The organism is Terriglobales bacterium (genome assembly GCA_035624455.1).
GTDB lineage: Bacteria > Acidobacteriota > Terriglobia > Terriglobales > Acidobacteriaceae > DASPRM01.
The window spans coordinates 57,672-115,079 of the sequence record DASPRM010000012.1; the positions used below are offsets into that span (position 1 = coordinate 57,672).

Annotated in this window: 52 protein-coding genes, 2 tRNA genes and 1 other RNA gene (1 of these 55 cut by a window edge); 31 read left to right on the forward strand and 24 right to left on the reverse strand. The window is 58.3% G+C overall.

The annotated features are described in order from the left end of the window. The first annotated feature begins 283 nt into the window (after positions 1-283). Together hemA and VEG30_01275 are read left to right on the forward strand one after the other, a co-directional pair. Complete coding sequence (gene hemA / locus VEG30_01270) at positions 284-1,582, forward strand: glutamyl-tRNA reductase (GenBank protein HXZ78529.1); 1,299 nt, start codon at positions 284-286, stop codon at positions 1,580-1,582. A 17-nt stretch (positions 1,583-1,599) separates the two neighbouring features. Next, on the forward strand, positions 1,600-2,268 hold the full coding sequence (locus tag VEG30_01275; GenBank protein HXZ78530.1) for a tetratricopeptide repeat protein: 669 nt from the start codon (positions 1,600-1,602) through the stop codon (positions 2,266-2,268). Between the two features lie 255 nt (positions 2,269-2,523). Here the strand turns inward: VEG30_01275 and VEG30_01280 are convergent, their stop codons facing one another. Together VEG30_01280 and VEG30_01285 are read right to left on the reverse strand one after the other, a co-directional pair. Continuing rightward, the gene (locus tag VEG30_01280; protein ID HXZ78531.1) at positions 2,524-5,661 is read right to left on the reverse strand and encodes a multidrug efflux RND transporter permease subunit; all 3,138 of its coding nucleotides are present in this window, start codon (positions 5,659-5,661) and stop codon (positions 2,524-2,526) included. Positions 5,662-5,679: 18 nt separating this feature from the next. Next, positions 5,680-6,732 carry an efflux RND transporter periplasmic adaptor subunit gene (locus tag VEG30_01285; GenBank protein HXZ78532.1) on the reverse strand — a complete coding sequence of 351 codons (1,053 nt, stop codon included), beginning with the start codon at positions 6,730-6,732 and terminating at the stop codon, positions 5,680-5,682. Positions 6,733-6,914: 182 nt separating this feature from the next. On the opposite strand from VEG30_01285, the gene VEG30_01290 reads away from it, so the two are divergent. Further along, positions 6,915-7,592, forward strand: a complete 678-nt coding sequence (locus tag VEG30_01290; protein ID HXZ78533.1) for an HAD family hydrolase — start codon at positions 6,915-6,917, stop codon at positions 7,590-7,592. 19 nt (positions 7,593-7,611) lie between these two features. Here VEG30_01290 and VEG30_01295 read toward each other — a convergent pair whose 3' ends face one another. Beyond that, positions 7,612-9,081 carry a sigma-54 dependent transcriptional regulator gene (locus tag VEG30_01295; GenBank protein ID HXZ78534.1) on the reverse strand — a complete coding sequence of 490 codons (1,470 nt, stop codon included), beginning with the start codon at positions 9,079-9,081 and terminating at the stop codon, positions 7,612-7,614. A gap of 184 nt (positions 9,082-9,265) precedes the next feature. On the opposite strand from VEG30_01295, the gene lepA reads away from it, so the two are divergent. Together lepA and rpmE are read left to right on the forward strand one after the other, a co-directional pair. After that, positions 9,266-11,071 (forward strand): translation elongation factor 4, encoded by a 1,806-nt coding sequence (gene lepA, locus VEG30_01300; protein ID HXZ78535.1) that lies wholly within the window; start codon positions 9,266-9,268, stop codon positions 11,069-11,071. 141 nt (positions 11,072-11,212) lie between these two features. Continuing rightward, entirely contained in the window at positions 11,213-11,434 is a 222-nt protein-coding gene (gene rpmE, locus VEG30_01305) for a 50S ribosomal protein L31 (protein ID HXZ78536.1), read from the forward strand. 164 nt (positions 11,435-11,598) lie between these two features. Here rpmE and VEG30_01310 read toward each other — a convergent pair whose 3' ends face one another. After that, on the reverse strand, positions 11,599-12,747 hold the full coding sequence (locus VEG30_01310; GenBank protein HXZ78537.1) for an NADH:flavin oxidoreductase/NADH oxidase: 1,149 nt from the start codon (positions 12,745-12,747) through the stop codon (positions 11,599-11,601). Between the two features lie 522 nt (positions 12,748-13,269). Here VEG30_01310 and VEG30_01315 point away from each other — a divergent pair. Continuing rightward, entirely contained in the window at positions 13,270-14,187 is a 918-nt protein-coding gene (locus tag VEG30_01315) for an NmrA family NAD(P)-binding protein (protein ID HXZ78538.1), read from the forward strand. 199 nt (positions 14,188-14,386) lie between these two features. On the opposite strand, the gene rnpB is transcribed toward VEG30_01315, so the two are convergent. Beyond that, positions 14,387-14,940: RNase P RNA component class A (gene rnpB / locus VEG30_01320), an RNA gene on the reverse strand. A 362-nt stretch (positions 14,941-15,302) separates the two neighbouring features. On the opposite strand from rnpB, the gene VEG30_01325 reads away from it, so the two are divergent. From VEG30_01325 to VEG30_01390, 14 genes are all read left to right on the forward strand, one after another. Continuing rightward, positions 15,303-16,532 carry an ABC transporter permease gene (locus VEG30_01325; protein ID HXZ78539.1) on the forward strand — a complete coding sequence of 410 codons (1,230 nt, stop codon included), beginning with the start codon at positions 15,303-15,305 and terminating at the stop codon, positions 16,530-16,532. Between the two features lie 3 nt (positions 16,533-16,535). Continuing rightward, positions 16,536-17,798 carry an ABC transporter permease gene (locus tag VEG30_01330; GenBank protein ID HXZ78540.1) on the forward strand — a complete coding sequence of 421 codons (1,263 nt, stop codon included), beginning with the start codon at positions 16,536-16,538 and terminating at the stop codon, positions 17,796-17,798. A 130-nt stretch (positions 17,799-17,928) separates the two neighbouring features. Continuing rightward, positions 17,929-19,098, forward strand: a complete 1,170-nt coding sequence (gene hpnI / locus VEG30_01335; GenBank protein ID HXZ78541.1) for a bacteriohopanetetrol glucosamine biosynthesis glycosyltransferase HpnI — start codon at positions 17,929-17,931, stop codon at positions 19,096-19,098. A gap of 204 nt (positions 19,099-19,302) precedes the next feature. Next, positions 19,303-19,377 (forward strand) — tRNA-Gly (locus VEG30_01340). Between the two features lie 58 nt (positions 19,378-19,435). Further along, positions 19,436-19,510 (forward strand) — tRNA-Cys (locus VEG30_01345). A gap of 250 nt (positions 19,511-19,760) precedes the next feature. Then, a complete protein-coding gene (locus tag VEG30_01350) occupies positions 19,761-20,204 on the forward strand; it encodes a hypothetical protein (GenBank protein HXZ78542.1) in 444 nt (147 codons plus the stop codon). 183 nt (positions 20,205-20,387) lie between these two features. Continuing rightward, a complete protein-coding gene (locus tag VEG30_01355; GenBank protein HXZ78543.1) occupies positions 20,388-20,582 on the forward strand; it encodes a hypothetical protein in 195 nt (64 codons plus the stop codon). A 272-nt stretch (positions 20,583-20,854) separates the two neighbouring features. After that, positions 20,855-21,979, forward strand: a complete 1,125-nt coding sequence (locus tag VEG30_01360; protein HXZ78544.1) for a TonB family protein — start codon at positions 20,855-20,857, stop codon at positions 21,977-21,979. Positions 21,980-22,141: 162 nt separating this feature from the next. After that, positions 22,142-22,462, forward strand: coding sequence for a YbjQ family protein (locus tag VEG30_01365; protein HXZ78545.1), 321 nt, complete (start codon positions 22,142-22,144; stop codon positions 22,460-22,462). 58 nt (positions 22,463-22,520) lie between these two features. Beyond that, a complete protein-coding gene (locus tag VEG30_01370) occupies positions 22,521-22,658 on the forward strand; it encodes a hypothetical protein (GenBank protein ID HXZ78546.1) in 138 nt (45 codons plus the stop codon). Between the two features lie 3 nt (positions 22,659-22,661). Beyond that, entirely contained in the window at positions 22,662-23,597 is a 936-nt protein-coding gene (gene miaA, locus VEG30_01375) for a tRNA (adenosine(37)-N6)-dimethylallyltransferase MiaA (GenBank protein ID HXZ78547.1), read from the forward strand. Between the two features lie 296 nt (positions 23,598-23,893). After that, on the forward strand, positions 23,894-25,828 hold the full coding sequence (locus tag VEG30_01380; GenBank protein ID HXZ78548.1) for a glycoside hydrolase family 3 protein: 1,935 nt from the start codon (positions 23,894-23,896) through the stop codon (positions 25,826-25,828). Beyond that, positions 25,806-26,444, forward strand: coding sequence for a hypothetical protein (locus VEG30_01385; protein HXZ78549.1), 639 nt, complete (start codon positions 25,806-25,808; stop codon positions 26,442-26,444). Before VEG30_01380 ends, VEG30_01385 begins: the two co-directional genes overlap by 23 nt. A gap of 170 nt (positions 26,445-26,614) precedes the next feature. Then, positions 26,615-27,169 (forward strand): hypothetical protein, encoded by a 555-nt coding sequence (locus VEG30_01390; GenBank protein ID HXZ78550.1) that lies wholly within the window; start codon positions 26,615-26,617, stop codon positions 27,167-27,169. A gap of 58 nt (positions 27,170-27,227) precedes the next feature. Here the strand turns inward: VEG30_01390 and VEG30_01395 are convergent, their stop codons facing one another. From VEG30_01395 to VEG30_01420, 6 genes are all read right to left on the reverse strand, one after another. Beyond that, a complete protein-coding gene (locus VEG30_01395; GenBank protein HXZ78551.1) occupies positions 27,228-28,691 on the reverse strand; it encodes a 2-oxoacid:acceptor oxidoreductase family protein in 1,464 nt (487 codons plus the stop codon). 29 nt (positions 28,692-28,720) lie between these two features. Then, positions 28,721-29,770 (reverse strand): 3-methyl-2-oxobutanoate dehydrogenase subunit VorB, encoded by a 1,050-nt coding sequence (locus VEG30_01400; GenBank protein ID HXZ78552.1) that lies wholly within the window; start codon positions 29,768-29,770, stop codon positions 28,721-28,723. Next, complete coding sequence (locus tag VEG30_01405; protein HXZ78553.1) at positions 29,754-30,026, reverse strand: 4Fe-4S binding protein; 273 nt, start codon at positions 30,024-30,026, stop codon at positions 29,754-29,756. Before VEG30_01405 ends, VEG30_01400 begins: the two co-directional genes overlap by 17 nt. A gap of 2 nt (positions 30,027-30,028) precedes the next feature. Beyond that, positions 30,029-31,354 carry an acetyl-CoA hydrolase/transferase C-terminal domain-containing protein gene (locus VEG30_01410; protein ID HXZ78554.1) on the reverse strand — a complete coding sequence of 442 codons (1,326 nt, stop codon included), beginning with the start codon at positions 31,352-31,354 and terminating at the stop codon, positions 30,029-30,031. Positions 31,355-31,383: 29 nt separating this feature from the next. After that, complete coding sequence (locus VEG30_01415; GenBank protein ID HXZ78555.1) at positions 31,384-31,860, reverse strand: hypothetical protein; 477 nt, start codon at positions 31,858-31,860, stop codon at positions 31,384-31,386. A 243-nt stretch (positions 31,861-32,103) separates the two neighbouring features. After that, positions 32,104-32,646 carry a DinB family protein gene (locus tag VEG30_01420; protein ID HXZ78556.1) on the reverse strand — a complete coding sequence of 181 codons (543 nt, stop codon included), beginning with the start codon at positions 32,644-32,646 and terminating at the stop codon, positions 32,104-32,106. A gap of 191 nt (positions 32,647-32,837) precedes the next feature. Between VEG30_01420 and VEG30_01425 the strand changes: the two genes are divergently transcribed. Continuing rightward, the gene (locus tag VEG30_01425; protein ID HXZ78557.1) at positions 32,838-34,643 is read left to right on the forward strand and encodes an ATP-dependent DNA ligase; all 1,806 of its coding nucleotides are present in this window, start codon (positions 32,838-32,840) and stop codon (positions 34,641-34,643) included. A 132-nt stretch (positions 34,644-34,775) separates the two neighbouring features. On the opposite strand, the gene rpmA is transcribed toward VEG30_01425, so the two are convergent. Together rpmA and rplU are read right to left on the reverse strand one after the other, a co-directional pair. Beyond that, positions 34,776-35,045, reverse strand: coding sequence for a 50S ribosomal protein L27 (gene rpmA / locus VEG30_01430; GenBank protein ID HXZ78558.1), 270 nt, complete (start codon positions 35,043-35,045; stop codon positions 34,776-34,778). Positions 35,046-35,077: 32 nt separating this feature from the next. Further along, positions 35,078-35,638: a 50S ribosomal protein L21 gene (gene rplU / locus VEG30_01435; GenBank protein ID HXZ78559.1), complete on the reverse strand. Its 561-nt coding sequence runs from the start codon at positions 35,636-35,638 to the stop codon at positions 35,078-35,080. 516 nt (positions 35,639-36,154) lie between these two features. Here rplU and VEG30_01440 point away from each other — a divergent pair. From VEG30_01440 to VEG30_01465, 6 genes are all read left to right on the forward strand, one after another. Continuing rightward, positions 36,155-36,691 carry a nuclear transport factor 2 family protein gene (locus tag VEG30_01440; protein ID HXZ78560.1) on the forward strand — a complete coding sequence of 179 codons (537 nt, stop codon included), beginning with the start codon at positions 36,155-36,157 and terminating at the stop codon, positions 36,689-36,691. Positions 36,692-36,887: 196 nt separating this feature from the next. Further along, positions 36,888-39,188: a serine/threonine-protein kinase gene (locus VEG30_01445; GenBank protein HXZ78561.1), complete on the forward strand. Its 2,301-nt coding sequence runs from the start codon at positions 36,888-36,890 to the stop codon at positions 39,186-39,188. 91 nt (positions 39,189-39,279) lie between these two features. Then, complete coding sequence (locus VEG30_01450) at positions 39,280-39,801, forward strand: helix-turn-helix transcriptional regulator (protein ID HXZ78562.1); 522 nt, start codon at positions 39,280-39,282, stop codon at positions 39,799-39,801. After that, on the forward strand, positions 39,798-40,424 hold the full coding sequence (locus tag VEG30_01455) for an NfeD family protein (protein HXZ78563.1): 627 nt from the start codon (positions 39,798-39,800) through the stop codon (positions 40,422-40,424). The genes VEG30_01450 and VEG30_01455 overlap by 4 nt, the downstream gene beginning before the upstream one ends. Positions 40,425-40,456: 32 nt before the next feature. After that, positions 40,457-41,911: an SPFH domain-containing protein gene (locus tag VEG30_01460; GenBank protein ID HXZ78564.1), complete on the forward strand. Its 1,455-nt coding sequence runs from the start codon at positions 40,457-40,459 to the stop codon at positions 41,909-41,911. A 24-nt stretch (positions 41,912-41,935) separates the two neighbouring features. Next, a complete protein-coding gene (locus VEG30_01465; protein ID HXZ78565.1) occupies positions 41,936-42,601 on the forward strand; it encodes a PspA/IM30 family protein in 666 nt (221 codons plus the stop codon). A 30-nt stretch (positions 42,602-42,631) separates the two neighbouring features. Here the strand turns inward: VEG30_01465 and VEG30_01470 are convergent, their stop codons facing one another. After that, positions 42,632-43,750, reverse strand: a complete 1,119-nt coding sequence (locus tag VEG30_01470; protein ID HXZ78566.1) for a deoxyguanosinetriphosphate triphosphohydrolase — start codon at positions 43,748-43,750, stop codon at positions 42,632-42,634. A 365-nt stretch (positions 43,751-44,115) separates the two neighbouring features. Between VEG30_01470 and VEG30_01475 the strand changes: the two genes are divergently transcribed. The 3 genes from VEG30_01475 (at position 44,116) to feoB (ending at position 47,174) form a co-directional block, all read left to right on the forward strand. Further along, a complete protein-coding gene (locus VEG30_01475) occupies positions 44,116-44,799 on the forward strand; it encodes a DUF2306 domain-containing protein (protein ID HXZ78567.1) in 684 nt (227 codons plus the stop codon). A gap of 198 nt (positions 44,800-44,997) precedes the next feature. Further along, positions 44,998-45,267, forward strand: coding sequence for a FeoA family protein (locus tag VEG30_01480; GenBank protein HXZ78568.1), 270 nt, complete (start codon positions 44,998-45,000; stop codon positions 45,265-45,267). Further along, entirely contained in the window at positions 45,264-47,174 is a 1,911-nt protein-coding gene (feoB, locus tag VEG30_01485; protein HXZ78569.1) for a ferrous iron transport protein B, read from the forward strand. Before VEG30_01480 ends, feoB begins: the two co-directional genes overlap by 4 nt. Positions 47,175-47,253: 79 nt before the next feature. On the opposite strand, the gene VEG30_01490 is transcribed toward feoB, so the two are convergent. The 10 genes from VEG30_01490 to VEG30_01535 all read right to left on the reverse strand — a co-directional run bounded on the left by VEG30_01490 (position 47,254) and on the right by VEG30_01535 (position 56,673). Further along, positions 47,254-49,377, reverse strand: coding sequence for a tetratricopeptide repeat protein (locus VEG30_01490; GenBank protein HXZ78570.1), 2,124 nt, complete (start codon positions 49,375-49,377; stop codon positions 47,254-47,256). 206 nt (positions 49,378-49,583) lie between these two features. After that, positions 49,584-51,140 carry a bifunctional phosphoribosylaminoimidazolecarboxamide formyltransferase/IMP cyclohydrolase gene (purH, locus tag VEG30_01495; GenBank protein ID HXZ78571.1) on the reverse strand — a complete coding sequence of 519 codons (1,557 nt, stop codon included), beginning with the start codon at positions 51,138-51,140 and terminating at the stop codon, positions 49,584-49,586. A 133-nt stretch (positions 51,141-51,273) separates the two neighbouring features. Then, entirely contained in the window at positions 51,274-51,873 is a 600-nt protein-coding gene (locus VEG30_01500; GenBank protein ID HXZ78572.1) for an MXAN_5187 C-terminal domain-containing protein, read from the reverse strand. Positions 51,874-52,064: 191 nt separating this feature from the next. Continuing rightward, entirely contained in the window at positions 52,065-52,415 is a 351-nt protein-coding gene (locus tag VEG30_01505) for a helix-turn-helix transcriptional regulator (GenBank protein HXZ78573.1), read from the reverse strand. Positions 52,416-52,601: 186 nt separating this feature from the next. Then, the gene (locus VEG30_01510; GenBank protein HXZ78574.1) at positions 52,602-53,363 is read right to left on the reverse strand and encodes a dienelactone hydrolase family protein; all 762 of its coding nucleotides are present in this window, start codon (positions 53,361-53,363) and stop codon (positions 52,602-52,604) included. Next, on the reverse strand, positions 53,360-53,848 hold the full coding sequence (locus VEG30_01515; GenBank protein HXZ78575.1) for a GNAT family N-acetyltransferase: 489 nt from the start codon (positions 53,846-53,848) through the stop codon (positions 53,360-53,362). Before VEG30_01515 ends, VEG30_01510 begins: the two co-directional genes overlap by 4 nt. Before the next feature lie 13 nt (positions 53,849-53,861). Then, a complete protein-coding gene (locus tag VEG30_01520) occupies positions 53,862-54,527 on the reverse strand; it encodes a DUF2238 domain-containing protein (protein HXZ78576.1) in 666 nt (221 codons plus the stop codon). Between the two features lie 58 nt (positions 54,528-54,585). After that, positions 54,586-55,230, reverse strand: a complete 645-nt coding sequence (locus tag VEG30_01525; GenBank protein HXZ78577.1) for an SRPBCC family protein — start codon at positions 55,228-55,230, stop codon at positions 54,586-54,588. A gap of 80 nt (positions 55,231-55,310) precedes the next feature. After that, positions 55,311-55,838: a ferritin family protein gene (locus VEG30_01530; protein HXZ78578.1), complete on the reverse strand. Its 528-nt coding sequence runs from the start codon at positions 55,836-55,838 to the stop codon at positions 55,311-55,313. 448 nt (positions 55,839-56,286) lie between these two features. Next, positions 56,287-56,673 (reverse strand): hypothetical protein, encoded by a 387-nt coding sequence (locus VEG30_01535; GenBank protein ID HXZ78579.1) that lies wholly within the window; start codon positions 56,671-56,673, stop codon positions 56,287-56,289. 396 nt (positions 56,674-57,069) lie between these two features. On the opposite strand from VEG30_01535, the gene VEG30_01540 reads away from it, so the two are divergent. Beyond that, positions 57,070-57,408: the 5' portion of a hypothetical protein gene (locus tag VEG30_01540; GenBank protein HXZ78580.1), read on the forward strand. Its footprint extends 57 nt past the window's final position; 339 of the gene's 396 nt are visible here — the first part of the coding sequence; the start codon lies at positions 57,070-57,072; its stop codon lies beyond the right edge, outside the window.

Below are 57,408 nucleotides of genomic sequence, written 5' to 3' on the forward strand. Positions count from 1 at the left end.
AAGATTACCCATCCGCAAAGCAATGTACTGACTGTGGGACCAAAACTCTAGTGGCTATATCCCGCGCTGTCAATGATTTGTGCCGTTCTTATATGCGATCGCGGGTCAAAATTCGCGTTTTCCGCGTCATATGCCGCAACGGCGGGCAATCTGTTGCAGAACCGTTTTGATACTGACAGTCCAACTTATTGAATTGTCTACTCACAAACCTATCTTCGAACTCGCCTCGTTTGGCCCAACACATGCCCTCTTAGAAATGAGTTGACGGTTACGGAGTACCTAGGTGGAACCCTGTTTGATGGTCATTGGCGTGAACTACCGGACCGCCCCGGTAGAGGTGCGCGAGCGCTTCTGGATCGGCCCCAGCCGGCGATATGAAGCCCTGATTGAACTTTCCCATTCACCTGCCATCGACGAGGTGGTCGTCCTGGCCACCTGCAATCGCACGGAATTCATTCTCTGGACGCACGATGCCTCCGCGGCCGCAAGTTCCGTCCTTAACTTCCTGACCACGAACTACGGCCTCCGCCTCTGCGAATGGAAGTATTTCTACCGCCTGCTGGATGAGCCTGCCCTGCTGCACATCTTCAAGGTCACCTCCAGCCTGGACTCGATGATTGTCGGCGAGCCTGAAATCGTCGCCCAGGTCAAGGACGCCTGGGCCTTGTCGCAGAAGACAGGAACCTCGCAGCGTTTTCTCGACGCGGTTTTCCAGAAAGCGCTCTCCGTCTCCAAGCGCGTGCGCAATGAAACCAGGATTGGAAACTGCGCCGTCTCGGTTCCCTACGCAGCAGTAGAACTGGCGCGCCAGATCTTCGGTTGTCTGAAAGACCGTCGCATCCTCATTCTGGGCGCAGGCAAGATGAGCGAAACCTCAGCCCGTTATCTAGTCAAATACGGAGCCACAGACGTGCGCGTGATCAACCGCACCCTGGAAAATGCACAACAACTGGCCGAGAAGCTTGGCGGCGTTGCCATCCCCTTTGAGGAGCGCTGGCAACATTTTGTGGAAGCAGATGTCATCATCGCCTCCACCTCCTGCCCTAACCTGATTTTCACCCGCGAAGAAGCCGAGGTAGTCCATCAGGAACGAGACGGCCGCCCCCTGCTGCTGATTGACATTGCCGTGCCTCGCGACATCGATCCCGAGGTCAAAAAAGTGCACGGCGTTTTCCTCTATGACATTGACGATCTGGAGGAGGTGGTAGAGCGGAATGCGGGTCAGCGCGAGGCAGCTGCGGAGGCTGCGCTGGAGATCCTCACTGAGGAAGCACATCTTTTTCGCCGCAAGCTGCTGGCAGAACGGCTGGTGCCCACCATCGTCGCCTTGCGCAACCGCCTCGACGATATTTGCCGGCAGGAATTGGATGCCTTTCGCACAGACACCGGGCCATTCACGGAGGAACAGGAGAAGGCGCTGGCTGCGTTGACCTCCCGCATTACCCAGCGGCTTGCAGGTTTCCTGGCCCGAGAACTGAAGGAACATCCAGAGAAGCTGGAACAGGAACAGTTAGCTGCTGCTGTGCAGCGTCTTTTCCATCTGGAACAGCCTGGAGTGGCTGCTGCCGGCCCCACAAATTAAAGGCAGGAAGGCACATCATGGCTAAAGCGTTGGAAGCAATACCGGTGACACGCCGCACCGAGCCCACCTATTGGTCCTCATCGCAGGTCTACACCCTGGCAATCGTCTGCCTCATTGCCGGGCTTGCCATTGGCTACCTGTTTCGTGGATCGGAGTCGCCGTCCGCCAACGTGCAGGAGGCGGCACAATCTCCATCGGCAGTTCCGGCAGGAATGGCGATGCCTCCCGTTCCCGGCGTGGATGTTAAACCTACGGAAGAGGTGATCGATCAGGCGGCCGAGCCGCTTCTAACACAAGCCAAGCAGAACCCACAGGACGCGAGCGCAATCGTGAAAGTCGCAAATTTATATTACGACGCTAAGTTTTATTCCAAGGCGATCGCCTATTACCAGCAGGCTTTGAAGATCAATCCCAACAATGCCGACGTGATCACAGATATGGGAACGGCCTATTTCTATAGTGGCAATCCCGACCAGGCATTGAAGGAGTTCGATCGCTCACTCAAGGTTCGACCCAATCATGCGGGCACCTTGTTCAACGTCGGTATCGTTCGCTGGCAAGGCAAGATGGATCCCAAAGGCGCAGCCCAGGCTTGGGAAAAGCTGTTGAAGACCAACCCCAGCTATCCCCAGCGCCAACAGGTGGAAGCCATGATCGAGAAGGCTAAGCAGCACTCCAAGATGTGAGATAGACGATGTGCGATGGGCGCACCTGGCCGCTCCCATGTACCGACTCAACATGTGGAGCACTAAAGGGGACCAGGAAGCGCGCCAATCCGGAGGGAGCCTCCTCTTCCTGCCTGGAGGCTCCCTCCGGTTGTAACCACCATGAGCGGCCCGCAATCAGAAATATTCTCTCGGTGTCATCTTGAGCGAGGACGAATTGATATTCCCCGTCCGAGTCGAAAGACCTTGCGTTTTCCCATGCTCTGTCGCTTGGATCTAGTCTGCCGGAGTTTCAACGTGGGCTGCCCGCTCCCTTGTCACTCCCCGTGCGGCTGGCAAAAATCCGCGGACCACCACATACAGAATCGGAATGATCAGAAGGTTCAAGAGGGTTGAGATGATCATCCCTCCAAACACTGTCGTTCCCACTGAATGGCGGCCTTCCGATCCCGCACCCTTGGCGAACACCAACGGCAGCACCCCAAGAATAAAAGCTACCGAGGTCATCAGGATTGGCCGTAAACGCAGCCTGGCGGCTTCCACCGCTGCTTCGAATAATCCCATGCCCTGCCTCTGCAACTGCTCAGCGAATTCCACGATCAGAATTGCATTCTTGCTGGCCAGCCCGATCAGCATCACCAGACCGATCTGGCAATAGACATCGTCCTGCAAACCGCGGATCGCTTGCGCCCCCAACGCCCCCAGAATCGCCATCGGAACTGCCAGCAGGATGATGAATGGCAGGACGAAACTCTCGTATTGAGCCGAGAGCGTCAGATAAACCACCAGCAATCCCAGGCCGAACAGCAGGAAAGACTGCGCGCCCGACTGTATTTCTTCCAGGGACAGGCCAGTCCACTCAAAGGAATAGCCGACCGGCAAGACTTCCTTGGCGAGTTGCTCCATGGCCTGAATTGCCTGCCCAGAGCTGTAGCCGGGCGCTGCACTGCCATTGATCTCGGCAGTGCGAAACAGGTTGTAGTGTTCGATGATCGACGGATTTGTGGTCTCCCTCACCGAAACCAGGTTATCCAGGGGAACCATCTGCCCCTCGAGCGAGCGTACATAGAACTGCCGAAGGTCGCGGGGCTGGGCTCGATATTGCCTGTCGGCTTGCACGTACACCCGGTAAGAACGGTTGTTGAAATCGAAATCGTTCACGTATTGCGACCCCATGAACACCTGCAGGGTAGACGTGATCTGCGAGAACGGGACGTTCAGACTCTTGGCTTTAGCGCGGTCGATCACTACCAGAAACTGCGGATCCTTCGCCGTGTAGGTGCTGAACAGACTGTGCCCGAAGATAGGACGCTCATTGCCTTTCTTGATCATGTCGTTCAGCACACGGTCGAGATCGTCAAGCGCGCCCGACCCAGTCTGCTGCAATTGGAATTGAAACCCTCCATAGTTGCCCAGGCCTTGAATCGGAGGAGGGAGAAAGGGCACCACAACGGCTTCAGTGATCTCCGACAGTTGCGCACGAACCGACTCCAGCACTGCCTTGGCGGCATGGGCGTCCCCGTGTCGCTCATTCAGCGGCCGTAACGTACCAAATACAAGAGCCCGATTGGGAGCACTTCCGGTAAAGCTAAAGCCGGGAACGGAAAACACGCCGATGATGTCCTTATTTCTTCCCAGGATCTGGCTGACCTTATCGGAAACGCGCGTGGTGTAATCCAAAGACGCGCCCGCGGGCGATTGAACCGCAACGATGAAGTAACCCTGATCTTCGTCCGGCACGAAGGCAGTCGGAACTCGGTTGTAGATCCAGTAGGTCGCTGCTAATCCTGCGAAAAAGAAGAACATTACGGCGAGTTTCCTGTTTTCCAGGCGGCGCAGCAGGATGGTGTATCCCCGGGTGCCCTGCAGGATCAGGGTGTTAATACCGCGGAAAATCACGTTCTTACGCTCGCCATGCCGCAGCAGCAGCGCCGACAGCGCTGGAGTGAGCGTCAGCGCATTGAACGCCGACAGCGCAATGGAAAACGCAATGGTCATCGCGAACTGCTGATACAGGCGCCCGGTGGTACCGGGAAACAGCGATACCGGTACGAATACCGCAATCAGTACCAGCGAAGTTGCCACCACAGCGCTGGTCACCTCCGCCATCGCAACCTCGGAAGCTCTCCGCGCGTCGCGTATGCCTTCTTCAATGTGGCGCTCTACGTTTTCGATGACCACGATGGCATCATCGACGACCAGTCCCGTCGCCAGGGTAATCCCGAACAGCGTGAGAGTATTGATAGAGAAACCGAAGAGCTTGATGAATGCGAAGGTCCCCACCAGCGAGACCGGGATGGTGATCGCCGGAATCAGGGTGCTGCGCCAGCTTTGCAGGAACAGAAAAATCACCGCTATAACGATGAGAATCGCCTCGGTCAGCGTCTTGAGCACTTCGCGAATCGATTCGCCAACCGCCGTCGTAGTATCAAATGCGATCTGATATTTCAGGCCCGGAGGAAAAGTCTTCGACAGACGCTGCAATTCAGCACGCACGCCTTTGTCCACGTCGAGCGCATTGGCATTGGAAAGTTGCAGCACTCCCAGCCCCAGCGCATGGTATCCATTGAAGGAAAGATTGGAGGCGTAGCTTTCCGCACCCAACTCGGCGCGGCCTACATCGCGCAACTGGATTAAGGATCCATCCGGCGCGCGCTTCAGAACGATCGCCTCGAATTCCAAGGGGTCAGTCAGACGTCCCACCGCGCGCACGCTGATCTGAAACTCCTGCCCATCGGGAGCAGGTGGTTGACCCACTTCCCCCGCTGCTACCTGAACATTCTGCTCCTGCAGAGCCGCGACGACATCGGAAGCAGTCAGGTTCCGCTTCGCCAGCCGCACTGGGTCGAGCCACAACCGCATGGAATACTTGCGTTCGCCGAAAATTACAACGTCGCCCACACCTCGCACGCGCTTCAGTGCATCTTTCACATACACATCGAGATAATTACTGATGAATTCAGGGTCATAGCGCCCTTCTTCCGCATAGACCCCTGCGGCCAATACGAAGCTGCCGGAATTCTTGTTGATAGTCACACCGGTGGTCTGAACTTCCGTCGGAAGCCGGCCGAGTACGGTGGAGGCGCGGTTCTGCACATCCACGGCAGCGATATCGAGGCTGCGGTCAAGAGCAAAAGTGGCGGTAATCGAACTGGAGCCATCATTGCCGCTATTGGAACTGATATAGCGCATGCCCTCCGCACCATTGATGGCCTGCTCCAGCAGCGTGGTCACGCTGCTTTCCACTGCCTGCGAGTTAGCCCCGGTATAGAAGGCTGAGACTGTGACCTGCGGAGGCGCCAGCGTGGGAAACTGCGCAATCGGCAGGGTAGGAACTGAGATAGCGCCGGCGAGAATGATCAGCAATGAACAGACCGTTGCAAAGACGGGTCGCCGGATAAAAAAGTCAACCATCGAAAGTCCTCAGACTTCTCAGGACTCTGGCGCTACTAGCATTCCGTCGTTCAACACTTGGACGCCCGTAACAATGACCTTGTCGCCAGCTTTGATTCCGTCCAATACCGAGTAGTCGTTGCCCACAAACTCGCCGAGCTTGACCGACCGCTGTTTGGCGACCATTCCCTTGGCAGTTTTTTCAGCAACAAAAGCAAAAGTCCGGCCGCTGACCCGCGCCACCGAGGTTACCGGAATCAGCGGACGTTCCACTTCTCGCCAGATCACGCGCACGCGTATCACCTGGTCATTGCGAAGCAGATGTTGCTGATTGGGAATGATGGCTTTAACCAGAAGCAGTTGATTCTGCGGATCCACGCGTGGCGAGACAAATGTCACAGCAGCACGAGCCACGGGCTTGCCATCGTCACCCACGACCACTACTGGCATCCCCATCCGCACTTGCGCGGACTTCTCTGCCGGAACCGAAATGTAAGCTTCCAGCTGCCCTTCCTGATCGAGCGTCGTCAGCGTCGTGGTGTTAGTGACGCGGTCTCCGACTCGCACCGGGATATCGCCCACAATGCCTTCTGTTGGAGCCTTAACCGTGAAGTAATGCAGTTGAACTTGCTGCTCACGTACGGAAGCCGCGAGTGAATCGACATCGGCCTTGGAAGCGTCGTAGGCGCTCTGCGCCTGGTCCAGGTCTTGTTTGCTGATCACCCCCGCCGCCCACAACGCCTTGCGTCGTTCCAGCTCACGCCGGGTCCATTCCAGCGTTGCCATTTTCGATTGCCGGGTGGCCTCCTGCGAGTGTACGGTCGCCTGCTGCTTGGCAGGATCAATTTCCATCAGCGCTTCGCCAGGCCGCACCTGATCTCCGGACTTCACGAAGATGCGCGTGATATAGCCTTCCACCTGCGGCTGCAAAATCGTGGCATGGCGCGACTTCAACGTCGAAATGTACTCGATGAAATCGTCCACCCGCTGCAGTTCAGCTGTCAGAACCTTGACCTTAAACGCAGGCGGGCCCGGACTGGCACTCTGCACCGGCTTGGAGCAGGAGGTACTAAGAAGGGCAGTCCACATCATGACAGGAAGGATCAGGCCGCGCCGGATTTGGCAACGCCCTACCATATCGTCCTTAGACACAAAATTACCGGTTCACACGGACGGTAAGCCCCAATTTTGTCATCCAATAACTGCCTTATTTCTAGCTGTTAGATTACCTCACCTCCCCAAACTGGGGTAAGGACGGTTGTTACAATCAGCCTGTGATCGGCTTCTCCTGCTCTGGTGTCCTCTTTGATCTGGATGGCGTCCTGGTGGATTCCATCGCTGCCGTAGAGCGCCAATGGCGTATCTGGGCAGCGCGTCACCGGCTTGATCCAGAACACGTCATCCACGCGGCTCACGGCCACCGCACGATTGAAACCGTGCGCCTGCTGATGCCGGAGTTGGACGCTGCCTATGAAGCTTCAACCGTCGAAAAAGGTGAGGTGGAGGACACCGCGGGGCTGACGCGAAAAGAATGTTCCGCTGAACTGATCGCGCGGTTGCCTCGAGATCGGTGGGCGATTGTCACCTCCGGCTCCCGCGCGCTGGCAACAGCGCGCCTGCGCAGTGTCGGCCTGCCGGCGCCGGAGAAACTGGTTACGGCCGACGACGTCACCAATGGCAAACCTAATCCGGAACCCTACCTGAAAGGGGCTGCCTTGCTCGGCCTTCCGCCCAGCAAATGCCTGGTCTTCGAAGACGCGCAAAGCGGCATCCGAGCGGCGAAGTTAGCCGGGGCGAAGGTAATCGCAGTGGCAGGCACATATCCAGCCGCCGATCTGCGAGAAGCGGATGCGGTGATCTCATCCCTCTGCGAAGTGGACCTCAGCTTTGGGGCGGAAGGAGATGGCTCGAAGGTAGTTCGGGTTAGCGTGAGGGCCGCAGTCCGCAACTAGCGAGAGTACCAATTCGGTTCTAGCCCAGCTTTTCTGCCGATTCGCTCGCGTCCTCTTCCTCAGCGCGCATCAAGCCATACTTCTTCAACTTGTAGCGCAACGCATCGCGGCTGATGTCGAGCAGCTTGGCGGCATGGGTTTGGTTGCCGTTGGCCTGGCGCATGGCCATCTCCACCAGCGCGCGTTCGACACCTTCCAGGGACGTCCCTCCTTCAGGAATGGCCAGGGGTGGCAGGCTGCGCCCGTCGGCCAGTTGCGCGCCATCATCGGAGCCCCCGGAGACGTGCTCGAATGCCGTCAACCCGCTGCGGGCGTGGCCCACGGCGAATGGCATGTACGTAGGCCGGAGGAATTCCTCCTCTTCCAGAATCATCGCGCGCTCGATCGCATTCTTCAGTTCACGCACATTGCCCGGCCACTCGTGATTCATGAGCAGCTTGCGTACGTCTTCCGTGAGCCCACGAATATTTTTTCGGAATTTGCGGTTGTAGTGCTCCAGGAAGAATTCCACCATGGGTAGAATATCTTCTCGCCGTTCACGCAAGGGCGGAAGGAAAATGGAGATTATTGCTAAGCGATAGTAAAGATCCTGGCGGAAGGTCCCCTCGCGTACCGCACGCTCGAGGTCGCGATTGGATGCTGCGATCACACGCACATCCACCTGCATGTCTCGCACTCCGCCCACGCGGCGGATCACCTGATCCTCGAGAACTCGCAATAGCTTGGCCTGCAGCAAGGGCGACAGTTCTCCGATTTCGTCCAGAAACAACGTCCCGCCATCGGCCACCTCGAACAGGCCCTTCTTCATCGCTTTGGCGTCGGTGAAAGCCCCGCGCTCATGACCGAAAAGTTCGGCTTCCATGAGGGTTTCGGGAATAGCAGAACAGTTCACTGCCACGAAAGGTTTTTCCTGCCGCGAACTGCCGTAATGGATGTTCTTGGCGATCAGGTCTTTGCCCGTGCCGCTCTCGCCTTGGATCAGAATGGTGCTGGCTTCGCTGCCCGCCACCTTGCGAACGAAATTCAGCACCTCCTTCATCTTGCGCGACTCAGCGACCACCTCGTGATAGCCGGTGCGCCGCCTCATCTCGCCCCGCAGCGATTCCACCTCGGTCTTCAGGCGGGTGTTCTCTATCGCGTTCTTTACCGTTACGGCGAGTTCATCGAAGTCCAGCGGCTTGCCTACAAAATCGAAAGCACCCAGCTTGAGCGCGGCTTTTACGTCGTCTAACTGGGGATCAGCGGTGATCATGATGACCGCGCGCGCGACTTTGTTCTTCGACAGGTCCTGCAGAACCTCCAGGCCGCTGATATCGGGCAGACGCACGTCGAGCAGAACCAAATCGGGCAGTTCTGTGTGCGCGGTGCGGATGCCCGAGGCGCCATCCGCCGCTTCCACCACCTGATATCCCCACTCCTGGCACTTCTGCCGCAGGGACCAGCGGACGAGCTTTTCGTCGTCCACTATCAGGACCTTTTCCTGGGGCATATGCTGTTAATTTACTACATCTGGCGCGCCTCACCCGGGGTTACGGCTCGCGATTATGCATTCGGCAGTGTGAACATTTGGGAGCGCAGCAATTGCCGTTCCGGATCTCAAACAGGGCTTCTTGGGATCAGGCGAGCCCTGCAGCGGTCCTGTATTTCCACCTGCTAGAATCGAACTACCGCCAATGGACCGCGCTTTTATCAGGAATTTCGCGATTATCGCCCATATCGATCATGGGAAGAGCACCCTCTCCGACCGGCTACTCGAGCTGACCGGAGCGCTTTCGGCGCGCGAAATGCAGGAGCAGGTGCTGGATGCGATGGACCTCGAGCGCGAGCGCGGCATCACCATCAAAGCTCACTGTGTGCGCATGAATTACACCACTCACGATGGTCAGGCCTACCAGCTCAATCTGATCGATACTCCAGGCCACGTCGATTTCTCCTACGAAGTTTCCCGCTCCCTGGCTTCCTGCGAGGGCGCCCTGCTCGTCGTGGACGCCTCGCAAGGTGTGGAGGCGCAGACCCTCGCGAACGCATACTTGGCGATCAATCATGGCCTCGAGATCATTCCCGTCATTAACAAGATCGATCTCCCTAGCGCTGACATTGAGCGCACCAAAGAGATGATTGAAGGCGCGGTGGGACTGGACGCCAGTCAGGCCATGCTCATCAGCGCAAAGACCGGCCAGGGTGTGCCAGGAGTGCTGGAGGCCATCGTCAAGCGGATTCCGCCGCCCAAGGGATCGCCCGAGGCGCACCTGCAGGCGTTGATCTTCGATTCCTGGTTCGATTCTTACCGCGGCGTAATCGTGCTGACCCGCGTCTTCCAGGGCACACTGCGCCTGCGGCAGAAGATAAGGCTGTGGTCGAACGGAAAGGTATTCGAAGTGGAAACACTGGGCGTGCTGACCCCCAAGCCTGTTCCTGTCGACGAATTAGTTGCCGGCGAAGTTGGTTTTCTGGTGGCAAATATCAAAAACGTTGCTGATACCAAGATCGGCGACACCATCACCGATGATGACCGACCCGCCATCGAGCCCCTGCCCGGCTTTGAGGACATTAAGCCCATGGTCTTCGCCGGGCTCTACACCGTGGACGCGCATGAGCACACCATCCTGCGCGAGGCTTTGGAGAAGCTGCGGCTGAACGACTCTTCATTTTTCTTCGAGCCCGAAAGCTCGGCCGCGCTGGGATTCGGTTTCCGCTGTGGCTTCTTGGGCCTGCTCCACATGGAGATCATCCAGGAGCGCCTGGAGCGCGAATACAAACTCGACCTCATCACCACCGCTCCCAGCGTGCGCTACAAGATCACCAAGACTGACGGTGAGATGGTGGAGATCGACAATCCCTCGAAGTGGCCGTTACAGGGAGAGATTGCCAAGATCGAAGAGCCGGTAATTATGGCCACAATCCTCACCAACGAAGAATATGTCGGTGGAATTCTGAAATTGGTCGAGGAGAAACGCGGCAAGCAGAAGAGCTTTGAATACGTCAGCTCAACGCGCGTGATGCTGAATTACGAACTTCCGCTGAATGAAGTGGTGCTGGACTTTTACGATCGGCTCAAATCGGTCTCGCGCGGATATGCATCGCTCGACTACCACATGTCAGGCTTCTGGGATTCCCCCATGGTGAAGATGGACATCCTGGTAGCAGGCGAACCCGTAGACGCGCTCTCGCTGATCGTGCACCGAGATTTCGCCTACGAGCGCGGCCGCGCCCTGGCCGCCAAGATGAAAGAGCTGATCCCGCGGCAGATGTTCGAGGTCGCCATCCAGGCGGCAATTGGCGCCAAAGTCATTGCCCGCGAAACCGTCCCGGCTATGCGCAAGAACGTGCTGGCCAAATGCTACGGCGGCGACATCACCCGCAAGCGCAAGCTTCTGGAGAAGCAGAAGGAAGGCAAAAAGCGCATGAAGCGCATCGGGCGGGTGGACATCCCCCAGGAAGCATTCCTTGCGTTGTTGAAGGTGGGGGAAGAAGGATAGAAAGTAAGCAGTGTGAAGTAAGAATGACGAACTTAGACATGAGGGCGCCCAGCATGATTCGGCTGCTGCGACCGATTGAATATGACAATCATCAATATCCTCCGGTAAAATAGAGGTTCCTAGAAAGGGTTCAGAAGCAACATGAAGGCAGCCATTCATCCCAACTATCACGAAGTGCGCGTCCATTGCGCGTGCGGAAATACATTCATGACCCGGTCCACGCACCACGGCGATATCAGCGTAGAAATCTGTTCCAGTTGCCACCCGTTCTTCACCGGCAAGCAGAAGCTAGTGGACACCGCCGGCCGTGTCGAGCGCTTCCGCCGTAAGTACGCCAAGGCGGGCGAGACCGCAAAGAAGTAACAAGTGTTAAGGGCGAGAGGTAAGTAAGCCGGGTCATCAGAACTTGCATTTCCTCTCGCTTTCCGTGCCCCCGCCGAGTTCACTGACACGTCAGGCGATATCTCATAGAGCAGCGGAGACCATCCTGTAGTTCACATCACTAGCCTGGCTTACGATAGTGACCGTCAGCGCTTAGGAATCGCGTGTTGTTCCTCGAAGCACGATTCCATATCCTTGAGGTCCGTCGCGACGCGGCCCTGCGACCCTTCCGGGGCCGCTCTCAGATATTGAACTGGCCACGAAATAGGCTGCCTTAGCTCGCGGGCTGCACGCAATGGCCAATACGGGTCTCGCAGAAATTCGCGCGCCATGATGACCGCGTCCGCCTGTCCGCTGACCAGTATGTGCTCGGCCTGAACGGGAGAGGTAATCATCCCCACAGTGGCAGTCAGGATGTTGGCTTGGCGGCGGATCTGCTCCGCGAAAGACGTCTGATAGCCCGGACCGACGGGGATGGTTGCATGCGGCACATTGCCGCCCGAGGAGCAATCGACGATGTCCACCCCAAATCCTTTGAGTTGGCGGGCGAGTTCAACGGACTGTTCAATATCCCAACCGCCATCAATCCAATCCGTCGCCGAAATGCGCACGAAGAGTGGTGCTTGCTCTGGCCACGAACCTCGAACAGCCCCAAGTATCTCCCGCAGGATTCGACTGCGATTTTCAAACGAGCCTCCATACACATCTGTTCTTTGATTGCTCAGGGGTGACAGAAACTGATGAATCAGGTACCCATGAGCAGCGTGAATCTCAATCACCCGGAAGCCTGCTTCGCAGGCGCGACGCGCCGCGGAGGCGAATGCAGAAACGATGCCTTGAATGCCATCAGTTGAGAGCGCTTGCGGCCTCGGATAGTGATCTGCAAAGGCCAACATGCTGGGAGCCACGACATTGGTCCACCCCCCATCACTTTCTGGCACGGTTCCGTGTCCATCCCACGGCCGATAAGTGCTGGCTTTGCGACCGGCATGCGCCAACTGCGTTCCAGCGACGCTGCCTTGCTCATGAATAAAGCGGACGATTCGCGCCAGAGGCTCAATGTGATCATCTTTCCAGAGGCCGAGGTCCTGTGGACTGATTCGGCCCTCGGGAAGAACCGCGGTAGCTTCCGTAAGTACCAGTCCAGCGCCGCCCACAGCGCGGCTGCCCAGATGTACGAAATGCCAATCATTCGCGTATCCGTCGCCGCTGGAGTACTGGCACATCGGCGACACGAACACGCGGTTCGCAAATGTAATGTCTCGAACCGTGAGCGGACCAAACAGATGAGCCATAGGTCAGGATCCGGCCTCTCCGATATATAGGCTATCTAGCCCGAAAACCAGCCCGAAGTCCTTGCCTTGTAGATGCTTAAACCAAAATCCCGGATGTTCGTTTAGATTAACCGATTGTCATGCGTGCCTCGCCGCGTTCTCCACGGTTCATGCGAAAGCGGAACCACTGATGGAACCAGACACATATTTGGCCCTATCCATTCTGGACATCTAAGAAAAACTTTGTGGGAGCGTGTCGCTACCTTGGAATCCGCCCGTCACTTTCTTCTGCTCTGGCTCCCGACTGCGTTCTTGACCGGGGTTACGCATTTATGAACACAGCGCCCGCAGGAGCGGAGTCCTTCCCCCACGGTGGTTTCGAAACTTTGTTGGACGCGGGTCAGCGGGCAGCAGCATATCTGCTCGCGTTCGGAGTTGACCGACACTATCGTCCAATAGACCGGTTCCATCATCGAGTAACAAAATCGAGTTGACACCGATACTGTTCATTTATTCATTTTGTTGGTTCATAGGGAGAAAATCATGTCCCAAGAAACCATCCTGGTCACCGGCGCCGCTGGCAGCGTGGGCTCGACCGCGCGCACGGCCATCGCCATCCTGCTGAAACAAGGCCATCGCGTACGCGCCATGGTGCGCAAGCTGGACGAGCGTGCCGACGCGCTGCGTGACATGGGCGCCGAAGTCGTGGTCGCCAACATGCTCGACATCCTCGCTGTGCGCGCGGCTATGCAAGGCTGCTCTGTCGTGTATTTCACGATGTCGGTTTCGTCCAATTTCCTGGAAGCGGCCACCAACGTCGCGATCACGGCCAAAAGCTTAGGGGTGAAGGCGTTCGTCAGCCTCGCGCAGATGACACTGTCGCAGATGAGCGAGACAGAGACCACCAGCAGCCCACAACAGAAGCAGGAGTGGCTCGCACAGCAAATGTTGCGCTGGTCCGGTCTGCCGGTGGTCTACCTGCGTCCGACCGCGTTCTTCGACGGCATGTTCCTGATCCAGGCGGCCAAGGGCATCCGCGAGGATAACTCCATCCGCCTGCCGTTCGCCGACGGCAAGACCTCGCTTATCGCCGGGACCGACGTGGGGGCTGCCGCCGCTGCTGTGCTGGCAAACCCAGCCCCGCATATCGGCAAGGTCTATGATCTGACAGGTCTCCAATCACTGACCATGGCCCAATACGCGCAGGAATTCAGTGGCGTTCTAGGCCGCACCATCCAATACGTCAACGTGCCGCCAGAAATCTGGGAAGCCAAGCTAAGGGAGGCTCGGATGCCGGAGCATTTGATCGCACACCTGATAACCATGGGCCAACTGAATCGCGACAACCGCTACGACCGCATGACCGATGCCTTCCAGCGGCTAGTTGGCCGCGCGCCGATTTCGGCCGCCGAATTCGTGCGCCGCAACGCAGCCGTTTTCACGCCTCAAGCCGAGCCCTGAGCGGGGGTTGTCGGCTACTCGGAAGTTGTCCGCTCTGTATTTGCGCTTCTTGTGCAACGTACCAATGTCTCGATGATTGCAGCATTTCGCACAGAGAACATGGCGACCGAAGATCATCTTTCTGCTGAGCGAGCGGAGTGCGTCACACCGGCGTCACAATCAAATTTTGGATTGTGCAAGTCGTTGCAAGGAAAATGACGTGGCAGCCGGACCTGTAAGCCGAATTCTGTCCGCCGGTTGCCCAGCGGGACGGTCATTCCTCTGGGCGGCGCATTGCTGCGCCGCTCTAGCGACCTACCCGAAACTTCCATCCGCTGCAGCTTGCGCCGCAGTGGAGCCCCGAAGGGGAGCGCACCGAGCCAGCACGCGCCGGCATTGCTGCCGGACTCGTTCCCTATTTGGTCTTGCTCCGTGTGGGGTTTGCCCTGCCCGGACCATTGCTGGTCGTCCATGACGGCGAACTCAGGCTCGCGCCCGGCCCGCCCGGCGGTGCGCTCTTACCGCACCTTTTCACCCTTACCCCGCTGTCGTTCTAGTCTCTGGCACGCCCTCCGTGCAGCCAATCTCCACTCTCGGGCCAAGCATGCGTAAGACTACAACGACAGCGGGGCGGTATGTTTTCTGTGGCACTTTCCGTCGATCAGGCTTGAACCTGACCTCCCGGACGTTATCCGGCACACTGCTCTTCGGAGTTCGGACTTTCCTCTCCACCCGCACCCTTAGTTGCAGGCAAGCGACCGCCCGATCCGGCTGCCAACCTCTTCATTATAGATGCGTTGGGGACGGAGTTGGAATGCTGTTTTGGCGGGGGGCATTCAGCGAGTCTGGGGTGCTCTGCCTCCCGAGACCGCGCGGACCACTGAGAAGCTATCTCATAAATCGGTTTTGAAAGGACGCGGCTTCGCGCCGTCCAGAGCCGCATAAATCCTGGGCTTTAGCCCCTGAGGGAAACAAACGTTACCCCTCGGTTCATTATGAGAGTGCTTTTGAATGTTGAATGCCCGGAACCACCGTGGGACAAATACCGTAAATACAGGTCAGAGCCGATCTTGCAGCGGCAATCCGTGAGTGCCCGGTCTGCTAGACTTTCGTTTAGGGCTTTCTCACGCACCATCATGCATAACGTCGAAGCCATCCGCATTGCCCTGCTCTCGCTTTGGGCTAACAAGCTGCGCTCCATCCTGACGCTGTTGGGCGTGGTGATCGGGGTGTCCGCGGTCATCGCCGTGGTGACCTTTGTGAATGGGATCAACGGCTACGTGGCGGAGAAGATATTCCGCTTGGGTGCGGACGTCTTCATTGTCAGCAAGATGTCTCCCGTCATCACCAATATCGATCAGTTGCTGGAAGGGCAAAGACGCAAGGACCTGAAACTCGAGGACTTCGAGGCGGTGCGCGAGGCCTGCAAATCCTGCACCTACGTGGGCGCTTCCACCTTCAATCAGAACGGCCACGTCAATTATGGTGATCAATCCAGCAGTGATACCTGGGTACGTGGCTTCACCCCGACGATGACGGTGATTTACGACCTCGAACTGGTGGAGGGACGCGCGATCAACGACGCTGACCTGCGCAACGATTCGCAGGTAGCCATCATCGGCTACGACATCCTGGATAAGCTCATGCCCGGGCGGGATCCCGTCGGAAAAGAGATTCGCATTGACGGCCAGCTCTATCGCGTAATCGGGCTGGGCAAGAAGGAAGGCAAAACGCTGGGCCAGAGCCGCGACAATTACGTAATGATTCCCATCACGACATATTTTAAGCAGTACGGCTCGCACACCAGCATACGCATCTCGGGTAAGGCCGCGGCTGTAGGCTCACAACTGGAGACTGCGATGGACGAAGCTCGCGCCGTGTTGCGCGCCCGGCGCCACGATCCACCAGGCCAGCCCGACAGCTTCGTGATCGAGACCAATGCCAGCTTTCTTGGGATCTGGTCGAGCATCAGCAGCAGCTTCTTCATCGCCATGATTGCGATTGCGGGAATTTCGCTGATCGTGGGCGGCATCGTGATCATGAACATCATGCTGGTCTCGGTGACCGAGCGCACACGTGAAATTGGAATCCGCAAGGCCATGGGTGCGCGGAGGAGCGATGTCCTGCGGCAGTTCCTGATCGAATCGAGCACCATGGCGCTGGTGGGCGGCGTGTTTGGAGTGCTGTTCGGGATCGGAATAGCAAAGGCTATCACCGCCCTGGTAGGTATGCCGTCCAGCATCAAGTTGTGGGCGATTGCCGCCGGACTGCTGGTTTCCGCCAGTGTGGGCGTCTTCTTCGGAGTCTATCCCGCGCGGCGGGCAGCGCGTCTGGATCCCATCGTGGCCCTGCGGTTTGAGATATAGAGAATGATTCAGCGACGCGACTACGGCGAGATCGTGCGCATGGCGCTGACCACGATCGTCAAGAACAAGATGCGCTCGGCGCTTACCATCCTTGGTGTGGTGATCGGTGTAGCGGTGGTGATTGCCATTTCTTCCGTGGTCCGCGGCCTGAATTCCAACGTCACGCAGGCTATCGCCGACATGGGTTCGAACCTGATCATGGCCTATCACATTGAACCCTTCACCTTCACACGCCCCAGCGAAGAGATGCGCAAGCGCCGCGAGCTTTCCGGCGAAGATGCCATGGCCATGAAGGATCTTCCCCACGTGAAGGCGGTGACCGCAGGCGTGCGTTACTTCATGCCTGAGTTCGGCGCCGGCACTTACGTGGTGAAGTACAACGGACGCAAAGCCAAGAACGTCATCCTGGAAGGAGACACTTCTAGCGCACGTGATGTTTATGACTTGAAGATTGCCCAGGGGCGATGGTTTGATGACACCGACGACCAGCAGCACGCTGCCGTGATCATTTTGGGTGCTGACACTGCGGAAACGCTGTTTGAGAACGAGCTGGTGATCGGCAAAGAGATCAATATTGAAGGACAGCTGTTTCGCGTCATCGGCGTCATGGATCCCGTCAAGAGCGCTTTCTCCGGAGGCAAGAATCCAGAAGACAACATCGTGCGTTTTCCGCTGAGTACCTTCCGCAAGCTTCACCCGGAGCTCAAGGATCACTGGATCACTGTGAAGGCCACATCGCACGAGGACATGCCGAAGGCGATGGACGAGATGCGCGAGCTGCTGCGGCGCCGTCGTCGAGTCGCTCCCAGCGCACCGGACAATTTCGCTATCTTCACCCAGGATTCGCTCTCCGATGTTTGGAACCAGATCACGGGCGCGGTCTTCATCTTTATGTTTGCGGTCTCCAGCGTGGGGCTGATCGTGGGCGGCGTAGGAGTGATGAACATCATGTTGGTCTCGGTGACCGAGCGCACCCGTGAAATCGGCGTGCGCAAAGCCATTGGCGCACGCAAGCGGGACATCCTCTTGCAATTCACGCTGGAAGCGGTAACTTTAACCGCTCTTGGCGGCATCATAGGAATCTTAGTAGGAGGAATCCTCACCTACATGGTGCGGTTTATCTGGTCATCGCTGCCGGCTACCATGTCCGCCTTCTGGAGTGTGACCGGATTCACTATTTCCTGCGCCACTGGGCTGCTGTTCGGGATTTATCCCGCGTGGAAAGCGGCTAACCTCGATCCTATCGAGGCGCTGCGATACGAATAGCCCCCAGACCTCGACAGAATATTTTCAAAGGAGGACAATTGCGGCTTTCTGGTAAGTTAGGCTCCTCCCGACCAACGCTAGGGGCGGCCTGCCGGATCCACACGGCAAATTCAGAATCGTTGCGCGCTGCATGATCCATCACCTGCTTAAATTTCTGGAGGTGGCGTCCGTACTGGGCGCACTCGCAGGCGCCGGTTACTATCTGCTGTGTGTCGGCAGTGCCCTTTCATTTCGGCGGTATTGGCGCTTGAGACGATCGCTGGCCAAAGACGAAGGCCATTCTCAGCCGCCGGTTTCAATTCTCAAGCCCCTCCGCGGTACTGATCCCGACATTTATCAGAGCTTCCGCAGTCATTGCCTGCAGGACTATCCCCAATATGAAGTCATCTTTGGCGTAAGCGATCCCCACGATCTCGCAGCAATTCTCGTGCAACGGCTCATGACCGAATTTCCCGAGCGCGCCATTAAGTTGGTGGTTTGTCCGCAGATCCTGGGAACCAATCTCAAGGTCAGCAACCTGGTGCAGATGCTTGCGTACGCGCGTTACGATCACTTGATCGTGAACGACAGCGATATCCGGCTAGATCGCAATTATCTCAACCGTGTGATGGCGCCACTGGCAGATCCCGCGGTGGGAATGGTCACTTGCATGTATCGCGGAATCGCCGGCAAGACTCTAGGTTCCCGCTTGGAGAGTCTGGGCATCAGTACTGATTTCTGTGCTGGCGTACTGGCTGCGCGCACCCTGGAAGGAATACGCTTCGGCCTGGGATCGACCCTGGCCTTTCCACGCAAGGCTCTCGAGGCAATCGGGGGATTTGAACCGCTCGTGGATTATCTCTCTGATGACTTCGAACTCGGCGCTCGCATTGCCCAGGCTGGATACAAGGTCGTGCTCTCTGACGAGATCGTCGATCACTACCTCCCGGATTATTCAGTCGCCGGCTATATCCAGCATCAGATGCGCTGGGCGCGGGGCACACGGGATTCACGCCGCTGGGGCTATGCGGGAATGATATTGACCTTCGGCTTGCCCTGGGCGCTGCTGGCGCTGGTGATTTCCAAATTCTCCTGGTGGGCCTGGGGCGTGCTCGTACTTGTTCTCGGAATGCGTCTGACCGTGGCGGCAGTGGTTGGACTGGGCGTGCTGCGCGATCGGCAACTTTGGCGCGATTTCCCGCTGATTCCATTGCGCGATTTGGGGGCTCTGCTGGTGTGGATTGCAAGCTTCACCGGTCATACCGTGGCTTGGCGCGGCGACCAGTTCGTGCTCGAGAAAGGCAAGCTGAGACCAGCCTGACGTAATGCAAGCCAGCCTGCACTTGCGTTTCCTATGTTGAATACGTGGGAACGGACGTCTCGTCCGTTCAAGTCGAAGCGCAGCCTCGACAGCGGCTTTGAAAGCGCTTCGCTTCAACCCTGCCCTAAATGGTCATGCACCACTCAGCTTCACTGCCACTCGTTTGACCCCCTTTTTCGCCCTCGTTATAATCGACTTCGCCGAGCGGGAGTAACTCAGCGGTAGAGTGCGACCTTGCCAAGGTCGAAGTCGCGGGTTCAAATCCCGTCTCCCGCTCCAGTTCATGAACGGCTGAGCCCGCCTGTCGCGGGTTTCCGGGTTTCCTTCCAAAGTCGAAGGCGCGGTACCCAAGTGGTAAGGGAGAGGTCTGCAAAACCTTTATGCGTGAGTTCGATTCTCACCCGCGCCTCCAATTTCTGCCCTTACAACCCTGACAAACATTGTCATCACGAGTCGGCGAAAGCCAGCGAGGGATCTGCAGTTCTCCGCGGGGGGTTGTGCTGAGCCCGCATCGCCGGCGAAGCATTTATGCTTTTGGACCTGCGGTATTCTGTTTCCTATGGCGGTTTCAGCCCCGACGCTAATCCCGCCTGCGGACAACTTTTCCTTGCAGCTTCGCCCGCCTCACGAAATTTTAGAATTGACACCCACATGGAGGACTTGTGAGCAAAATTCTGCTTGCCCTGCTGCTCTCAGCGTTGCCGGCAATGTCGCAAGGTGCGCCGCCACAGGCTGCCGTGGACCAGCCCTACACCATGGAGTACTACTACAAGGTGCAATGGGGACATCAGCAGGAATTTCTGCGGCTGTTTCTGAAGAATCATTACCCGCTGCTGCAAAAACAAGTCGAGAACGGACGCATGCTGGCGGTGAAGATCGAGACTCCCGCCTACCACATGACCGAGGACGCTCGCTGGGACTACCGCGTCACCATCCGTTTCAAAAACTCAACCGTCGCCACCTCGGCCAACCCTGACGAGCAATCTGTGATCCAACAGCTTTGGCCGGATCAGGAAACATACAAGCGCGAGGAACAGCGCCGCTTTGAAATTCTGCTGGCCCACTGGGATCTGCCGGTTACAGACATTACGCCGTCGAAGAAATAGCGGAAACAGCCACGGCGGCGGCTTTGCGAGGGACACTTGGGTCCCAGGAATAACGGTTCTAACCGGAGGAGGCTTGGCAATCGGGGACTAATCGTTTAACCTCCCTTGCCTGTCCTCACGAATGCAGCTTTGGTACCGACATATCTAGAAGGGCGTGGGCAAGCGAGCGACATCTGACTAGCCATGAACACTCCTACGACAAACTACCGAGTTCGTATCAATCCGGGAAAATTCTGGGCAGCCACAAAAAGCATGTCTCAGGAAGAGGCAGATAACCTGCTCGAGGCAATATTCCGCATGGCTCAGGAGGGCGATATCAACGGGCTAATTCAGTTCGGCTTCATTTACCTTGAAACCGCCCCGGTTGAGGAATCCTAGCCTCATCTCTGCCATTCTTAGCCCCTCAGACTCCCGACCGCGGTCCCGCTGTAAGAATTGCGTAAATCATTGAGATCGCTAGTTTCTTGCCCCAGAAAAACGGGTATAAGAGCACAGGGAGATGTGTCGTTACTAGTCCCAAGGTGACGTTTTCAGCATGCGAGGACCACAAGATAATGAGAAAATGAGTAATTGCGCAAAATCCAGCGCAAACATCACCGGTGACAACCAGCGTAGCGTCTTTTTTCTCTTTGGCGTCTAACTAGCAATTCATGGCTTCAACGGAAACATCGACGGCTCCACCCCCAGCCGGGGAACAACTGGAACAGATTGAGTATGTTCCGGGTGTCGGCCTGGAGAACGAGCCGGTCCTGCTGCTGAAGCTGCAGGACGGTTTAGCTCGCTCCCGCTTGCGTGAAGCCTTCTGGATGTCGGTCGTCCTGCACCTGTTGGTGGTCATATTCCTGATCAACACCACCAAGATTTTTCCCAGCCTGCGGCCGGTGCAGGTAGCGTCGGCAGAGGATCTGATCCGACAGCGCGAGTTAACCTTCCTGGAGCTGCCGCCCGATGCTCAGAAGGTGCCAAAGCGCCCCGATTCCGACATCATTTCCGACAAGGATCGCATTTCGAGTTCCCGTGCGCCGTCGATTGACCGCAAAACTCTGCAGCGGCTGCGCGACTCCTCCCGGCCAGGAGCGCCCGGACAACCAGGCGTGACCGCACCGCCCTCTCCGCCCCTTCCGCAGCAACAAGCAAGTGCGCAACAGGGCAGCCAGCAGCAACAGCAGGCGCCACCAGAAGTGGCGCACAACCAGCCCGGTCCGCAATCGCCGCTTTCTCCGCCGCCCAGTCAGAATCCCTTGACTGGCCTATCAGTGCCGCCCAGTGGAGGATCGTCAAGCAAAGGAGCCTTCAGCGCAGGTTTGTCTCCCGGAGCTCAGATCGCGGAAGCCACTCGCGCAGCTGCTGCGAACCGTGGCGGGATGGGAGGGGGTGTGGCTGGCGATTACGGCCTTGGCCCTGGCGGCACTCAGGGCCACATCCAGAGCCAGCTGGACATTCTCAGCGACACCATGGGCGTAGACTTTGGGCCCTACTTGTCCCGCGTGCTGCATGCGGTGCGCATGAACTGGTACAACCTGATTCCGGAAGAAGCCCGTGCCCCGCTTATGAAGCGCGGCAAGGTGTCTATCGAATTTGCTATCACCAAAAATGGTCAGATTGCCGGAATGAGACTGGCGGGAACTTCCGGGGACGTTTCCCTGGATCGCGCCGCCTGGGGCGGCATCACCGCTTCGAATCCCTTTGCGCCGCTGCCGCCCGAGTTTCGTGGTGAATATCTCGCCCTGCGGTTTCATTTCTACTACAACCCCGACCGGCGCGACCTGCCGTAAAAGAACCGCTTTGAGCAGTGATACACTACGCCCCGTTGCATGGCTGTGAGCCGCGTCCAGCCTGAGAATACAATTCGCATCAGCGATGCAACCCCAGGAACCGACTGACTAGGAGAATTTCCTCTGACACCGATGGCCACACAAACAAGAATCCAGCATTCCATGACTACCACTGCGTTTGAACTGGATGGCTACCGTGTGACACGCAATCTGGGAATCGTGCGCGGAATCATCGTGCGCTCTCGTTCGCTGATCGGAACTATTGGCGCGGGGCTGCAGACGCTAATCGGCGGCAATATCACCCTGCTGACCGAACTCTGCGAAAAAACCCGCAATGACGCCTTTGAGTTGATGCTGCAGCATGCGGCCGATCTCGGCGCTAATGCGGTGGTCGGAATGCGCTATGACGCTACTGAAATCATGCAGGGTGTGACCGAGGTCCTCGCCTATGGCACCGCGGTTGTAGTAGAGAGAGTCACCTAAAGCATCAGGCGAGCGCCGCTGCAGGAGTTTGCACCCGGCATTCGCAGTTGATCTCGGCATGCGATATTCATGGAAATCTCGCTGGCACCAGCCGGTTGTCCGGGTGGAAGCCCAGGGGCTGCTGTTAGTCGCACTGATTATCCTGGTGATCCTGTTGGTTCGCTATGGGCGCCTGATTCCCTGGAGTCTTCGCTGAGCGATGGCTGACCCGCTGCTGGTTGCTCTCCTGGGTCCTACCGCGAGCGGAAAGACAACCCTGTCCCTGATTCTCGCGGAACGGTTTGGCGGAGAGATTTTGAGCTGCGACTCGGTTGCCGTCTATCGCGAGTTTGAAATTGGGACGGCCAAACCGTCGCAGGAAGAACGCCGCCGAGTCCCCCATCACCTGCTGGATATCGTCTCTCCCAATGAAGTGATGACTGCTGGCGACTACGCGCGCCGCGCACGCCAGGTGGTTGAAGACCTCAAGCACTGCGCCAAGCTGCCTCTAGTCGTTGGCGGAACGGGCTTTTATCTGCGAGCTCTGCTGGACGGGCTCTTCGCCGGACCGCAGCGGTCAGAAGAACTTCGCGAACGGTTACGAGCTATCGCCGCAGCCAGAGGCTCTGCGTATTTGCATCGGATGCTGACGCGATTTGACCGCGGCGCCGCGGAACGTATTCATCCCAACGATCTCCCGAAAATCGTTCGCGCCCTCGAGATTTGCTTCCTGGCCCGCCAGCCCATGACCGAACTCTGGGGAGAAGGCCGCGAACCTCTGCGTGGATTCACAATTCTGCGAATCGGCCTTGACCCGGATCGCCAGCTTCTTTATGAGCGCATCAACCGGCGTGCTTTGCGCATGTTTGAGGCGGGATTGGTGGAGGAAACTCAGCGCTTGATGTGGAAATACCCGAACTCTCCCGTGTTGAATTCGCTTGGCTACAAGCAGGCCGGGCAAGTGCTTCGCGGGGAATTGAATCGAGAAGTGGCACTCGCCTCAGTAGCTCAAGCACATCGCAACTACGCCAAGCGACAGATGACCTGGTTCCGCCGCGAGCTTGAGGTTCAGTGGCTGCGGGGATTTGGCGATGATCCCGCCATCGCAGAAGAGGCGATCAAGTTGGTGGAAAGCGAATCTGGCGAATTGAACTAGTTCGGAGAATCAGAAGCTATAAGCTATCTGGTAATCGGTTTTGAAAGGGCGCGGCTTCAGCCTTCCCGTCCAAAGCCGCATAAATCCTTGCCTTTAGCCTCTGAGGGAAACAGACGTTTACCCCTCAGTTCATTATGAGACACCTGGGGACTCCCGCTACGCTTGAACAGACTACCCTCAGCAATGCAATCCGCAGGGGTCAGCATGACGCCAAAGGGGAACCGCAGACCTCTGGCGGCCTGAGGTGATCTGCCGCAGATCCTGCAATTGCGCGCTGCTTTTGTTATCTTTCGACCATGCGCAAATTCCTAAAGCTTTCAGGGGCGCTGGTCCTGATCTATGCCTTGGCCGCTCCCAGCGGATTCGCCCGCAATAAGGAAAAGTTTCTCAAGCCCGCCCCCATTCAGGTAGATCGTGAGGGCGGGAAGTGGGCCGAAAAGACGCTCAAGAAACTCACGCTGGAAGAAAAAGTCGGGCAGCTGTTCATGATCTGGGCGCGGGTCACGTTCATGAATGTCGACGGACCCGACTACCTCAGGCTGCGCAACACCATGCGCAAATACCACATCGGCTCGTTCGCGGTGAGCGTTCCCGTAGATGGGCCATTCCTGCTGAAGAACGAGCCTTACGAGATGGCCATGCTGGTAAACCAACTGCAGCGGGATTCTCAGCTGCCGCTGATCATGGCGGCGGATTTCGAGCGTGGTGTTTCCATGCGGCTCAATGGCACGCCCGTCTTTCCCCATCCCATGGCCTTCGGTGCTGCGGGCAACCCTGATTACGTGGAAGCCTTCGGGCGCGCCACCGCGCAAGAGGCGCGGGCGCTCGGAATCCATTGGAATTTTTTCCCCATCGCCGACGTGAATTCCAATCCCCTGAACCCCATCATCAATACGCGCTCTTTCGGAGAAGACCCGCAGCAGGTGGGCGAACTGATTTCACGTTACATCAAGGGCGCGCATGAGGGCGGCATGCTTACCACCGCCAAGCATTTTCCCGGACACGGCGACACAGCCACCGACTCGCATCTGGGCGTTGCCAGCGTAAATGCTGACCTGCATCGCTTGCAGACGGTGGAATTGCCTCCTTTCAGGAAGGCAATCGAAGCAGGAGTGGACTCGGTCATGGTGGCTCACGTCACCGTGCCGGCAATTGAACCTGACAGCAACAAGGTAGCCACTACCTCCGAGAAAGTGATTACTGAACTGCTCAAGCAGCAACTCGGTTTCAAGGGCGTGGTGATCACCGATGCCATGGACATGAATGGCCTGATGCGGCTCTACTCCAGCAGCGGAAATTCCTCGGCCGGCGCGGCGGTGGCCGCGTTGAAGGCAGGCAACGACGTGTTGCTGATCCCCCAGGACCTGGATGGCGCTTACAAAGGAGTGCTGGCTGCCGTGCAACGTGGAGAGATTTCCCAGGCGCAGATCGATGCTTCGGTTCTCAAGATCCTACGGCTAAAGGCATCCCTGGGTTTGCATCACGCCAGGCTGGTGGATATCGACGAGATCGCCCACCAGGTGGACCGGCCGGAAAATGTCGCCCTGGGACAGAAGATCGCCGACTCGGCGGTCACTCTGGTTCGCGACGACGGGCAGGTCCTCCCTTTGAAACGAACCTCCTTTCCCGGAACCAACCTCCAGCGGAATCCGTATACCGTGACAGAGGAAACGACGGGCCGGGTGGTCGCGGTCATTTTCAGCGACGATCTCCGCATGGACTCCGGCCGCAGCTTCGAACGCGAGCTGCGCACGCGTATTCCTGAGGCGACCGTCTTCTACGTAGATCCGCGCATCGCCGCGGCGATGAGCCAGGAAGTGCTGGCTGCGGTTGCCAAAGCCGAAAACGTTATTGTTCCTGTGTATGTGATTCCCACGCCGGGAAAGACGGTGATGGCGGGCAACGAATTGAAGAATACCGTTTCGCTGGCGGATGCGACTGGCAATCTGCTGCATCGTGTCCTGGAAACGGCGGGACCGCGCACGGTGGTGGTCGCCATGGGGAACCCATATGTCGGCGCGGATTTTCCTGAGGTACAGAACTACGTGTGCACCTTTTCCAGCGCTTCGGTTTCAGAGGTGAGTGCGGTAAAGGCGCTGTTCGGAGAAATTCCCATTGGCGGGCACTTGCCGGTCACGATCCCCGACATCGCACGGCGTGGCGCGGGAATAATGCATGCTCAGGTAGTGCCAGGAGGGACAACTTCCAATGCCAAAGCTACGCTTCCGTAAGTTCTCGGAGAGCGCGATGCCAGCGCTCGTTCTCGCCGTTCTGGTTGCGGGTTTCACGCTCGCCGGCTGTACTGTCCGCAAGGAAGAGGACGGAAAGAAGGTCACGATCAACAGTCCCCTGGGCGAGCTCCGCGCAAATAAGCAGGACGGGGATAAGAAGGTCGACATCGACACGGTGGTCGGAAGCATTCATGTCGGAACGCAACCCAACGTGAGCGATACCGGACTGAGCCTCTATCCCGGGGCGCAACCCAAGCCAGCTGATGGCGACGATTCGCATCGAGCGAATGTAAACATCGGGTCCGCAAATTTCGGAGTGCGTGTGGTGGCGGCGGAATTTCAATCCAACGATGCTCCGGAGAAGATCATCGACTTTTACCGCAACGATTTGAAGCGCTATGGCAAGGTGCTGGAGTGCCCCAAAGGGGTCAAAGAAAATCACCGCCACGATCAGAAGGAGCTTGCCTGTTCCGACTCCGGCCGTGAACAGCCTGGAAAACTCGATCTGGCGGTGGGGGTGCCGGACCGTCAGCGCATCGTCTCTGTAAAACCTAAAGGGACGGGCACCGAGTTCGCGCTGGTTTATGTGCAGGTCCGCAACCGGGAGACAATGTAGAGGCGCGCCAAATAGTCTTCAACTTGCGCCGCCAGTACCGCTACTGTTACGTTGCTAGCCTAGTGGAAACCAACTGTCATCAATGCGGCGCTGTCCTGGAGGAAGGTACTGCCTTCTGTACCCGGTGCGGCGCTCCACAAATCAGGGTCTCTTCTTCTGAACCCGAAACCGTGCCAGCACCGGCTTCGACTCCGCTCACGCAGCCTTCTTCAGTCTCTCCGGCGCCCCCCTTAGGTGCGGGACCACTCAATTGGTCCGATGCCCTGCCGGGTGCGCTGATCGCAGGAGTTCTGATCGGACTCTCCTGGATTGTCCCCTTCTCGACTTTCTGTTTATGGATTCTGGCGGGTGGCGCCCTGGGTGTGGCGCTCTATCGCCGGCGAAATCCTGGGCAGGAGGTAACTGCCGGCATGGGCGCGAAGGTTGGAGCCGTGGCAGGCCTGTTCGCCTGGGTGATCTTTGCCGTCCTGACGGCTCTGCAGCTCCTGGTAACGCGCAAGACGGGACAGTTTCGCGACATGGTGCAAAAGGTGGTGGAGGAATCAGCGACGCGCAACGCGGATCCTCAGGTACAGCAGATGTTGCAGCGCCTGTTGTCCCCAGAAGGCTTGGCGACAATGGTCACGCTGGCCATGGTCATGTTCCTGTTTGCCTTCGTGATCTTTTCCGCGGTCGGCGGAGCACTGGGCGCGGCGTTGCTGGGCGGTAGAAAAAACAGCAACTAGGTGGAAAGCACCTGGTTTGACTGGGGGCTGATCGCCTCCTCAAGACCAGAAACACGCTTCAATACGCAAAACCATCAGGCTGGGAGACCGCGCCGACCCTTACCTGATCACAGATAAACTTCCTTCCCGCTTCCAGGGCCTTGCGATTGATCTCGACCAACCCGGGCTTTTTCACCATCCCCTCGAGAACCTCCAGCGCGCTCTCGAAGGGCAAACACTCAGTCTCCTCCAGCAGAGCTCCCATCATCACGGAATTGGTGACCTTGGCGCTTCCCAGACGGTCGGCGATTTCTGACGCAGGAATGCAGATTACCCGGGCCTGGGGGGGCGTGAAGTCAGGAGGCAGACTCTCGCGGTTGTAGAGAATGAGTCCGCCGGATGCGACCTGAGGCCCAAATTTGCGCAGCGAGACTTCATTCATGGCTACCAGGACATCCGGCTGGGAAGTAAGAGGAGAGCCAATACGCTGGTGCGATAGACAGACGTGGCAGTGCGCGCTGCCGCTTCGCATCTCCGGTCCATAGGAGGGAAGCCAGCTTACTTCCAGACCCTCGCGCATACCCATCTCGGCCAGGATAATTCCCGTCAGCAACACGCCCTGGCCACCAAAGCCTGCGACCTTGATCTTCCTGTCGCCCGCCTTTCCGCTGGCGCGTCGTGCCGGCTGCTGATCCGAGGCGGGCATCAACTCCAGCACTTCGGTAACGGATTTTTGCGGAACAGCGATTCTCGGCGAATCGGCACCTTCCCCCGCAGCGCGGTCGCGGTAGACCCCCGGCGGAAATACCGGGATCATTTTCTCTGCCACCCAGTGCTTGGCCTCGGCGGGATCCAGCTTCCAGATCGTTGGACAGGGAGAGAGAATTTCCACCAGAGTAAATCCCGCGCCCTTTTTCTGCAGTTCCAGCGCTTTGTGAACGGCTTTACGCGCCCGCATGATGTTCTTGGTGTCGGACAGCGCCACCCGTTCGATGTACACCGGTGCCTGGAGACTCGAGAGCAGCTCGCAGATGTGCAGAGGATAGCCCTCGTTATTAGGACGGCGTCCCCAGGGAGAAGTAGTGCTGGTCTGCCCGACCAGAGTCGTGGGAGCGAGTTGACCGCCGGTCATGCCGTAGGTTGCGTTGTTCACGAAAAACACAGTGATGTTTTCGCCGCGATTGGCAGCGTGGACAATTTCCGCCGTGCCGATTGCGGCCAGGTCGCCGTCTCCCTGGTAGGCAATCACGATTTTGTCCGGACAGGCGCGCTTGATGCCGGTGGCAGCCGCGGGCGCGCGTCCGTGAGCAACCTGAACATTGCCCACATCGAAATAGTAGTAGGCAAATACGGAACACCCGACCGGACTCACAAAGATGGTCTGATCCTGCAGCCCCAGCTCCTGAATGGCCTCTGCGATCAGCTTATGGACAACGCCGTGCCCGCAGCCTGGGCAATAGTGCGTCTGGTGCTGCAGCTCCGATTTGCGCTCATAGTGGTCATAGAAGACCGGTGACTTCGAATGCACAGTTTCGTATTCCAAGCTGCCCTCCTTGCTCGATGCCTGACAGCTCAAGCGTGTGCCAGGAGCTGCGCGTGCACCTCTTCTGCCAAGGGCGCGTTCCCTCCCGTACGTCCGTAGAACTCCACTGGCACTCGCCCGTTTACGGCCAGCTTCACATCCTCGACCATCTGTCCGTTGCTCATCTCGACCACATGAACCGAGCGGCAGCGCGATGCGATTTCCAGCAGCGGCTTGGACGGGAACGGCCACAACGAGATTGGCCGGAACAGCCCGACCCGCAGCCCCTCCGCCCGCGCCTGCTCGACGGCAGAACGCAACACCCGCGACACGATTCCGTATCCGACCAGAAGCAGTTCGGCATCCTCAGCGAGATAGGTTTCAAACCGGGGCTCTAACTGCTCCGCCAGGCGATACTTCGCCTGTAACTTGCGGACATGCCCTTCCAGCTCATCGGGGTCGAGATAGATCGAGCAGATCAGGTTCTTGCGCGTCTCTGCCGTTCCTTTCACCGCCCAGGGCTTCTCTGGAATGCTGATGCCTTCTGCTTCGAGGACTTGCAGGTCAAGCGGCTCCATCATCTGGCCCACAAAGCCATCGGCGAGCACCACCGCTGGATTGCGATAGCGATCCGCCAGTTCGAAGGCCAGCATGGTGAGGCTCGCCATCTCCTGCACGGAAGACGGAGCCAGAACCAGATTGCGGTAGTTGCCATGGCCTCCGCCCTTCACCATGGCGAAATAATCGCTCTGCTCGGGAGCGATATTTCCCAGGCCAGGACCGCCGCGCATGATATCCACAATCACGCAGGGCAGCTCTGATCCTGCCAGATAGGAGATCCCCTCCTGCATCAGGCTGACCCCCGGGCCGGAGGAAGCGGTCATGACACGCATGCCCGCCGCAGCCGCGCCATACACCATGTTGATGGCCGCGACTTCACTCTCCGCTTGCACAAAGGTGCCACCAATCTGGGGTAGGAAGAGGGCTGCGTATTCGGCGATCTCACTGGCGGGGGTTATGGGATATCCGTAGAAGGCGCGGCAACCGGCGAGCACTGCGCCCTTCACCACTGCGACGTTGCCCTTACACAACTGTCGCATAATCGACCTCCTCTTTGATGACAGCTCCTTTGGCAGGCGTAATCGCCTTGTACACGGTGATGGCCCCGGGTTCGGGACAGCAGTAGAAGCAGATTCCGCACCCGGTGCAGCCCTCGCCCAGATAAATCGCAGGATGGACGCCGTAGGAATTCAGCGTGGAAGAGAGGGCCAGCTTCCTGGGCGGGCAGGCATCGACGCACAGACCGCAACCCTTGCATTCGTTGACATCGATAGTGACGCTTCCCCGGGCTGCCATATTCACCTCGCGGCGAGCGCGTCTGCCCGCTGCAGCCAGCGAGTGCGCTCGCAATATTCGTAGAGTTCGTTGCGAAAATCGGGATGGGAGATCTGGATCAACGCCTCGGCGCGCTGGCGGATGGATTTTCCATGCAGGTCGGCAGTGCCGTATTCGGTCACGACGTAGTGAGTCAGGCCGCGGGAAGTAACGACGCCGGCGCCGGGGCTCAGCATGGGAACAATGCGTGAGATGCGCCCGCCTTTAGCCGTAGCGGGAAGTGCAATGATAGGTTTGCCGCCTTTGGACTTGGAGGATCCGCGCAGGAAATCGACCTGCCCGCCGATGCCGCTGTAAAAGCTCGCTCCAATGGAATCGGCGCACACCTGGCCGGTCAAATCGATCTGCAGGGCGGCATTGATGGCCACCATATTGTCATTGCGGGCGATTGTTACAGGGTCGTTGGTAAAAGAATTAGGACGAAACTCAAAAATAGGGTTGTTATCAGCGAAGTCAAAAAGCTCGCGCGTTCCCAAAAGGAAGCCCAATACGATCTTGCGCGGCAACAGCGTCTTCCTGCGCCCAGTGATTACACCCGCCTCGATCAGCGGGATCACGTTATCGCTGACCAGTTCGGTATGAATGCCCAAATCCTGGCGGTCTGTCAGAAAAGGAAGGACGGCATTGGGAATCCCGCCGATTCCCAGCTGCAACGTCGCCCCGTCGCCGATCAGGGCGGCGATGTTCTTGGCGATAGCGCGATGCAGATCCGTTATCTCTGGCTTAGGCAGCTCGCACAAAGGCCGGCTGCTCTCGACGAATGCGCTGATCTGACTGATATGCAGGAAGCTGTCGCCATAGGTGCGCGGCATGGCATCGTTGACCTGTGCGATCACGTGGCGGGCGCACCGGGTTGCAGTCATGGTGGTGTCCACGCCAACGCCCAGACTGCAGTACCCATGCGCGTCGGGCGGAGAAACCTGGATCAACGCTACATCCAGTGGCATGGTGCCGTTTTCAAACAACGACTCCACTTCGGCCAGGAACACCGGGGTGTAATCGGCTCGCCCGTCGTTGACTGCTTCCCGCACATTCTCGCCAATGAACATGGCGTTGTGCCGGAAATGCCCCTGCATCTGCGGCGCAACATAAGGCGCGGTTCCCAGCGTCAGCAGGTGGACAATCTCTACATCGCGCACAAAAGGTGCACGCTCCATGAGCGCCTCGACCAGAGTCTCGGGCTCGGCGCATCCCGGGTGGATGTACACCCGCATGCCCGATTCCACACAGCGCAAGGCATCATGGGCGCACATCAGTTTGTTCTTGTAGCTGAGCAACCAGTCAGACATGACACGGCCTTTCTTGCCCAAAAACCGAACTACTTTGTGTGAGCCAGTTCGTGATTCTTCACTTTCTCGTCAGCGCCAGCTTTCTCATATCCCACGGCGGCGTAGTAGATGGCCTTGTCGAAGAAGCCCTCGAGCATCTGCAACATTTCCAGCTCTCCAAACACTTCCACCGGCCGTTCCATCGTGTCTTCCTTCTTCAGGAAATCCCATAAGTGTTCGCGGGTGAGCACTATGGCGTACATCAGTTCGCTCAGCAGCACTCCCTGCTGCGCCCGGCGCATCCCAATCTGGACGTAGCGGCGCTCGATATCCCCCTCCGACTTGCCCAACAGCCACTCGCCAAGATGGTTGTAGATTTCAAATACCGCTGCCCGGAAGTCGTCCGACGGGACCCGGGTACGATAATCACGGCACTTTTCGCAGTTATGCAGCTTCTCCAGCAGCCCTTCCGATAATTGGGTGGAATGGGTCTCGATCAGACGAACGAGCCGATAGGCGAGCATCATGGCGCACCCCCTCCTGTTCTCCGCAAGCGCATGCCGGGGGCGGAACTCCTCCCCCCAAGCCTGCCCGTTAACACCTGATTGTCCAGCCGGAAAGGTGGGGAAACCGTGACCTATATCACCAAGGTCTGTGTCTAACGCACTCGCTGGTAACCCGCGCCCAAAGCGGGAATTGGAGGTCCTCTGCTTTGCCTGGAGACCGCTACCTGCCTGCGATCCGCCGCTTGCCCCTCACTTCACAAGCGATCAGGAGCTGTGGCCGGCGCACTGCAGCACCCCAAGAAAGGCGCTCCAGGGACCCACAGCCTGGCGGTATTGGTGGGCCATAATTCTTGAGATCTGGTGCAGGTGAGTTAAATCGTGAGCGGCCCAGGTCGCCAGCAACTGCGATAGGGTAACTGCTCCGAGAGCAGGATGCCGTCCACGACGGTTGAGATCCTCCGGCTGCAGATTCAACGCCCTCAGCGCCTCCAGATTCTCTGACCGCAGCCGGGCAAATTCATCCAATAGCTGCCCTAGTGACTTGCCCTTACTTTCTCGCATCTGGGCTAACCGATCAAAGGGCTCAAACGTCCGGGTCTCACCGAATTCCAGGATCATCCGCACCCGCGGCATCCAATCCGTGCGTTCCCCATGGATCAGGTGACCGACGACATCGTACGCGCTCCAGGTTTTATCGCCTTCATTACAAGAAATCCAGGGTTCTGGCAGATTACGTAAGAGTGCGTTAAGAGCAGCGGGCGTCCGAGCGAGAAGCGACATGGTGTGTTCCAGGTTTTGTTCCATCATGCTCCAAGTGATAGACGGGCATCGTTCCGAGATTCTGATTTTCTGCCTTGTGGCGCCGGAGAGTCAGAGCTCTGGAGGGGGCGTAACTTCACAGGTTGCGGAAAAACTGGCTTCTCAGAAAGACTGTCACGCACACTCTGGAAGCCCCACCTAAAACACCTCCTGCTGGTGAATAATGCAGTCTAAACCTAATGGGACCGCTTTCCACCATCTGCGAAGCAATCGCCGCTACCACCAAGAAGACGGAGAAGGTCCGCCTGCTCAGCGACTATTTCCGCTCCCGCAAGTTAGAGGAAGCTGCGATCTCCGCCGTGTTTCTCTCCGGACGCGCTTTTCCCACCTACGACGAAACCACGCTTCAGGTGGGCGGGAGCATGCTGTGGGAGGCCCTCCGCACGATCTCGCAAAAGAGCGAAAGCGAGATGACCGCAGCCTATCGCCGCCACGGCGATGCCGGCGCGGCCGCTTACGATCTTCTGGTGGACCTGGCGCCCGCGCAAACCAGTCTCAATGTCATCGAAGTGGTCCGCGAATTTCGGCAGATTGCGGAGACGCGCCGGGCTGCGGTCAAAGCAACGCTGCTTCGCCAGCTCCTTTCCCAGGCCAGCGCGTTGGAAGTGAAGTACCTGGTCAAGATCATCGCCGGCGATCTGCGTATCGGCCTGCGCGAAAGCCTGGTGGAAGAAGCCATCGCCAAGGCCTATGGGGCGGCGCTTCCCGAGGTGCAACGCGCCAACATGCTGCTGGGTGATATCGGGGAGACCCTCCGGTTGGCGGCAGAGGTCAAACTGAATCAGGCGCACTTGAGGCTGTTTCACCCCATCGGCTTCATGCTTGCCAGCCCGGCGGAAACCGCCGACGAGGCCTTCCAGTATTTCGAGCATGCAGTGGTGGAAGACAAATACGATGGCATTCGCGCGCAGGCCCACGTTTCCGATCACGTGCGGCTCTATTCGCGGACCCTGGGCGAGATCACGAATTCATTCCCCGAACTAAACCAGCCGCTGGCCAGCTTTCCCGATGGCTTGATTCTCGATGGCGAGGTTCTGGCCTGGCAAGCCGGCCCGGATGGAGGTCGACCGCTGCCCTTCTCGCAATTGCAGCAGCGGCTGGGACGCAAGAAGGTTTCCGCCGCCCTGATGCGCCAGGTCCCGGTCGCCTACGTTGTCTTCGATGTGCTTTACGCGGATGGGGAGCTGCTTATCGATCGTCCGCTTCGGGAGCGGGCACACGTTCTGGATCGTATCTTTGCCGAAGCGTGCCGTAATCCGCGTCTCCGGATCGGTATGCATTCGCGTGAAGCGCAGGGACAGTTGATGTTTGGATCCGAGGAAAATTCGCGGGGCGTGTCCGAGGACGACGTGATCGCGACCGCGCAGACGCAGGTACTTCGTGCTCCTGCGACTACCGCAGACTCCAGCGCGCATCTGGAAGAGCTCTTCGAGCAGGCCATGGAACGTGGCAACGAAGGCTTGATGATTAAGGACATCGAGTCCGCTTATACGCCGGGCCGGCGCGGCCGCTCCTGGCTGAAGCTGAAGCGCGAACTGGCGACGCTGGACGTGGTGGTGACCGCTGTTGAGTTCGGTCATGGCAAGCGGGCTGGCGTGCTCAGCGACTACACCTTCGCTGTGCGCGCGGCGGATGAGGACGACACTCTGCTCAACGTTGGCAAAGCTTATTCCGGATTGACCGATGCGGAGATCACCGGGCTAACGCAATGGTTCCTGGAGCACACAGTTCGCGATGAAGGATTCCGGCGGCAAGTCGAGCCGAAAATCGTGATCGAGGTGGCATTCAACGCCGTGATGGTCTCCGACCGCCACAACAGCGGCTACGCCTTGCGTTTTCCGCGCATCGTCCGCCTGCGTCCAGACAAGCGCCCGGAGGAAGTTGATACCTTGGATCGCGTGCGCGAGATCTACGAACGCCAGAAATTGAAGTATCCCGAAGCGGAAGACGTCGGGACCCAGAGAGAATCGGAGTCCTCTAAATGATTTTGGCGACTCACAAATGTCATCTTGACCGAGGATCGGGTCGGCTTGTGTAGAACAGGCAATCCCGCCTGTCCCCTTCGTCCGAGTCGAAAGATTTCGCGTTTTTCTTGCAACCGCGAAGCAGATGCCGGCTTACGACTTCGCCGTCTCCGCCGGCTCGATCATCACAAACTTGCCCGACGTGCCCTTGTCGATGAACTTCACCGTCCCCGTCACCTTCGCGAACAGCGTGTCGTCCTTGCCGCGGCCTACGTGCAGGCCGGGTTTGATGCGGGTACCGCGCTGACGAACGATGATGGAGCCGCCGGGAACCAGTTGTCCGCCGAAAACCTTGACGCCCAGCCGCTGCGCATTCGAATCGCGGCCGTTACGTGAGCTGCCTAATCCTTTTTTGTGTGCCATGACTTATTCCTGATCTCTGGTGTCGGTGCTGACTATTTCTTTTTTGCCTGCGAAGTTGGTTTGGCTGCCTTCTTCTTGGCCGCGCCTTTCTTGGCTGCGGAGCTTGCCCGCGCGGTGGGTGCAGCTTTCCTCTCGGCCTTCTCCACCGCTGCCTCTGTCTCGCCAGCATGAGCTGCCGCCTTGCGGCTTTTCTTTGACGCTGGCGCGGCTGCCGGCTCCGCGGCTCTCTTTGCCCCGGGAATGAAGTAGGGACGGGACCCGTCAAACGTAAACTTCTGCCCATCAACCGAGATCTCGGTGATCTCCACCGCGGTGAACGGCTGCCTGTGCCCCTGCAGCTTCTTGTACTGCTTCTTACGCTTGTAGTGGAAGACGAGAACTTTGTCGCCGCGGCCTTCGCCCAGCACCCGTCCCGTTACCAGCGTCTCTCCACTTGGCCGTCCCACCTCGCCTTCGCTGGCGGACACCGCCAACACGTCCTTGAACTGGACACTCTCTCCCTGACCCTCGCCGGAAGCCAGCTTTTCTACTCGAATTACATCTCCCGGGGCGACGCGATACTGCTTGCCCCCGGTGCGGATCACCGCATACATAATGCCTCCCACAACGCCGCATGACGGCGCAGCCCAAGCTGAATTAGAGCGCTTGCACTCCCCCGCTTGCCAGGACGGCAGCGGGATCCCCTGACGGGGTCTGGCAGTACAGGCAAACCCTGTGATTGTAACGTGCTCGAACGAGCAGCGTCAATTTTCAACACGCCCGACGCGCTTGACCTCACTGCTCAATCAAATTAGCCTCGGCTGGTTCTTGCGCAGTGAACAGTCTATTTCTCGATTAAAACCGCCAACCACAGTACAGCGCGCACTTCGAGAACGCTTTATGGATACAGAGAGACGCTCATCTCTTCCTGCGCGTGTCGTCACTGCCCCCGCCGTAACCGCACTGATTTTCTTCATGACGGTCCGCGTGCTTTTCGGACAAGGTCAAGCCGGCGGCAAATTTCAGGGTGGAAAACGGCTCCCTATTCAGTTTCCCACTTCCCACAGAACAGGTTGTAATCTAGGCCTGCGCGTCAATCTGCTCTATGTTCTAGGCGCAAAATAATTCTCATGCGAAACCACACCGTCGCGACGATTCTTACTGCTCTGGTTGTTGTCTCGGCAGGCTTCTGCTATGCGCAGCAGACGCCTCCGTCACTCCACCCTGCTCCCAGCACGCTCAAGCCGCCGAGCGTCAACCTCATGCAGGAAATACTTGCCGCCTGGTCGACCATGGATCCGGCTAACGCTGCGCCCTACTACGATCAGTCGTCAAACAATGTCTTCTTTGACATCCTGCCCATGAAATACAGCGGCTTCGCCAACTATGCCAAGGGCGCGGCCGATGTGCTGGCCGGCTTTCGCAGCCTGACATTCACTCTCGGTAATGACGCGCAGGTTCATCTCCACGGCAGTCTGGCCTGGGCGACCGCCACCTGGGGCCTCACTGGAACGCTGAAGACTGGCAACAAGGCTGCCATGGACGGGCGCTGGACCGTAGTCTGGGAAAAGAAGGGCGACCGCTGGCTGATCGTGCACGAGCACGTCTCCGTGCCCTCTCCACCACTTCCCTCCGGCGACGTGAACACCGGCAAGCCGGGCATGTAGTTATCCGTTTCGAACGCCTTTCGCCGACCCAAAGGTGCTGTTACCTTGGTGCCCTCCTCTGGTCATCCCATCACGACTACACTTTGGGCCGAGGGTTACACGAAAAAGGCCGGGGCGCAGTGTATTTACCACCGAGTAACTGCACTGCAGCCACCCTTGCGGCCTTAGGCGGTCGCGGTTTGTCGGAAGGTAGTTGATGAACGGTCGGAAAATCGGGCGATACGAGGTCACCGGAGAGCTGGGCAAGGGCGCCATGGGCGTCGTGTATCGGGCGGTCGATCCCAACATCGGACGCACCGTGGCGCTCAAGACCATGCGGGTCGACGTGCACGGCGCCGAAGCCGAAGAAATGCTTCGCCGCTTCCGCAACGAAGCTCGCTCAGCGGGCGTGCTCAGCCATCCCAATGTAGTGGTCATCTACGACGCCGGCGAAGACAACGGAATCTTCTACATCGCCATGGAGTACATCGAAGGCACCACACTGGCGGCCATGTTGAACCAGCGCCGCGTGCTGCCTATCGATCGCGTGGTGGATATCGGCAGCCAGATCTGCATGGGACTGGATTACGCGCATTCGCGCGGCGTAGTGCATCGTGACGTCAAGCCGAGCAATGTGATGATCATGCCCGATGGCACCGGGAAGATCATGGATTTTGGCATCGCCAAGGCCGGCGCCGGGCTCACCCATACCGGCGAGATCCTGGGCACGCCCAATTACATGTCGCCGGAACAGGTGCGTGGGCGGATGATCGATGGTCGCAGCGACCTGTTCTCGGCCGGCGTCATTCTTTACGAGATGGTCACCGGCGAGAAGCCGTTCGACGGACAGAGTATTACCACCGTCGTTTACAAGATCGTTAACGAGACGCCGATTCCGCCTCGGGAATTAGATGTGACGATTCATCCGGCATTGAGTGCGGTGATCCAGAAGGCGCTCTCGAAGCAGCCGGACGACCGCTATCAGACCGGCGCGGAACTGGCGCGCGCTCTGAAGAACTACAAGAATTCTGGTCTCGCGGCTGACGGCACCGTGCAGGTTCCCGCCGCCATGGCCGAGCATGCCAACTCGCATACGCAGCTGGCGTCGGCTCTACCTGCCGCCGGTGTGACTGCCCTGGGCATGACCGCGCGCGAAGCTGGGTCTGTCGGGGTGAAGGCGCCTGCGCTTGACGTTCCAATCGGGATAAACCCGCCCGCACCGCCGTCAGCGCGAAAGACAATCGTGTCAGCTCAGCCGGCCATGCCGCTGACCCAGGTCTTCGACAGCCAGTCGCTGGTGACGGCAACCCAACTGGCGCAGGAAGATACCGTACGCATCCAGATCCCCGCGTACACCCGACATTCCATAGATAATTCTGAGCCCGAGCCCAAGAAGGGTTCGAAGGTTTTTACTGTGGTTTTCACGCTGGTGGCACTGGGCTTGGGCCTTGCCGGTCTGAAGCAACTCAATCTCAAGCATCAGCGGCAAGCGCGTGAAAAAGAAGTCTCCGCTATTACAGTCCCTCAAGTGGAGGAACCTGCGAATGTCACTACGCCTGCGCCGGAAATGGCGCCAGTAACCGCTCCCGTGGCGGATGTGCCGCCAGCGGTTATCCCCGGCACTCGCGAACTCGAAAAGACCAAGCAGGATGCAGTCAAGTTACAGGCCGAAGCAAGCCGGCCCGAGGCGGCGGACAAGCCGCAAATCGCGGTTAAGGAAACCCCGCCGCCTCCGCCGGTGACTACCGGCGAACTCCACCTGACTTCGACTCCCACAGGTGCACAGGTCGAGATCGACGGACATAGCCAGGCGAAGTGGATCACGCCATTCCTTACGCCGCCGCTCAAAGCTGGTCATCACAGCCTGGTGTTCACACTGAATGGATACAAACCAGCAGAGCAAAAGGTGGAGGTGGTCGCGGGAAAGAAAACCACGGTGGATGCTACCCTGGAGCAGCTCAAAGCTTCTTTTATTATCGATAGCAGTCCACAGGGGGCCTGGATCGTGCTGGATGGCTCTCCCACCGCGCAGACGACGCCAGCACAACTCACGGTGGATCCTGGCCAGCACCGCATCGTTCTCCTGAAAGGGGGTTTTAAACGCGCTGAAACTCTGGCGGATGCTGGTCCGGGCCAGACTCTGAATTTCTCTACCCCGCTTCACCCTCAGAACGAAGGCGCACCCCAAACACAGCCGCAATCCGCCCAGCAAGGCAAAGTGATGAACACCCAGGCGCCCGCTGCCGGTCTTGCTTTCTGGAAGCAGTTCTATGCCATCAACGGCCTGGCGCCCACCCCTGAAACCATGGGCATGGTGCAGCTGCGCACGCGTCCCCAGGGCGCAAGCATCGCTGTAAATGGAATGGTCCTGCCGCGACGCACCCCCTTCCGCTTTCCACTCAATCCCGGTAGCTACCGTGTAACTCTACAGGCCGATGGCTATAAGCCGGCAACGCGCACCGTCGAGGTCCAGAAGGGCCAGACCGCTACGCTAGACGAACTGCTCGAACCCCAGTAGAGTCTCCGCCCTGCCAAATCATTGATTCCCCTCCTGATCGAGTTCTTGACATAATTGCAATTTGTGATATTAATATCGCAATCAGAAATAAATGAGACTAGGCGAAAAGCTACGCTACTTGCGGGAAGTGGAGGGTGTCCTCCGCGGATTGGGTCGGGAAATGACGCAACAGGAACTTGCTGGCGCGATGCAGAAGGAAATGGGCCGCAGCCTGAGCCAATCCTACCTTTCGCAGATCGAGAGCGGCTCACGTCCGCACCTCACTAACTCTTCCCGAATGCTGCTGGCCAGGTTTTTCAAGGTGCATCCCGGATACCTGGTGGATGACCCCGAGGGATTTCATACCGAACTTCTTTCCGACCTACGGATCATGGAAGATACGCTCGATTTGTGGCTGATCAACGGTGCGGAACGCTTCCGGCGTGATCCTGAGGTCAGCAAGGCACTGCTGGAATTGGCCAAGCACGAAGACTCGCGGCGTTGCCTGATGCTGCTGGGCGCGATTCTAGAAACTCCTCATCTCGTGGATCGGCTGCTGGAAGTCCTGAAACCTTCGCTGGTTAATGCTGGCGGGCACTCGCAGGCGCGACATCCCCAGGAGGAATGGCGATGACGCTCACCGATTTCTACTTGCTGTGTTTCATCGTGGGTTTCGTGCTGAGCTTGCTCTCGTTTCTTGGCGGCGGTGCGCGGCCGCATTTTCACTTCTCTGGCAAGCTTCACTTGCCGCATATCGGTCGCGCCGGAGGGCACGTCACGGGAGGCACGCCGCACAGCGAATCGAGCATGCCTTTGTTCAACTTCAGCACCCTTGTCGTCTTCCTGACCTGGTTTGGCGGCGTCGGTTATCTGCTAACGAAATATTCCACGCTATGGACATTGGCGGTGCTGGCGCTGGCAGCTCTGAGCGGAGTGGGCGGGGCGGCATTTGTCTTCCTGCTTGTTGCGAAGCTGCTCCTGGCTCACGAACAGGAACTAGACCCTGCGGACTACGACATGGTGGGAGTGATCGGCACCATTACCAATCCCATCCGCGCGGGCGGAACCGGCGAGATCGTCTATTCGCAGCAGGGGACAAGACGCAGTACCGGTGCGCGCAGTGAGGATGGGGCTGCGTTGCCGCGTGGCACCGAGGTAGTGGTGACCCGCTACGAGAAAGGAATTGCTTACGTCCGCCGCTGGGAGGAGTTGGCGGGCACGGAGATGGGCTCGCAATCGGAGCCCGTCCAGAAATAACTGGGAAGGCCAACGAAGTCGTAAGGAGGCGTATGAATCTCCATGTCGCACCCGAAGTTTGGATCATTGCTGCACTTCTCATCCTTGGTGTCCTCTTCCTGTTGGGGATGTTCGCCAGGCTCTACCGCAAAGCGGGACCGCACGAAGCCCTGGTGGTTTACGGCTTCCGCGGTACTCGCGTGGTGAAGGGACGCGGGACGGTGATCTTTCCCATGGTCGAAACCTGTCACGAGCTCTCGCTCGAACTGATGTCGTTCGACGTAGCTCCTCAGCAGGACCTTTACACCAAGCAGGGTGTTGCGGTCACTGTGGAAGCGGTGGCGCAGATCAAGGTGAAGTCAGATCCGGAATCGATTCTTACCGCATCCGAGCAATTCCTCACCAAGCCTGACAACGAGCGCGAAGGGCTGATTCGTCTGGTAATGGAAGGCCACCTGCGCGGCATCATCGGGCAGCTCACGGTGGAAGAAATCGTGAAGCAACCCGAGATGGTCGGGGACCGCATGCGCTCCACCTGCGCCGATGACATGAGCAAGATGGGACTGGAAGTGATTTCATTCACCATCAAGGAAGTAAGGGATAAGAACGAATACATCAGCAACATGGGGCGGCCAGACGTGGCGCGCATCAAGCGCGACGCCGACGTAGCCACGGTTGAGGCGGAGCGCGATACCGCGATCAAGCGGGCGCTCGCGCAGCGCGAAGCCGCGATCGCCAAGGCACAGGCGGATCAGGAGCGCGTCGCCGCCGAAACTCTCTCCCTTGCAAAGCAAGCCGAAGCGCAGCGCGATCTCGACGTCAAGAAGGCCAGCTACCAGGAGTTGATCAAGAAGCAGCAGGCGCAGGCGGACAAAGCCTATGAGATCCAGACCAATGTCATGCAGCAGCAGGTGGTGGTTGAGGCGGTGAAGGTGCAGCAGGCCGAGAAAGAGCAGCAGATCAAAGTTCAGGAAGCCGAGATCCTGCGCCGCGAGAAAGAACTGATCGCGACCGTGCTGAAGCAGGCCGAGATCGAGCGCCAGAGGATCGAAACTCTGGCCAATGCCGAGCGGCAGCGCTTGATGTCGGAAGCCGAAGGCAAAGCCGCTTCCATCCGGCAGCAGGGCGAAGCCGAGGCCGACATCATCTTCAAGAAGGGCGAAGCGGAAGCCAAAGCCATGAACGTCAAGGCGGAGGCCTATCAGGAGTACAACCAGGCAGCCGTTGTCGACAAACTGATCACCGGCTTGCCCGACGTAGTTCGTGCTCTGGCAAGCCCACTGAGCCAGGTAGACAAGATCACGATCGTTTCTACCGGCAACGGCGACGCCGCCGGCGCCAACAAGGTTACCGGCGATATCGCCAAGATGGCGGCGCAGGTACCGGCGTTGTTCGAAGCACTCTCCGGGATGCAGGTGAGCGATCTCTTATCCAAGGTGCGGCTGATCGGCGACAAGGCCGAGAAGCCTGCCTCCAACAAATCTCAAGGCAAGGACGGAGCGCAGTAATTCTGCTGCGGAAGGAGTCATACCATGGCGTTACTGGAACGAGTTGCCACCCTGGTGCGGGCGAATCTCAACGACCTGATCGACAAGGCCGAGAATCCTGAGAAGCTGCTCAAACAGGTGATTCTCGACATGGAAAACCAGTTCATGCAGGTGAAAACGCAGGTGGCGATTGCCATCGCCGATCTGCATCTGCTGGAGAAAAAGAAGAACGAGAACCAGGACAAAGAGGGCGAGTGGATGCACAAGGCCGAGCTGGCCGTGGACAAGAAACAGGATGACCTGGCGCGCGCCGCTCTCGAACGGTCGATGGCCTACAAGCAGTTTGCGGAAAGCTTCGACCAGCAGATCGCTGATCAGAAAGTACAGGCGGAGGCCTTAAAAACTGCCTTGCGCCAACTGGAACAGAAGCTGGCGGAAGCGCGCGCCAAGAGTGACCTGCTGATTGCCCAGCACCGTCGTTCGCGGGCTGTAGGGAAGGCAAGTGACGCCCGCATGGCCATCAACGACAAGAGTAAAGGCACTGCATTTGCCCGCATGGAGAGCAAGGTGCGCCAGGCAGAAGCCATCGGACAGGCAAAGGCCGAAATCGCTGGCGCCGACGTGGATGAGCGGCTGTCCGCCCTCGAGCGAGATGAGCATATCGATCGCCTGCTCGCCGAATTGAAGGCGCGGCGTTCGCTGGGAGCGTGAGCTGCGAGGTGCGAGTGAACCCGCGCGCGCTCAGCTCTTCCCGCAGAAGCGTGCGTACTGATCAAGGATAAAGTTATCCGTCATGCCGGCGATGTAGTCGCAGATCACGCGCGCGAGATCCTCACCGCGAGCCTTTTGCTGATAGCTTGGAGGAAGCTCGCCGGGATGGCGCATCCAGTATTCGAATAATTCCCGGATCACCACCTCGGCGTTGGCCTTTTCGGGCTGCAGTTCGGGACTGTAGTAAAGGTTGGCATATAGAAATTGCTTCGCCGCGCCGCGTTCCGCGTCCACTTCCGGGCTGAACGCTGCCAGACGCTCGGGGAATTTGCGCACCTCATCGAGACGTCTCACGCCAGCGGCGGCAATGCGCGCCTCGGTATTGCGAATCAGGTCGCTGACCATGCGATCGAACACCCGCCGCAGGGCTTCATTCAGCTTGAGCTTCTCCAGCGCATTCGGATACTGGCCCTCGGCTTCACCATAGAAGCGATCAACGACCGGCACGCCTTCACGCATGCAGCGCACGTTGAGAATCCCGGCTTCATAGCCATCGTCGAGGTCGGCGGTGTTGTAGGCGATCTCGTCGGTGAGGTCGATCAGTTGAGCTTCGATTGGCGGCCGCTGGTCGAGGAGATACTCGGCGAGCTCGGGAAAGCGCGCGGCGGAGTAGTCGCGTGAGTGCTTGACGATGCCTTCCCTTACTTCGAAGGTGAGGTTCAGGCCACGAAAGGCGGCGTAGCGCAGTTCGAAATCCTCCACGATGCGCAGCGCATGCAGGTTGTGATCAAAGAAGCCGCCGTGGACGCGCATGACTTCGTCCAGCGCCTTCTCGCCGGCGTGGCCGAAGGGGGGATGGCCGATGTCGTGAGCCAGCGCCAGCGCTTCCACCAGGTCCACATTCAAGCGGAGTCGCGCGGCGATGGTGCGCGAAACTTGCGCCACCTCGAGGGTGTGGGTCAAGCGGTTGCGGAAGTGATCGGAGACCCGCCCGGTGAAAACCTGTGTCTTGTTTTCCAGGCGGCGGAAGGCGCGGGCGTGGATGATGCGGTCGCGGTCGCGCTGGAAGTCATTGCGGTACGGGTGGGGCGGCTCGGGATAGCGGCGGCCGCGGGAATCCTCCACCCGCACCGCGTACTCGGCGAGCATGTCTCAGTCTAGCACTGGGTATCCCAAATTCTTGTATGCGATTCAGCTGAACGGGGCCCGCCACAAGCCAGCCCTGCAAGGGGCGGAACAGCATGGCCCGGGGCGTCAGCCACGAGAAAAGTGAAAACAGGATCACGAGCGCCCTTAGGCACGACATAGTTCTCACGCACACCTCTTTAGGCCCCTGAGGCGATCTGTCGCTCCCAAAGTGACTTCCGCAATCTGTAATGTCGTAACCCTCCAAAAAGCAAAACTCCCGTGGGCGGTTTGATTTGCTGTCCTTGTCCTCCCCGGTGCGGTATAGTTCAAACCTAAAGGCCCCGGCCAGTTCGACATACTCCCCAATCACAATTCAGGATCACACCATGGCGACCATTTCTGTGCCGCTCGAACGTGCAGTGCGGTTCCGCTGGAAGAGCGTTGTATTCACCCTCATCGCATTGATGATGGTTTATGTGTTGTTTCACAATGAGCGATTCCTCATCGATTCCAAGGACCCGGTCTGGAATCACTATCACCCGTTCAAGTGGTGGCTCTTGCCCCACGGTCTGGCAGGAGCGTGCGCCCTGCTGCTGGGCCCCATGCAATTCTCTGATCGGCTAAGGCAGCGCTTCATTGGGCTGCATCGGGTGATTGGCCGCATCTACGTGGCAGGGGCGCTGATCGCGGCGCCGCTCGGTTTCTACATCCAGTACTTTGAGGAGCGCATGGGAGAGCCACGCTCCTTCAGCGTGGCGGCTGCCGTGGACGCCATTCTCTGGGGGACTACTACCGCTATCGCCCTCTCCTTTGCGCTTCGCCGCAAAATTCAGCTGCACCGCCAGTGGATGACGCGCAGCTACGCCGTCGCCATCGTGTTCCTCGAAGTGCGGGTAATCCTTGGCCTGACGGGATGGGAAAAGCTGGGCACAGCTGCGGCTGAAACCGTGGTCTGGGTCTGCGTGGCGTGTGCGATTCCGCTCGCCGACATCGTTCTGCAGTGGCAAGACTTTCGGCGAAGCCGCGCTTTGGAGACCAAGGGCCGTTTGACTGCAGTAGCTAAGACTTAATCGAGAATCTCTCCCAGGAAAGATAAGAAGCCCGTAGCTCTGCCGGCACGGGTCTGCATTTCCCACATCGGGCAGTAGTCACAAGAAACTGTGATTTGTGTAACAGCGCGGAATAAATCGGCAGGTAGAATGTTGATATTGAAAATGATTTTCAATTTCTTAAAGAATTCTTAGCAAAGGCGCAAAGGCAATCATTCCATGACAGAGGGCGAGTCGATCCGGTTGGCGGAGTTGGACGAAGGTGAGCGGGCGGTCGTTTCTGGGCTGGAGTTGCCCGAGGCCGTAGCCGAACGATTGATGTGCCTGGGCTTTATCCCGGGTGTTGAAGTGGTGGCGGGCAAAAGCGCACCCGGCGGCGACCCCCGGGTTTTTTGTGTCGATGGCGGCCACGTAGCTCTGCGGCGCGAAACTTCTCAGCGAATTTCCGGCTTGCGTCTTGTGGCCAACGCAGAAGGCGATGAGCCGTGAGCACAGCCGAGATGGCGCTGGGGGAAGCCCCGTCCGTAGCCGATCCGGCGGAGGCCGTTCCCGCGGTCACTCCCCGAATTCGCTCGATTGCGGTCGTAGGTCCACCCAATTCCGGCAAAACCACGTTGTTCAATCGTCTGACCGGACTCCGCCAGAAGGTCGCAAACTTCCCGGGGGTCACCGTCGAGCACCATGTGGGCTATCTGCGCAATCGGCAGGGCGAGGAGATCGCGGTCATCGACCTGCCCGGCATCTACAGCCTGTCCCCCAAATCAGAAGACGAGCGGGTAACAATCGACGTGCTTGAGGGCAGGATGGCGGGCACTCCCCGCCCAGATGCCATCGTGCTCATCCTGGATTCCACCAACCTTAATCGCCATTTGGTACTGGCAGCGCGGGTAATTGCTCTGGGACTGCCGACATTGGTCCTGCTGAACCTGGCCGATGCGCTCACCGCGCAAGGCGGAACGCTGGACGTCCTGGCATTGGCACGCCAACTCGGCACACCCGTGGCGCTGATCGCTGCGGCCCGAGGCGAGGGCATCGACGTGGTGCAGAATTTTGTCTCGTCGAGGACAGCTTTGCCGGCGCCAGCGACTCTGCCCGTACTCAATGACCTGCCCCGATGCCGTGAATGGGCGGCGCGCGTGGCCAAGGGTTCGTGTTACCGGCGGCCAGTTCCCTCTGTTTGGGGTCGGCGGCTGGATGCGGTGTTCCTGCACCCCTATGCCGGGCCACTCGTATTCCTGGCTGTAGTTATCGGAGTGTTTCAGTGCATTTTCACCCTCGGGCAACCGCTGTCCGACGGGTTGCGCAACTTGCTCGATTCGCTTGGACAAAGTCTGGGTGGATATCTGGCAGGCGGCTGGCTTCGATCGTTAGTGGTCGATGGCGCCTGGAAAGGTGTGACCTCGGTTCTTATTTTTCTGCCGCAGATTGTTCTCCTGTTTCTAGTCATCGGAGTACTGGAAGACTCCGGCTACCTGGCGCGAGCCGCTGTCATAGCAGACCGCACCATGAAAAAAGTCGGCCTGAATGGCAAAGCATTTATTCCGCTGCTTTCTGCCTATGCGTGCGCGGTTCCAGCGATCATGGCCACACGCACCATCGAAGACAAGCGTGACCGCATCGCCACCATTCTGATTGCGCCCTTCATGACCTGCTCGGCGCGCCTGCCCGTGTACACCATGGTGATTGCAGCCTTCATTCCAGATCACCGCATCTTGGGTCCGCTGCTGGGGGCGCGAGCTACCGCCATGCTCGGTCTCTACGTGCTGGGATTTCTGGCCGCGGTAGTGACGGCGAGGATCTTGAAATCTTCGATTCTCCAGAGCCGTGAATCGCAATTCATTCTGGAAATGCCGGCCTACCGCTGGCCGACGCTGCAGTCGCTCGGATTACGGCTGTTTGATCGCTCGCGGGCTTTCCTGGTCCGCGCGGGTACAGTGATCCTGGCCGTTTCCCTGATGCTTTGGGGGCTGACTCATTTACCGCTCCAGCACGGTCAGCCGCCGCAGATCCAGAACAGCGTCGTCGCGCAGTTTGGGCGGGCCATGGAACCGGCCATCCGACCGTTGGGTTTCAACTGGAAAATCGGAGTGGGACTGGTTACCTCCATCGCCGCACGCGAAGTAATCATCAGCACGCTGGGCACGCTGAACGGGCTTGACCCCGCTCAACAGTCGGCCAGCCTGCAGCAGGCGCTGCATAGCGAGTTGTCGCTCGCGGGTGCGATGGCGCTATTGGTGTTCTTCGCCTTCGCCATGCAGTGCACCTCGACCCTGGCGGTCGTGCGGCGGGAAACGAATAGCTGGCGCTGGCCCGCAATTCAGTTCCTCTATATGACTCTGCTGGCGTATGGCGCCGCGTTGGCGGTCTACCAGATTGGAACCCGGCTGGTCGGATAAGAAAAAGCAGGTCCCTCCACGCGCAATGGGATCGCACACACGGCCCACGCCGGTGACTTCACCCGATCCCACTTCTTCCTTATTTTGAATTCTGGTTCTGGCCTGCGTTTTCACGAGCCAGCTTGACGCGGGCCGCATCTAGATTCTTCTGCACCCGCGAGACTTCCGTCGTGTCCACATCCGCGGGCACGGATTTGTTCCATTCCTCCAGGGCCCTCTCCCAGTAAGCCGCAGCCAGCTTCAGGCGATCTGTCTTCTGGAAGAGTTCACCCAGGTGGGACAGCACAGTGGGATCGTTGTTGACGCGTTCATTCGCCTTGCGCAGGTTCTCTTCGGCGAGATCGTACCGTCCCAGCTTGAAATAAGCCCATCCCAGGGAATCAATGTAAGCCCCATTCTGCGGCTCGAGCTGAACAGCACGCTTGACATAACCCAGAGCTTCCTCCAGCCGAGTGCCGCGGTCGGCGAGCATGTAGCCGAGATAGTTGAGCGCGCCGGCATTGTTGGGATCGTGCGCCAGAAGCTTCTTGAATAAGTCCTCGGCCTGGTCGTATTTCTTTTGCCGTTCATATACCGAGGCCAGCATGAAGTTGGCGTAATCCTTCTCCTCCGGCTTGGTCGAAAGCTCGTTAGCCTTCGCTAGGGCCTGCTCGGCTTCCGGCCAGCGTTTGAGGCGGCTATAGATCTGGCCGAGAGTCATGTAGGCATCGCGGTCCTCTGGCGTGCCTTTGAGTACTGACTTGACCTGGGCGATCGCAGTGTCGGCCTGCCCCTGATCCGCTAATTGCATTGCAAACCCGAATTTCAGGCTACGGTCATTGGGGTACTTCGCAGTGGCTTCTTTGGCCACAGCAGTAGCCTTGTCCCACTGCTTGCCTTCCCGATACGTGTCGATAATCTGCTGATATCCGCGGGACGCATTTTCGTCACCCAGTGACAGCATCTGGCGGAAAGTATCGGCTGCCAGATCGGTTTTGTTCTCGTCACGGTAGATGGCGCCCAGTCGCTCCAGGAAAACGGCGCGATTGTTACGATCCCCGGGCTGATAGCTGCCTTCAGGTTTCTCCGTTTTCTTGATCAGATCCTGCAACAGCTTGGTTGCTTCCTCGAAATTGCCCTGAGACTGATAGATCACCGCCAGGTTGTACGGGATCTCGACGGAGTCGGGAACTTCAGCCCCGGCTTTTTTCAGGGCTTCCAACGCCTGGTCGTACTTGCCAGAGCGGCGGTAGATTTCCGCAATGTGCATGTAGCTCTGAGCATCGTGCGGATCGGCCTCCGCGATGGCCTTGTATTGTTCCAGGGCGGCGTCGGTCTGGTTGTCATTCAGCAGGTTTTGGGCCAGCCCGCGCTGGGCCTCCAGGTTGTCCTTGTCGTCTTCCGTGGCTTTCCGGTAGGCGGCGATAGCGTTCTTGTAGTCTTTTTGCTGCTCGTATGTGAATCCGAGCGCGGAATAAACTTTTCCCGAACGCTCCGAGTCGGGAATGGAATTCAGAACCTGGGTAGCGCGCTTGGAATCGCCCTCCTCGTTGTAGAGGTAGGCAAGCATGGTGACGGCTTCCTCGGAACCCGGCTGCAGTTCCACAGCGGTCTTGAATTCACTCTCCGCCTTCAACATGTCGTTATTGGCGCGATAGAGACGACCGAGCAACAGGTGGTTATCAATGTTGGAAGGCTCGATTTGGACGATCTTTTCGTACTGCTCAATAGCGCGCCGCAGGACCTCGTTAGATTGAGATCCCGACTGCAAATCACCCAGGCTGCGCAAGTAGATACGCCCGAGCAGTTTGCGAGCTTCCAGATTGTTGGGATCCCGCTTGATGATGTCCTGCGCTTCGTTGACCGCATCGCGGATCCGGCCAGTCCTGGCATAGAGTTCTGCCAGACCAGAATTCAGATATTCGGAACCGGGATCGTTCTCGATGGCCAGCCGGTATTCCTCAATCGCCTTGCTCGCCCAGTCGTTGCTCTGGTAGATGGCAAACAGCTCTTCGTACATGTGAGCGAGCGTGTAGTGATAATAGGCGTTGGCGCGATTGGAATTCCGCTGAGTTCCAGGGGAAGACGGTGCGGTTCTTCCCGCATTTTCGGCTGCTGGAGTACTTACTGTCGGCGTCGGATTATCTTGCTGGGGTACAGTTTGCGCAAAAGCAGCCAAAGAGAGGGCCGTAAGAAGTACGAATACAGACTTTATGTTCTTCATGAAATCCCCAGGCTCAAAAAGGGCCCATCAGTTGGATGCCGAACCCCACGGGTAAGTGCAACCCTATTTTACGCTGCTTTCGACGGATACGAGCTATTAGCTCTCACTTCCGTAATAATTAAAGATCTCGGGTTATGTCACCGTCGAGGCGATCCAACAAAGATTGAGCTTGCGGTATTTCCAAACCTTTGATTTGGTCAAGCCATTCAGTGCCGGAAGTGACGCAGCCCCGTCAATACCATGGCTAGCCCAAGGCGGTTGGCAGCATCGATAACCTCCTGATCGCGCACCGAGCCCCCGGGCTGAATGATAGCCGTTGCGCCCTGGCGTGCTATTTCCTCCACTCCGTCGGAAAAGGGAAAGAAAGCGTCGGACGCTGCCACGGTTCCTTTCAGAGGGAGAACAGCCTTCATGGCGCCGATTTTGCACGAATCGACGCGGCTCATCTGCCCTGCGCCCACACCTACCGTCTGGCCATCACGGGCATAGACAATGGCGTTCGACTTGACGTGCTTGCAGACGATCCAGGCGAATTTGAGAGCCCGCATCTCCTCCGCAGTCGGCTTACGTTCGGTGACTACCCGCAGATCGGTACCGGTTAAAGGTCGAACGTCGGCATCCTGCATCAGCAGGCCACCCGAGATGTTCTTCACTACACGTCCGGCCGGGGCAGGCACAACTTCCACCAGCCGCAAGTTCTTCTTGGCAGCGAATTTCTCACGCGCAGACTGGTCGAAGCCGGGCGCGGCGATCGCCTCCACAAACAACTTGGCCATCTCCGCCGCCGTCTCCCCGTCGACCGGTCGGTTGACGCCGATAACGCCGCCGAAAGCCGACACCGGATCGCACTCCAGCGCTTTTTGATAAGCCTCCAGCAGACTGGTTCCAGTCGCCGTGCCACAGGGATTGGTGTGCTTGATGATGGTACAGGCGGGCACTTCGAACTCCTGCGCGAGATCCCAGCAAGCCTCCAGATCCACGATGTTGTTATATGACAGCTCCTTGCCCTGCAGCTGGCAAGCGTGAGCAATGCCCGCATCCGAGTTGTCCGCATACATGGCGGCTTTCTGGTGAGGATTCTCCCCGTAGCGGAGGTCCATCACCTTCTTGTAGCTGAGCCGCAGAACCTGCGGGAAATCTTCCTTCTCGCGAAACTCCACTGAGCCGTTCACGCTGATGCGCTCCAGCGTGGAAGCAATCGCGGAATCGTAGGCCGCAGTCGTGGAAAATGCCTTCTGCGCCAGTTTCCAGAGCGTTTCGCGGGACAGATCGCCCCCCCGAGCTTTCAATTCCTCGATCAGCGCCGCGTAATCCTTGGGTGATGTCACCACTGCCACATCCTGAAAGTTCTTGGCCGCCGAGCGGATCATGGAAGGCCCGCCGATATCGATGTTCTCGATGATCTCGTCCAGCCGCGCGCCGGCCTTGGCCGCGGTCTTTTCGAAGGCGTACAGGTTCACCACTACCATGTCGATCGGTGGGATGTCGTGCTCGGCGACGGTGGCACGATGCTCCGGATTAGCGCGCATATGCAGGATGCCGCCGTGCACCTTCGGGTGCAGGGTCTTGACCCGCCCATCCAGCATTTCAGGGAACCCAGTCACCTGTGAGATGTCTTTGACAGTGATACCGGAATCGCGCAGCAGCTTGGCGGTGCCCCCGGTAGAAATCAGCTCCACACCCATTCCAGAGAGTTGGCGGGCAAAATCGACGATGCCAGTCTTATCGGTGACGCTCAGCAGAGCGCGCTGTACTTTGGCCATGACATTCCTTCCGCGGATTTGGGTCCAGGGCAGCTCGAACGAGCCTGCAGTCAATACTAGCAGGCAGCGAAGCCGAAGTGATGGGGGTCACAGGAGAATGATTTTAGAATGGGCGAAACCTGAAGCTCTTTACTCAGGCGGTTTTCGGGCGGGCCTTGAGCTTGACTTCGCCGTTCTGCATCTCGACTTCGAATTCCACCGATTTGCAGCCGAACTTTTTCTGGATCTCCTCAGTCTTCTTCTGCACGAAGCTTTGGAAGGATTCGAAGCTGGCCGTGTCGGCGATGTTGGCTTTCTGACGCGCCTGCTTGAGCGCGCTGAACAGCGGACGAACCTTCTCGGCATCCGCCTGCTCCAGGGCAAAAGTGGCACGCGAGTTTTCCTCGGCCGTCCGGCCCTCGAGGGCACGCTCGGCCGCATGCTGCTGTTCCGCGCGCAACCCCTGGATCGCCAGCAGTGCGTCCTGCGGTCGGCGGTAGCCTTCTTCCTTGACCTTCAGCTTCTGCCGCCACAGATCACTGAAAATGGCATACCGCTGGGCCATGGCGTTATAGCGGAAACGCTGGGCGTACTTGAGCCGCTTGGAGTCACCGTACTTCTTGAGGAGGCTTTGGACGCGCCACTCCAGATCCTGGGGTGGACGCTTCGACCCGCCGCCAAAGTAGACGTCGTACTCGATCTTCAACCGGCGCAGGTTGTCGTCGAGAAGATTCAGTTCTTCGTCGACCGTCAAGAGAACCTCGCAAGGGGAGGAAGGATTACCGGGTAACCGGGCCAGATTTTCAGATCAAGTTTCCAGCGGGCGGGGGCCTGGTGTCATCCCTCCGTAGTCGCTGTCCTAAAGTGCGCGCGCAAACCGGTTGGATCTAACACCGGGCGAAGAACAAAACAGGACGTTTATGCCAGCCGCGGCCAAATTTTCAGCTATTTGCCGGTACTGGCAGCCATCTTCTTTACCATCTGCAACACCAGCTTGCGGTCGCTCTCGTTGAGTGCGGCGGAGTAGCGGCGCACCTGGTTCAGGAAACGCACCTGGTCGTCGCTAAGCTGGGGCAGATTCTTGGAGCCGTTGTCGTGCTCCCCGACGGAGAAAAACTGGGCCAGAGGAAGATCCATGGCATTGGCGATTTTGGCCAGCGTGTCCAAGGAAGGAATCGTGTGCCCGTTTTCGACGCGGGAGAGATAGCACCGCAAAAGGCCCGTGCGCTTTTCAATGTCGCCTTGCGAAAGGGCTTTTTGCAGGCGGTAGTTGCGTATGGTCTCGCCTATATTCATAGTGAAGGCGGAAATAATTTCCTGGGGGTGCTGAATAGTAACCAGAATACAAACCCTCGCGCAATAGATTTTTTCAGACGCCCAAAAACAGCGAGTTACGAAAGTGCGCGGGGAGCGCGATCGCTCACTCAGTCATCCTGAGCGCAGCGAAGGGTGGGATCGAAGCACTAACCCGATCCTGAAATCCTACTTCTTGAGATTCGCTTCCAGAAACGCCACCGTCTTCTTCCGCGCAGCAGCAGCGTCATCCGCCCGATAGCCTGCGGTGTTGTTGGGATTTTCGAAAGCGTGTCCGGCTTCCGGGAAAATCGCGATCTCAACCGTCTTCCCCTGCGCCTTGAGCTGCTCTTCGAACTTGTGTACGTCGTCCGCCGGGATCCCGCGATCCTTGCCGCCGAAGATCCCCAGCACATGCGCGTGAATCTTGCTCAGAGTCTCGGGCTGGGTGGCTAGATGGCCATAGTTGATCACCACAGCTTTGAGTTGCGGATCATTCAGCGCAAGATCGAGCGCATAGCCGCCGCCCATGCACCACCCAATCGCGCCGACACGGGTTTTGTCCACATTATTCAGCGAACGCAAATACGCCGACGCCGCCAGCAGGTCCCGTGTTGCGCGGTCCTGCGGAACGCCACGCATGATCTCGTGCGCCTCGTCGGACGTCATCGCCACCTTGCCGCGATAGAGATCGAGCGCCAGAGTCACATAACCCTGATCGGCTAGCTCCGCCGCCTGCTGCTTGACCCAGTCATTCAAGCCCCACCATTCGTGGATCACCACCAGCGCCGGAAATGGCCCTTTTCCGGATGGCGAGTAAAGCATGCCGCTGACGGTCTCGTCTCCGCTCTTGTAGGAGACCTGCTTACCTTCAGCGGCCACGAGCGACTGCGAGCATAGAACGAAGCTCACAACCAAAATGAAAATGCGGAGGACCGTTGCATTCGTCATCTGTTCACCATATAGGACTGCAGGTCCAGTTCCATGAAAGTGGCGCCTTCGACGGGGTTGGCGGTGTAGGGCGGGATCTCATAGAAGCCGAGGGCACGATACATCGCGACCGCCGGGCCCATCATGGACTCGACCGTGTCGAGGCGCATGCGCCCGTATCCGATGGCCTGAGCCTGCGCGATGAGAACTTCCGCCAGGGCGCGCCCAATGCCGTTGCCGCGAAAATCCCGCCGCACATAGAGCCGCTTCATTTCGCACAGACCGGGCTCGAGCGGACGCATACCCACGCAACCGGCGGTGCGGTCATCGAGTTGGGCCAGCAGCAAACGTCCTTGAGGCGGAGCGTATTTGCCCGGAAGCTCGGCTAATTCCTGCTCGAAACTCTGGAAGCAGAGACTGAAACCCAGCGAGTTGGCATATTCCAGAAAGAGCTCGCGGGCCTCGGCAATGTGACTAGCGGACTCGGTTTGGAAAATTCTGAGCACGGATCTGACCCGATCAAGGTGTCTCGGATAACTGGTGATCGTGAACTCGAGAAAGCGTCACTAGGCCAACGATGGCTCCGACTAAAGCCGTCGCCATGTCTTCCTGCGTATCCCAGGGGTCGCCCTGGGTTCCGAGAAAATCATTGGCGGCCGATCCGGTGGCCACAGCCACCCGCCACTCGAACAACTCATAAGCCGCGCTGATCGCGAGGCAGATCGAAACCACGATGAAGAACAGCCACGGTCCGCGTTTTACGACCTGCTTGCGGATCAAAATTTCACGCGCCACAAATGCAGGAACCAGCCCCTGCGCGAAGTGACCAACGCGATCGTAGTAGTTGCGGCTCAGATGCCAGTGATCGCGAATCCAGCCGAACACCGGCTCGCGAGCGTAGGTGTAATGTCCGCCCACCAGCAGGATCAGCGCCTGGCAGAGAATGAGCACATAAACCAGCCGGGTTAAGGGAAAGCGGCGGTACGTGAACAGCAGGATCGGCAGAGCAATCAGCGCCGGCACCACTTCAAGAAACCAGGTGAAGTAGTTGTACGGGCGGATTGCCGACCACACCAGTACAGCCGCAAAAATCGCCAGCAGCAGAATAAGGAAATTCTTGCCAGGGATGCCGCGAACACGCGGACGCGCAACCGGTGGTGGTGGGAGGCTCACCCCAACAGACATGCGGGCGATTTTATCCCATTGGCCATGACTTACAGATGTCGTTGTCCGCGCGCGATCTTCAGGCGCTGTTCTGTTCTGAGGTCGAAGCAGCGTCATCGACCGAGCGCGGGGCAGGGCGCATTGGTGTTACACCCGATTGTCCGCGACGAGCCTGTGAGCCGCCACCATCTGTGTCTTTGCCCTTCCCTTCCAGCGAGGCTTTAAAATCCCGCAGCACCTTGGAAATGAACTCTTCCAGGTGCTCCTCGGTCACATTCGCAAAAGGACGGAGCAAGCGCGAGGGCGGCACGTAATTCATGGTGACGTGCACCAGCGTGTCATTGCCTACTGGCGCAAAGCTGATGCGGCCGGTGTGCTTGGGCCCGCTTAGCGATTTCCAGGCAATGGATTGCAGAGGAATGAACTGCTCAATCTCCGCCTCCCACCCGAATTGCTTGCCGTCGAGAACGATGGACCAGTAGGACCGCCGTCCATCTACCCGAATCTCGCAAATGCTGTCGCTGACAGCGGGCAGGCGCTCAAGATGAATCCAGGCATCGAAGACTTCAGGAACGGGCAGCCCAATTTGCAAGCTCTTCTCCAGCCGCACCACGTCCCTGCGAGGACGGCTGAAACGATCAATTAACAAGACCGTACCCAGGCCAGCCCCCGCGCCCAAAGCTATCCCAACGCTGAGACCACGCCAGAACGATTTCTTTGCCATCCATTCCTCCATTGACGTTGAGATGACCGAGGTACCCGACGAGGTGGCCTGGAAAGGTTGGATGTTGAAAAGCACAAGAATTATGCCAATTCGCTGCCGGCCGCGCGCCGGGCGGCAGAAATTTTCTGCTCCAGCAGATTGGTATGTGAGTCTTCAAACTCCGCCAGTTCCCTGTAAAGTTTATGCAACTCTTCGTCAGACGTAGTGGCAGCCATACGTTGGTAAAAGCGTTGCGCTCCCTGTTCCGCTGCCAGCGCGACTTCCAGAGCTTTGTATCGGGGTGAATAAGCAGTGTTGGAACGCACGATCGCAAACAGCTCACCACTCTCGAGTTTGGGGACTTCAATTATCTCGCGAATGTCTTCTTCCGTAGTAACACAATGGCGGGTGCCGTAACGCTCGAGATATTTCTCCTGCAGCAGGGTTCCGTGGTGCCGCTCTTCCTGCGCCATATCCCAGAAAACATCGGCAATTTGCAGCGACTCGGGATCACGAAACTCGGCAAACAATTCGGCAAACTGCTGGTACAGCCCGGCATTGCGTTCTTCGATGAAAATGGCGACGTGAAGGGCTTCCTGTGGGCTAAGCGAAGCAAAATCCCGTTTCATAGCCTTTCTCAGAGCTAGAGCGCCTACCACCGCTGAAGGATAGTTTACGCCACCAGCACTAGTTCAACCGGATTCAGTTCTATTCAGGATTGGGGCGGCCCATTTCGGATTTGACTGACCCAGGCGGGATTCGAGTGGTGGTCACCTGGCCTCCTTCAATGCACAGCGTGAGATCGTGGGCACAATGGCTGCATAGCCAGTAGAATTCGATGGGCCCGCTTCTGTGCTTGACCCAGCCTTCATTTTCCGTGTCGGATGACAGCCGGGCTGGGCGGGGATCGACGGCGAAGACCCTCCCTTCATGCAGAAAGCGGAAAGAAACGAAGCATGCCGGGTTGGCGCACTTGGAGAGCATTTCAATCTCCTGCAGGTTGCTCTCCCAAAGAGGAATGGATTACTTACCAGAGCCGTACAAACCCGAGCTCAACAACCCTGCGATCAAGAAATATCAGGTGGCGAGGGGCGCTTTGGTGCTGCCGCATTCGCGTTCCAATCGCGCGATCACCTGGCGCAACCACTGGACCACAGCGTCCTCCAACCGGGCCTGATTGTAGCCCTGGTCCAGCGTTTCCACTGTGTTTCCCTTGGCGTCGAGGGGAATGTGATGGCAGGGCACAGTTTCATTTCGGAACTGTTCCGGAACGAAATCGATGAGCATGCACTCGGAGCAGGAGTGCGGCCGATCGGGCTCGCCGTAGTTCAGGCAGGTCACCGAATCCTGGAAGATGGACGTCGGCTTCCAGGGAGTGCGGACCGACCGTCCATAGCCCCCTTGTTCCAGGAAGGCGAGTTCGAACTTCAACTTGTCCAGGAGCTCCTGCTTGCCGCTGTCCATATGCCACCTCCGCATCGTTTGCCGACGATTGTGCTCTCCGATGTACCTGGAGGCTGTGACTTGGCTCACCACGCCTTGTGACCGGCTCGAAGGTGAATGCCCACTGCTTACTCACCGCCGGCTAAGCCCGAGATCCTGCTGCGCTTTCCGGAGACTTCTGGCAAAAGCTCACTCCGGCCTGTGACGCTTCTCACTTTCAGGGCCTCCCGGCAGAGCTAACTTTTAGCTGGGGACAAAGGTCCCCGGAGTTGAGCCCGGGAACCGGCGACGCCCGCGGGTGGGCTAGTACGGTAGTGTCGCACTGCCCGCTGCGGTCGGACGGCCAGACGGCTAGCTGAGCTTAGCCGTGCAAGGTTTCGGCTCCTGGCGGCTCCGGAAGGAGTAGCCATGCTAAGAATGTTGCGTACGGTCCTGATTCTTGCGTCTCTGCTAGCTATCTTCAGCGCGCTGTCGGTGGCGCAAGCGCCCAAGCCCAAGTACGATCCTGCCACCGAAGTTCACTTTTCTAAGGCCACGGTGGTGGATATCAAGCTGATCCCGGAGAATGGCAAAAGCGACCAGCACCTCATCGTCAAAGTGGGCGAGCAGACCTACGAGATCTGTTTGTGCCCCAAATCGTTCACGGACACGATGGGATTCGAAGTGGTGCGCGGTGATCAACTGGAGATCACCGGCTCCAAGGTGAAAACCGATGCCGGTGAAGTTGTGCTGGCGCGCGAAATCATAAAGGGCAAC

What these genes read in the sequence shown, in the direction of transcription:
- rpmA (HXZ78558.1), bottom strand. Translation starts at nt 35,045, where the DNA reads ATGGCACACAAAAAAGGATTAGGCAGCTCACGTAACGGCCGCGATTCG.
- VEG30_01520 (HXZ78576.1), bottom strand. Translation starts at nt 54,527, where the DNA reads ATGTCTGTTGGGGTGAGCCTCCCACCACCACCGGTTGCGCGTCCGCGT.
- VEG30_01530 (HXZ78578.1), bottom strand. Translation starts at nt 55,838, where the DNA reads ATGAAACGGGATTTTGCTTCGCTTAGCCCACAGGAAGCCCTTCACGTC.
- VEG30_01490 (HXZ78570.1), bottom strand. Translation starts at nt 49,377, where the DNA reads ATGAAGAACATAAAGTCTGTATTCGTACTTCTTACGGCCCTCTCTTTG.
- VEG30_01425 (HXZ78557.1), top strand. Translation starts at nt 32,838, where the DNA reads ATGGGACCGCTTTCCACCATCTGCGAAGCAATCGCCGCTACCACCAAG.
- rpmE (HXZ78536.1), top strand. Translation starts at nt 11,213, where the DNA reads ATGAAGGCAGCCATTCATCCCAACTATCACGAAGTGCGCGTCCATTGC.
- VEG30_01450 (HXZ78562.1), top strand. Translation starts at nt 39,280, where the DNA reads ATGAGACTAGGCGAAAAGCTACGCTACTTGCGGGAAGTGGAGGGTGTC.
- VEG30_01535 (HXZ78579.1), bottom strand. Translation starts at nt 56,673, where the DNA reads ATGGACAGCGGCAAGCAGGAGCTCCTGGACAAGTTGAAGTTCGAACTC.
- VEG30_01505 (HXZ78573.1), bottom strand. Translation starts at nt 52,415, where the DNA reads ATGAATATAGGCGAGACCATACGCAACTACCGCCTGCAAAAAGCCCTT.
- VEG30_01470 (HXZ78566.1), bottom strand. Translation starts at nt 43,750, where the DNA reads ATGCTCGCCGAGTACGCGGTGCGGGTGGAGGATTCCCGCGGCCGCCGC.
- VEG30_01455 (HXZ78563.1), top strand. Translation starts at nt 39,798, where the DNA reads ATGACGCTCACCGATTTCTACTTGCTGTGTTTCATCGTGGGTTTCGTG.
- VEG30_01315 (HXZ78538.1), top strand. Translation starts at nt 13,270, where the DNA reads ATGTCCCAAGAAACCATCCTGGTCACCGGCGCCGCTGGCAGCGTGGGC.
- VEG30_01280 (HXZ78531.1), bottom strand. Translation starts at nt 5,661, where the DNA reads ATGGTTGACTTTTTTATCCGGCGACCCGTCTTTGCAACGGTCTGTTCA.
- VEG30_01445 (HXZ78561.1), top strand. Translation starts at nt 36,888, where the DNA reads ATGAACGGTCGGAAAATCGGGCGATACGAGGTCACCGGAGAGCTGGGC.
- rplU (HXZ78559.1), bottom strand. Translation starts at nt 35,638, where the DNA reads ATGTATGCGGTGATCCGCACCGGGGGCAAGCAGTATCGCGTCGCCCCG.
- VEG30_01420 (HXZ78556.1), bottom strand. Translation starts at nt 32,646, where the DNA reads ATGATGGAACAAAACCTGGAACACACCATGTCGCTTCTCGCTCGGACG.
- VEG30_01410 (HXZ78554.1), bottom strand. Translation starts at nt 31,354, where the DNA reads ATGTCTGACTGGTTGCTCAGCTACAAGAACAAACTGATGTGCGCCCAT.
- VEG30_01440 (HXZ78560.1), top strand. Translation starts at nt 36,155, where the DNA reads ATGCGAAACCACACCGTCGCGACGATTCTTACTGCTCTGGTTGTTGTC.
- VEG30_01380 (HXZ78548.1), top strand. Translation starts at nt 23,894, where the DNA reads ATGCGCAAATTCCTAAAGCTTTCAGGGGCGCTGGTCCTGATCTATGCC.
- VEG30_01285 (HXZ78532.1), bottom strand. Translation starts at nt 6,732, where the DNA reads ATGATGTGGACTGCCCTTCTTAGTACCTCCTGCTCCAAGCCGGTGCAG.
- VEG30_01365 (HXZ78545.1), top strand. Translation starts at nt 22,142, where the DNA reads ATGACTACCACTGCGTTTGAACTGGATGGCTACCGTGTGACACGCAAT.
- VEG30_01510 (HXZ78574.1), bottom strand. Translation starts at nt 53,363, where the DNA reads ATGACGAATGCAACGGTCCTCCGCATTTTCATTTTGGTTGTGAGCTTC.
- VEG30_01475 (HXZ78567.1), top strand. Translation starts at nt 44,116, where the DNA reads ATGGCGACCATTTCTGTGCCGCTCGAACGTGCAGTGCGGTTCCGCTGG.
- VEG30_01310 (HXZ78537.1), bottom strand. Translation starts at nt 12,747, where the DNA reads ATGGCTCATCTGTTTGGTCCGCTCACGGTTCGAGACATTACATTTGCG.
- miaA (HXZ78547.1), top strand. Translation starts at nt 22,662, where the DNA reads ATGGCTGACCCGCTGCTGGTTGCTCTCCTGGGTCCTACCGCGAGCGGA.
- VEG30_01330 (HXZ78540.1), top strand. Translation starts at nt 16,536, where the DNA reads ATGATTCAGCGACGCGACTACGGCGAGATCGTGCGCATGGCGCTGACC.
- VEG30_01385 (HXZ78549.1), top strand. Translation starts at nt 25,806, where the DNA reads ATGCCAAAGCTACGCTTCCGTAAGTTCTCGGAGAGCGCGATGCCAGCG.
- VEG30_01525 (HXZ78577.1), bottom strand. Translation starts at nt 55,230, where the DNA reads ATGGCAAAGAAATCGTTCTGGCGTGGTCTCAGCGTTGGGATAGCTTTG.
- VEG30_01460 (HXZ78564.1), top strand. Translation starts at nt 40,457, where the DNA reads ATGAATCTCCATGTCGCACCCGAAGTTTGGATCATTGCTGCACTTCTC.
- VEG30_01400 (HXZ78552.1), bottom strand. Translation starts at nt 29,770, where the DNA reads ATGCGACAGTTGTGTAAGGGCAACGTCGCAGTGGTGAAGGGCGCAGTG.
- VEG30_01275 (HXZ78530.1), top strand. Translation starts at nt 1,600, where the DNA reads ATGGCTAAAGCGTTGGAAGCAATACCGGTGACACGCCGCACCGAGCCC.
- VEG30_01465 (HXZ78565.1), top strand. Translation starts at nt 41,936, where the DNA reads ATGGCGTTACTGGAACGAGTTGCCACCCTGGTGCGGGCGAATCTCAAC.
- VEG30_01355 (HXZ78543.1), top strand. Translation starts at nt 20,388, where the DNA reads ATGAACACTCCTACGACAAACTACCGAGTTCGTATCAATCCGGGAAAA.
- VEG30_01325 (HXZ78539.1), top strand. Translation starts at nt 15,303, where the DNA reads ATGCATAACGTCGAAGCCATCCGCATTGCCCTGCTCTCGCTTTGGGCT.
- purH (HXZ78571.1), bottom strand. Translation starts at nt 51,140, where the DNA reads ATGGCCAAAGTACAGCGCGCTCTGCTGAGCGTCACCGATAAGACTGGC.
- VEG30_01415 (HXZ78555.1), bottom strand. Translation starts at nt 31,860, where the DNA reads ATGATGCTCGCCTATCGGCTCGTTCGTCTGATCGAGACCCATTCCACC.
- VEG30_01480 (HXZ78568.1), top strand. Translation starts at nt 44,998, where the DNA reads ATGACAGAGGGCGAGTCGATCCGGTTGGCGGAGTTGGACGAAGGTGAG.
- hpnI (HXZ78541.1), top strand. Translation starts at nt 17,929, where the DNA reads ATGATCCATCACCTGCTTAAATTTCTGGAGGTGGCGTCCGTACTGGGC.
- VEG30_01405 (HXZ78553.1), bottom strand. Translation starts at nt 30,026, where the DNA reads ATGGCAGCCCGGGGAAGCGTCACTATCGATGTCAACGAATGCAAGGGT.
- VEG30_01360 (HXZ78544.1), top strand. Translation starts at nt 20,855, where the DNA reads ATGGCTTCAACGGAAACATCGACGGCTCCACCCCCAGCCGGGGAACAA.
- VEG30_01295 (HXZ78534.1), bottom strand. Translation starts at nt 9,081, where the DNA reads ATGCCCCAGGAAAAGGTCCTGATAGTGGACGACGAAAAGCTCGTCCGC.
- VEG30_01370 (HXZ78546.1), top strand. Translation starts at nt 22,521, where the DNA reads ATGCGATATTCATGGAAATCTCGCTGGCACCAGCCGGTTGTCCGGGTG.
- lepA (HXZ78535.1), top strand. Translation starts at nt 9,266, where the DNA reads ATGGACCGCGCTTTTATCAGGAATTTCGCGATTATCGCCCATATCGAT.